Genomic DNA, 57671 nt, shown 5'->3' on the forward strand with positions numbered 1-57671 from the left:
CGCGTGGCAACCGCGGCGGCCGCGCGCGAAGCGTCGGCGGACGCCGATCTGTTCCGCCGCGAGATCGGCGCAGTCGCGCCATTAGCGGTCCCGCCGCGCGCGAGCTTGCCGCGCAATCCCCCGCCGCCGTTACCCGTGCAAACCCGGCTCGACGAAGAAGCCGTGCTGCACGAAGCCATCTCCGACGAATTCGATCCCGAAGTACTGCTCGATACCGACGAGACCTTGTCCTATTGCCGGCCGGGCGTCAGTCAGGACGTCGTGCGCAAACTGCGGCGCGGCGACTGGATCGTGCAGGCGCAAATCGATCTGCACGGCATGCGGCGCGACGAAGCGCGCGAAGCGTTGGCCGATTTCATCCGCGAATCGGTGAAGCGCGGTTTGCGTTGTCTGCGCGTGATTCACGGCAAGGGGCTCGGGTCGATCGGCAAGGAGCCGGTGCTGAAGGGCAAAGTGCGCGCGTGGCTCGTGCAGAAGTCCGAGGTCATCGCGTTCTGCCAGGCGCGTCCGCACGACGGCGGCGCGGGCGCGGTGGTCGTACTGTTGCAACCGGGCGCGCTACCCGCGCACGCCAGGCCGTGACGGATCGCCGGTGATGCATCCACGGCTCACGCTGGCGCTCAGCGTCATGGAGGCGCTGGCTATTTTCGCGTACGCGCTATCCGGTTTCATCGAAGCCCGCACCCGGCGGCTCGACGCGGTGGGGACGTTCCTCGTGGCGATCGCGACGGCCTTCGGCGGCGGCACTTTGCGCGACGTGCTGCTGGAGCGGCGGCCGTTCTACTGGGTCGAACATCAGGACTACGTGATCGCGATCTTCGCGATGGCGTTGTTCGCACCGATGCTGCTCAAGATGACCTCGCGCCTGATCTCCGAACGGGCGCTGCTCGTCGCCGATGCGGTGGGTTTGGGTCTGTTCAGCATTTCCGGCACCTCGATCGCGCACGACGCGCAGATGCCGTGGTTCACGTCGGTGCTGATGGGCGTCGCCACGGGCGTGTTCGGCGGCGTGATTCGCGACGTGCTGTGCAACGAGGTGCCGCTGATCCTGCGCGACTCGCGGCCCTATGCGACATGCGCGTTCGTCGGCTGCTGGCTGTACGTGCTGCTGGACTATGTGAACTTCGATACGGTGTACAGCGTGCTGGCGGCCACCGCATTCATCCTGCTCGCGCGACTCGCGACGTTCCGCTTCAACGTGCGCCTGCCGCATTAGCCATCCGGCACACCACGCGCAGCCCTGCTGCGGGCAGCACGCGGTTTCAAAGCAACACCCTCGTTACTTGTTGGTCGCCAACGCACCCGCGCTGTTCGTGCCGCCGAACAGCGCTGTCAGATATTGCGAGTTGTTGTTCATCGTCGCCATCAGCTTGTTGAGCGCGGTGAACTGGGCCTGATACTGGTTGGTCAACTGCGACGTGTACGTGGCAAGCCTCGTCTGCTGGGCGGCAATGCTCTTCAGGTCGGCGTTCAACGCCGAGTTGCGCGTGTCGATGATCCCGCCGACCCGCGTGAATTGCGTGATGCTCGTAGTCAGCTTCGCGCCGATCCCGTTGGTCGAGTTGAACACCGCGGCGACCCGCGCCGGATTGCTGGCCAGCGCCGCGCTCAGCGCCTTGTTGTCGACGACCAGTGTGCCGTCGGCCGGATCGCCCTTCAGCGAAATGCCGATCGAGCCCAGTCCTACCGCCGAACTCCCCGAGCCCACCACACTGCCGATGATCGTCGCGAGATCGTTCTTGATCGTGTTCAGCGTGGAATCGCCGAGCAGCACGCCCGCGGTCTTCGAGGTCTTGTCGTATGCGGACAGCGAGTTGATCGTCGTGACGACGGTGTTGTAGAGATTCGCGAAGTTCGTGATCGCGGTGTTCTGCGCGGTCGTGTCCGGCGCGATGGTCAGCGTTTGCGTCGTGCCCACCGCGGCGCTCGACAGATTCAGCGTGATTCCGGAAATCGCCGTCGTCACCGCGTTGCTCGGACTCGTCGCCGTGATCCCGCCGATGGTGAATTCGGCGTCCTGCGCGGGATCGCTCTGCTTCCATGCGTTGTTCGGGTCTGACGAAACGATCGTGGACTCCGCGCCGTTCGTGCCCGGCGTCGAATTCACGCCGAGACGCGACAGGCCTGCGTCGTTCTGCACGCCGCTCACGGCCACGTTGATCGTATTGGCCGCGCCGCTGACAGTCGAGCGCAGCACGAGGTGCGCGCCGCCGGTGCCGGTCACGATCGTGGCCGTGACGCCGGGATTGTTGGCGGCCTTGTTGATCGCGTTGGCGATGCCGGACAGCGTGTTGTTGCCCTCTTCGACCGACACGTCCATCGACTTGCCGCCCACCGAGATCGTCAGCTTGCCCGTGCCGAGTTTCGCATCGCTGCCGAACGCCGCCGACGACAGGCTTTGCGCCGACGCAATCTGCTTGACCTCGACCGAATAGCTGCCGGCAACAGCGCCCGCGCCTGCTTTCGCGTCGAGACCCTTGCCGCTCGCGGTGGCCGCGAAGGTCGACAACGTGGTGCCGTCCGCGAGACTTTTGACGGCCGCCTGCAACGCGTTCAGCGCCGATGTCAGCGCGCCGAATGCGGACAGCGTGGTGTTGTCGCGGGTCTGTTTGGCCGTCAACGCCGTGCTTTGGCCGGCCGTCTTCGCGTTCACCAGCGCGGACACCAGCGACGACACGTCCAGCGACGAATTGCCGGTCGACCCGCTGATGATCGACTGCGCGGCTTGCGAAACCTGGTCCTTTGCTTTGTTCGTCGCGGCGTTGACAGAAGACGTGGTGTTGATCGTCGACATTCGATGCCCCCGTGTGGCTGGTGATGTAGTTATGTGTTCGCGTGCCCAAACGTTTTCGGCAAGCTTGGCCTTGATTACAATTTTTTCAAATGTTACACCATCTTACTTCGCAGTTTTGTGACGTTTTGTCGTAACTGATTGAATTTGCATAGGTCGTCGCGGGATTGCGCGGGGATTGCACGGGGGTTGTGCCGGATCGCGAATCTAAACCCGGCCGGATGGCGGTCGATTTGCGTGACCGTCGTTCGTCGTCAGATAAACGGCCCGGCTGCCCACGCCGCTGCCGCTCAACGCCCTTCGCAACCGCCCGAGGTGACTACGATGACCCTGAAGCTCTACGCCCATCCCTTCTCGTCCTACTGCCAGAAGGTCCTGACCGCGCTGTACGAGAACGCCACGCCGTTCGAATGGCGGCTGCTGTCGCACGAAGACCCGCAAGTGATGGCGGAATTCGCCGCGCTCTGGCCGATCCGGCGCTTTCCCGTGCTGGTGGACGGCGAGCGGACCGTGATGGAGGCCAGCATCATCATCGAGTACCTGGGGTTGCACCATCCGGGGCCGGTGGCGCTGCTGCCGGCCGACCCGCGCGCCGCGCTGGAAGTGCGCAGCATGGATCGCTTCTTCGACAACTACCTGTCGACACCGCAGCAGAAGATCGTCTACGACAGCATGCGCGCCGAGGCGGAGCGCGACCCGCGGGCGGTCGCCGAAGCCCGCGCGATGCTCGACACCGCGTACGGCTGGCTCGACAACGTGATGGCCAGGCGCGAGTGGGCCGCGGGCGATCGCTTCAGTCTCGCCGACTGCGGTGCCGCGCCGTTCCTGTTCTACGCCGACTGGACGCATCGGATCGACCCGTCGTTCGCCAACGTGATCGCATACCGCAAACGCCTGCTGGCGCGCCCGTCGTTCGCCAACGTGATCGCATACCGCAAACGCCTGCTGGCGCGCCCGTCGTTCGCCCGCGCGGTCGACGAAGCAAGACCCTACCGGCCGCTGTTCCCGCTCGGCGCGCCCGAGCGCGATTGACGCTTCGCCATGTCACCAGCGTTGTCACTTGAGACAACAATTTGCCCAACCTTTAAACTTCACGTCGACAAAACATTCCGCCCATTTCAGATAAGGCAAAACATGGACCGTTTCGAAGCGATGGAGATCTTCACGCGGGTGGTCGAAGCGAACAGTTTCTCCAAAGTATCCGAATCGCTCGATCTACCGCGCGCCAAAGTCAGCCGCACGATTCAGGCGCTCGAGGAACATGTCGGCGTGCGCCTCCTGAACCGCTCGACGCGCCAGGTGAGCGTCACCGAAGACGGCGCGCTGTTTTACGAGCGCTGCGTGCGCATTCTCGCGGAGGTTTCCGACGCCGAGTCGTCGCTGTCGAACAAGCGCGAGAGCCCGTCGGGCACGATTCGCGTCGATACCTCCGGCACGCTCGCGCGCGCCCTGCTGCTGCCCGCGCTCGACGATTTCTACCGGCAGTACCCGGACATCGATGTGCGGCTCGGCCTCGCGGACCGCAACATCGATCTGATCCAGGACGGCGTGGACTGCGTGATCCGGATGGGCACGCCGGAGGAATCGAGCCTCGTCGCGCGGCGCATCGGCCAGGCGCGTATCGTCACGTGCGCATCGCCCGCGTATCTGGAGAAGCACGGCACGCCCACCACGCTCGAGGAGCTCAGCGAGCATCGCGCGGTCAATTACGTGTCGGCGCGCACCGGCAAGACCTTCCCGTTCGAATATCAGGTGGACGGCGAAGTCGCGAGGGTGACGTTGAAGAGCGTGCTGGCCGTCAACGACGGCAGTGTGTATATCGGCGCCGGCGCGCTCGGCCACGGCATCATCCAGCCGTCGCGGTACATGGTTGCCGATCTGATCGAGCAAGGCGCGCTCAAGGAGATTCTCACGAACTACACGAGCCCCAGCACGCCGATGTCGATTCTGTACGCGCATCGGCGCAATCTCAGTTCGCGGCTGCGCGCGTTCACCGAGTGGGTGACGGAACTGGTGCGCAACAATCCGGATCTGCGTATTCCGGACGCCTGAATGCACGTGATGGCGGCGCGCCACCGGGGCGCCCCCCCCGGCGGCCGACACCGCCGCCCGCTATACGCTACACGCGAAATGCCAGCATGTTGCCGCTCAGCAGCCGCTGCAGCGCCAGCGCGCCAACCGGCAGCTCCCGGCCCCGTCGGCTCACGAGCTGGGCCTTCACGTCCTGCATCAGCGCATGCCTGACCGGCAGCGCGATCAAAGCGCCGCGCTCGATGTCGTCATGGATCGCGAACGCCGGCAACAGCGTCAATCCCATCCCCGCGCGGACAAAAGCGGTCAGACCGAGCAAATGGTCCGTTTCCACGCTCACCGTAAATCGGCATTCTCGAGCCGCTTCGATCTGCTCGACGATCTTGCGCGTCCCGTAACCGGGTCTCGCAAGGGCGAACGGGTAAGCGATCAGATCGTCGATCGACACTGACTCGTGCCGCGCCAGCGGATGATCGCGCCCGACCACCGCGCACAAAGGCTGCGCGACTGAAGCGAGTTCCTTCAAACGGGCGTCGTGCAGATCGAGTCCCGGTCCGTAGGTCAGACCGAGGTGCACTTCGTCGTCTTCGAGCCAGCCGAGAATGTCGTTGATTCCACCAAGCTTCAGCGCAATCGTCATGTTCGGGTGACGTGCGTTGAATTCGCTCAAAGCATGGCGCATCAGATCGTCTGCGAAACCTTGCACGGCGCCGAGCGCGACGTGGCCGGACTCCAGCGCGTTCATACCGTCGAGTTGCGAGACGAGCGCCTCTTCGCGCGCCACCTGCTCCCGGTAGTAGGCGATCAGCAGCAAACCAACCTCGGTCGGCTTTGCGCCGCGCCGGTTCGTTTCAAGCAACGGCGTGCGCGCGATTTTTTCGAGCATCGCCACCTGCCGGCTCACCGCGGACGGGGCCACGTCAAGAAAATCCGCTGCCAGCCGCACGCCGCCGAGGCGCACCACTTCGAACAGGTAGCGCAGGCGCGCCATCGTCAGACCGCTCATTGCCGTCGCTCCATTCGATCGATAACGGGCGACCATGTTGCCATCAAGGCAACAAAATAGGCAATCCGTTGTTATTGTTGTTAATTAAGTCGGACACCAGAATGATCCCATCCCCAACCCAAGGAGCACCTCATGACACGGATCGTTCTGCACAACGCCAATCTGTTCGACAGCGAGAGCGCCACGCTCAAACCCGGCGCGACCATCGTCATTGAAAACGGGATCGTCGACGCAGTCTCGTTCGAGCCCATCGAAGTCGGCGATGCACAGGTCTACGACCTGGACGGGCGCGTCGTTCTTCCCGGTTTGATCGACGCGCATGTGCACGTCTCGTCGAGCGTGGCGGATTTCTTCAAGTTGTCGTTGATGCCGCAATCGCTAATCACCGCGAAGTCGAAAGACATTCTCGAGCAGATGCTGGCACGCGGCTTCACGACGGTACGGGACGCGGGCGGCGCCGACGCCGGTCTCGTCGCGGCGATCGAAGAAGGCCATTTCACCGGTCCGCGCCTCTTCATCGCGGGCCGCGCGATCACCCAGACCGGCGGCCACGGCGATACGCGTCCGGCATTCTTCAGCGGCCAGACCTGCGCGTGCTGCGGCGCGGTCGGCATGCTCGGCCATGTCGCGGACGGCGTGGCCGAAGTACGCCGCGCGGTGCGGGAAGAAATCCGCAATGGCGCGACGCATATCAAGGTCATGGCCGGCGGCGGCATCTCGACGCCGAACGACCCGATCGACGGCACCCAGTATTCGGAAGAAGAAATGAAGGCGATCGTCGACGAAGCGACGGCCGCCAGAACCTACGTGATGGCCCACGCCTATTCACCCGACGCGATTCAGCGCGCGGTGCGTTGCGGTGTGCGCTCGATCGAACACGGCAACCTGATCGACGCCGCGACCGCGCGCCTGATGGCCGCGCACGGCACCTATCTCGTGCCGACGCTCGCGACCTACGCTGCGATCGCGCGGGAAGGCAAGCGCATCGGCTGGTCGGAAGCGATGTTGGCAAAAACCGGTCGCGTCCAAAACATGGGCGTCTCGGCGATGAAAATGGCCTATGAGAGCGGCGTGAAGATCGGACTCGGCTCCGATCTGCTCGGCGAAATGCAAGTCCTCCAGCACGAAGAACTCACACTGCGCGAGACTGTGATGAAACCCGCCGAGATTCTGCGCAGCGCCACATGGGTGAACGCTGAAATGATGAATCAGAGCGGCCGCCTCGGCGTGATCGCACAGGGCGCACACGCCGATCTGATCGTGGTGAAAGGCAATCCGCTCGATGGCCTCGCGATTCTCGCGGAACCGCAGAACCTGCTCGCGATCATGAAAAGCGGTGCGTTTCATACCAACCGCCTGACGCGCTCAACCCCGAACGTTCGGGCCTGAGCCGGTCAGCCGGGAGGCACGTCAGGCAATCCGTTCTTCGTTCGACGGGTCGAACAACACCGCCTTCGACGCATCGAACAGCAGCGTGGTATTCGTCAACGGCTGCGGATTCGACGCCGGGTGCACGCGGCTCACGATCCGCTTGCCGTTCACCTGCGCGAACACCAGCGTGTCCGGACCGGTCGGCTCGATCACGTCGACCTTCACTTCGATCGGCTGCAGGTTCGCGTTGTCGCCGTGCGCGCCGCGCGCGTCCGTAATGCGTTCCGGGCGCAAGCCGAGGATCACTTCGCGGCCCACGTGCGACTTCACCTTTGCCGAGTCGAACGGCAGGTTCAGCACCGAACGCGCGACACCCGTGTCGAGTTCGATGCCCACGCCCGAGCCCTGCTCGACCAGCTTGCCCTGGATGAAGTTCATCGGCGGCGCGCCGATGAAACCGGCCACGAACAGATTCGACGGCGAATCGTAAATGTCCTGCGGCGCGCCGAACTGCTGCACGACGCCGTCTTTCATCACCGCGATGCGGTCGCCGAGCGTCATCGCTTCGATCTGATCGTGCGTCACGTAGACGATCGTCGTGCCGAGGCGTTGATGCAGCAGCTTGATTTCCGAACGCATTTCGATACGCAGCTTCGCGTCCAGGTTCGACAGCGGCTCGTCGAACAGGAACATCACCGGATCGCGCGCCAAAGCACGGCCCATGGCAACGCGCTGACGCTGGCCGCCCGACAGTTGACCCGGCTTGCGGTCCAGCAAATGCGTGATCTGCAGCGTGTTCGACACACGGTCGACGATCTGCGTCTGCTCGGCCTTCGGCACCTTGCGGATGTTCAGGCCGAACGAAATGTTCTCGCGCACCGTCATCGACGGATACAGCGCGTAAGACTGGAACACCATCGCGATGTCGCGGTCTTTCGGCGACAGGTTGTTCACCGTCTTGCCGTCGATCTGGATCTCGCCCTTGGTGACCGTTTCGAGGCCGGCGATCATGTTGAGCAGCGTCGACTTACCGCAGCCCGAGCCGCCGACCAGAATCAGGAACTGGCCGTCTTCGATGTCGATGTTGACACCCTTCAGAACCGGCACCCCGTTCGGGTAAGTCTTGTACACGTCACGGATGGAAAGGCTTGCCATGCTGTGAATCCTCTTGTCTCTGGTACTGCTGAAAACGTCTTGTCGGATGACGACGGCTTCGAAACAAACAGAAGCCGCCGCGCTCGGATGATTTAACCGGGATGAGCCCCGCTTTAACCCGCGTTAGCCCTTCACTGCGCCCGCCGTCAGGCCGCGCACGAAATAGCGGCCGGCGACGATGTAGACGAGCAGCGTGGGCAGCGCGGCGATGATCGCGCCGGCCATGTCCACGTTGTATTCCTTCACGCCGGTCGAGGTGTTCACGAGGTTGTTCAGCGCCACCGTGATCGGCATCGAATCGACGCCGGAGAACACGATCCCGAACAGGAAGTCGTTCCAGATCTGCGTGAATTGCCAGATCAGGCACACCATGAAAATCGGCAGCGAAACAGGCATCAGGATCTTCGTGAAGATCGTGAAGAAGCCGGCGCCGTCGATCCGCGCGGCCTTCACGAGTTCAGCCGGAATGCTCACGTAAAAGTTGCGGAAGAACATCGTCGTGAACGCGATACCGTAGATCACGTGCACCACCACGAGGCCGGTGGTCGTGTTCGACAGGCCGAGTGCGCCTTCGAAACGCGCCATCGGCAGCAGGATCGCCTGGAACGGGATGAAGCAGCCGACCAGGATCATCGTGAAGATCGGATCGGCGCCGCGGAAACGCCAGTGCGTGAGCACATAACCGTTGAACGCGCCGATGATCGACGAGATCAGCACGGCCGGAATCACCATCCGCACCGAGTTCATGAAGAACGGTTGCATGCCGTCGCAACGCACACCCGTACACGCGCCGCTCCATGCCTTGATCCACGGATCGATGGTCCAGCGCGTGGGTGGCGTGAGCAGGTTGCCGGTGCGCAGTTGATCGATGTCCTTGAACGACGTGGACAGCATCACGTACAGCGGAAACAGGAAGTACAGGGCGAACAGAATCAAGGCCGCATAAATGACGGCACGGCTGATCGTCATCTTAGGCTGCATTGCGCGTGCTCCTCGATTCCAGATACATCAGCGGCACGAGCACGGCGACGACGGTGGCGAGCATCATCATCGACGATGCCGCGCCGACGCCCAGCTGCCCGCGATTGAACGAAAACGTGTACATGAAAATAGCCGGCAGCGACGAGGACGTACCCGGACCGCCAGCAGTCAACGCGACCACCAGGTCGAAGGTCTTGATCGTGATGTGGCAGAGAATCAGCAGCACGGAGAAGAACACCGGGCGCATGCTCGGAATCACGATCTTGCGGTAGATGGTGGGCAGGTTCGCGCCGTCCATCTGCGCGGCCTTGAAGATTTCGCCGTCGACACCGCGCAAACCCGCGAGAAACAGCGCCATCACGAAGCCGGTGGATTGCCACACGGCCGCGATCACGACGCAGAAAATCGCCTTGTCCGGGTCGCCGAGCCAACTGAACGAGAAGCTCGTCCAGCCCCAGTCGTGGAACACTTTCTCGAGCCCGACGCTCGGCGTCATGATCCATTGCCACGCGGTACCCGTGACGATGAACGACAGCGCCATCGGATACAGGAACACGGCGCGCAACGCGCCTTCGTTGCGGATCTGCTGATCGAGCAGGATTGCGAGAAACAGGCCGAGGCCGATACAGATACCGATGAACGGGATGCCGAACCAGCCGAGGTTGGCCGCCGACGTCCAGAACACGTCGTTATCGAACAGTTCGCGATAACGGTCGAGACCGACAAATTCATAACGTGGCATCAGTCGCGAATTGGACAGCGACAGATAACCGGTAATGGCAATGAAGCCGTACACGAAGACGAGGCTGATCACGACGCTGGGTGCGAGCACCAGCTTCGGAATCCAGCGATCGGCAAGGGCCGCCATCGGCGACGCGCGGCGGGTCACGGTGGCCGTGGATTTCCCGTTCCCGCTGATAGAAGCAGTCACTACTCGACTCCTGCTGAAACTGTACCGCCGGGATGTTTGACGTGTGTTAAACGCAAAGACCGCAACGGGCTAGATTTGACTCCGTAACACCCGAAGCCGCCTGCTACCGACACCATCAATCCATCTGAAGGACGCGCCCGGCGCCCGTGAACCGGACTGCCGGGCGCGCCGCTTCGCTTGACGCTGTTACTTGGTCTTCGCTGCCTTCGCGAGCGCTGCAACCGCGCTCTTCGAATCCTGCTGCGAGTTCATGAACTTCGTGACCACGTCCGAGATCGCACCGGCTGCTGCATCCGGTTGCGCCATGCCGTGTGCCAGCGAAGGCACATAGCCGCCCGACTTGATCGCGACCTGTTCATCCGCGTACGACTTCTTCGCGCAGTCGTCGAACTTCGCCATCGACACGCCCAGACGCACCGGGATCGAGCCCTTGTTCAGGCTGAACTGCTCCTGGAAGTCCGGCGTCATGATGGTTTTCGCGAGCGCCAGTTGACCCGGCGTTGCCGTCTTCGCACCCTTCTGCTGGAAGAACACGAACGAGTCGACGTTGAACGTGTACGCCTTTTCCGTGCCCGGCACAGCCGCGCAGATGTAGTCCGTGCCCGACTTCTTGCCGGCGTTGGCGAATTCGCCCTTCGCCCAGTCGCCCATGAACTGCATGCCGGCCTTGCCGTTGATGACCATTGCCGTTGCCAGGTTCCAGTCACGGCCCGTGCGGCCCGTGTCGAAGTAACCCTGGATCTTGCGGACCGTGTCGAACACGCCGACCATCTGATCCGACGTCAGCGTCTTCTCGTCGAGATCGACCAGCGCTTTCTTGTAGAAGCCCGCGCCTTGCGACAGCACGACGTCTTCCCACAGCGTCAGGTCTTGCCACGGCTGGCCGCCCATTGCGATCGGCTGAATGCCCGCGGCCTTCATCTTGTCGGCCACCGCGAAGAACTCAGGCCACGTGGTCGGCGCCTTGCCGCCGGCCTTGTCGAGCGCTGCCTTGTTGATGTACAGCCAGTTCACGCGGTGCACCGAGAACGGCGCCGCCACGTAGTGGCCGTCCGCACGGATGATCTTGTCGATTTCCGGCGGCAGGTTCTTCTTCCAGTCGCCCGCGACCGAATCGATCGGCACCAGCACGCCTTGCGAAGCCCAGTCCTGGATCAGCGGACCCTTGATTTGCGCGGCGCTCGGCGCGTTGCCCGAGATCACCTGCGTCTTGAGTGCCGTCATGGCAGCCGCACCTGCGCCGCCCGCAACCGCGAAGTCCTTCCACGTGTAACCCTGTTTCGTCATGTCGTCCTTGAGGACGCCGACGGCTTTCGATTCGCCGCCCGAAGTCCACCAGTGCAACACTTCGACCGACTCGGCGGCCTGCACGGCCGAGACGCCACACATCAGACCTGCGGCGCACAAAGCGCCCATGATCGCGCGAAATTTCATTGCTTATCTCCTCCAGACACCTGAACAAAAAACAAATGGCCCCTGATGTCGCCAGGGTGCTGTGGTTGGTTCAAACAGGCAAAACACTGGGCGATCGAGCACGGTCGGGCGCATGCGTGAAGGCATGGGCCGGCGGACCGATTTTCGGCCGCTGGAAGCTCAAGAGATGAGTGGTTCGGGATGCAACTGACTGTCTCCTCTTTTGATTTTTGCCTGCCCGCGTCGCGCGCGGCAGACTCGAGGTGCCTTGCACGTTAACCCTGACGCCAGGTGGGCTTTCCGACCTTCCGTAAGGGCTGCCGGTGGCATGCTGGCACGTGTCCGCACGTAATGTCCGTTAACATGCAGGGAGCGCCGGCCGATTCAGGAAAACGCGCCTCGTACCGCACAGCGCACGCTTTTTTCATCGAATTAGCGCTACCTCTTGATTTGGATTGTAGTTAAACTACAATTCAGTGTCAAAAAATATTTTATCGGACTACGGTCGCTCATTTCGGGCTCGACGGCGACCCCAGGATATCGACGGAGACTCATGCAAACCGATTCAAGCTTCACCTTCGTTCTGTTCGGCGGAACCGGCGATCTGTCGATGCGCAAGATCCTGCCGGCACTGTTTGAAGCGCACCGTGCGGGCGGCATGCTGGCCGAGAGCGGCAAGATCTTCGCAGTCGCGCGGCATATCGAGGATCGCGCCGATTACCTCGAATGGGTGAACGGGCACGTGAAGCCGCATGTGTCGAAGAACGGTCTGGATGAAGCTGCGTGGGCGAGCTTTCTCGAGCGCATCGAGTTCGTGAAGATCGATCTCGGCAATGCCGAAGACTTCGTGCTGCTGCGCGACGCGATCCAGGATCTGCCCGGCATCCGCGTGTTTTATCTGGCAACCGGTCCTTCGCTGTTCGTGCCGATCTGCCGCGCGCTCGCTTCAGTCGGCCTGAACGAAAACTCCCGCATCGTGCTGGAAAAGCCGCTCGGCTACGACCTGAAGTCGTCCAACGCAATTAATGATGCAGTCGGCGAAATCTTCGCTGAAGAACAGATCTACCGGATCGACCACTACCTCGGCAAGGAGCCGGTGCAGAACCTGCTCGCGCTGCGTTTCGGCAATGCGTTGTTCGAACCGCTGTGGCGCCGCGAGTGGGTCGAGAGCATCCAGATCACGATCGCGGAAGAACTCGGCGTGGAAGCACGCGGCGACTTCTACGACAACACCGGCGCACTGCGCGACATGGTGCAGAACCATTTGCTGCAACTGCTCTCGATCGTCGCGATGGAACCGCCGCATTCGATGGACTCCGACTCGGTGCGCGACGAAAAATTGCGCGTGCTGCGTGCGCTAAAGCCGATCGATCCGCGCGATATCACGAAGGTTGCAGTGCGGGGCCAGTATCATTCGGGCGTGATCCGCGGCAACGCGGTGCCTGCGTATGCAACCGAGGCCGGTGTGAAACCGGACAGCACGACCGAAACCTTCGTGGCGGTCAAGGTCGAGATCGAGAACTGGCGTTGGGCCGGCGTGCCGTTTTTCCTGCGCACCGGCAAACGTCTCGCGGATCGCGTCGCCGAGATCGTGGTGAATTTCCGCGCGGTGCCGCATTCGGCGCTCGGCGCGTCGGCGTTGCGCGCCGGCGCCAATCGCCTCGTGATCCGCTTGCAGCCGAACGAAACCATTCGCCTCTACTGTCTCGCGAAGCAGCCCGGCGAAGGTATGAACCTCGCCAGCGTCCACCTCGATCTCGCGTTCGACCAGTTCTTCCGCGAAGGGCAGATGGAGGCGTATCAGCGCCTGCTGCTCGACGTGATCAATGGGCGGCTCGCACTGTTCGTGCGGCGCGACGAACAGGAAGCCGCGTGGCGCTGGGTCGAGCCGATCCTGAACGAATGGTCCACGTCCAACAGACCGCCCAAGCCGTATGCGTCGGGCACCTGGGGACCGGCCGCGGCGAGCGCGATGCTGGCGCAGCACGGCACCTGCTGGCTCGAAGAAGAAAACTGAAACAATCGAGGCGACGCGCCGGGTCCAGTGCGGACGCGGCGCATCGCCTGTAAGACCCACCGACGAACTGAACGGAATGGCGCCGGTATCGCGCGGGCGTCTGCAAGTCATCCCGCTTGCCGGCGTCCTCGTGAGTGTAGTCAGGCGTATTCCGCAGATCCAACAAGAAAGCAGCACGGAGGAGAAGTGATCGAGCTTCACACTTTCGACGATCAACGCGCCCAATCCGACGCGTTGGCGAAAGCGGTCGGCGACGCGTTACATGCGTCGCTCGCCGCTCAGGTGGCCGCGTCTCAGGCAGACGCGCGCCCGGCAGTGCTTGCAGTGTCCGGCGGCAGCAGTCCGCGTCCGTTCCTGCAGTATCTGTCCACTCAGTCCTTCGACTGGCCGCGCATCGCGCTGACGCTGGTCGACGACCGCTGGGTGCCGGAAACGGACAGCGCGAGCAACTCGCAATTCGTACACGAGACACTGTTGCAGAACGCCGCGCGCGACCTCGCATTCTGGCCGCTGGTCGACACGTCACAGGATCTGAACGCGCACGTTGCCGCGCTGAACGCCGACCCGCGCTTTGCCGCGGTGCCGGACGTCGCGATTCTCGGCATGGGCGAAGACGGCCACACCGCATCGATTTTTGCCGACGCGCCCGAGTGGGACCACGCGATCACCACGAGCGAACGCTTCGTCGCCGTGCATCCGGGCAACGCGCCGCACGCGCGGGTGAGCTGGTCGCTCTCCGTGTTGAAAGAAGTGAAGCATCTGTATCTGCTGATCGCCGGACCGCGCAAGCTGGACGTGCTGAATGCCGCCGCCGCTTCGCTACAAAAAAATGCCATCTCGCAGTTGGCAAACGACAAGGGAGTGAGACTCGATGTCTACTGGTGTGCAAACTAAGGCTGTTCCGGGCGCCGGCCAGCATGCCGATGGACCGAGACTGCTGGCCGACATCGGCGGCACCAATGCGCGCTTCGCGCTGGAAATCGCGCCGGGCGAAATCGGCTCGGTGCAGGTCTATCCGTGCGCCGACTATCCGGGCGTGGCCGACGTCATCAAGAAGTACCTGAAGGACACCAAAATCGGCCGCGTGAATCACGCGGCGATCGCGATTGCGAATCCGGTCGACGGCGACCAGGTGAGCATGACCAATCACGACTGGAGCTTTTCGATCGAAGCCACGCGCCGCGCGCTCGGCTTCGACACGCTGCTGGTGGTGAACGATTTCACCGCACTGGCGATGGCGCTGCCGGGCCTCACCGACACGCAACGCGTGCAGGTGGGCGGCGGCACGCGCAGGCCGAATAGCGTGATCGGGCTGCTCGGTCCGGGCACCGGCATGGGCGTGTCCGGCCTGATTCCCGCCGACGACCGCTGGATCGCGCTCGGCAGCGAAGGCGGCCACGCCACCTTCGCGCCGGCCGACGAACGCGAAGACATCGTGTTGCAGTACGCGCGCAAGAAGTGGTCGCACGTGTCGTTCGAGCGGGTGGCCGCGGGCCCCGGCATCGAAGTGATCTATCGCGCCTTGGCTGGACGCGACAAGAAGCGGGTGGCGGCGAACGTCGACACGATCGAGATCGTCACGCGCGCGCTCGACGGCGGCGAACCGCTGGCAGTTGAAGCGGTGGACGTGTTCTGTGGGATTCTCGGCACCTTCGCAGGCAATATCGCGGTGACGCTCGGCGCGCTGGGCGGCATTTATATCGGCGGCGGCGTGGTGCCGCGGCTGGGCGAATTCTTCGCGCGCTCGTCGTTCCGCAAGCGCTTCGAGGCGAAGGGCCGCTTCGAGGCGTATTTGCAGAGCGTGCCGACTTACGTGATTACCGCTGAATATCCGGCGTTTCTGGGTGTGTCGGCGATTCTCGCGGAGCAGTTGTCGAATCGCGCGGGCGGCAGCTCGTCGGCAGTGTTCGAGCGGATTCGCCAGATGCGCGATGCGCTGACGCCGGCCGAGCGCCGCGTTGCGGATCTGGCGTTGAACCATCCGCGTTCGATCATCAACGACCCGATCGTCGACATCGCGCGCAAGGCCGATGTGAGCCAGCCGACGGTGATCCGCTTCTGCCGTTCGCTCGGCTGCCAGGGCTTGTCCGATTTCAAGCTGAAGCTGGCGACCGGTTTGACCGGCACGATTCCGGTGAGTCACAGCCAGGTGCATCTGGGCGATACCGCGACGGACTTTGGCGCGAAGGTGCTGGACAACACCGTGTCGGCGATTTTGCAGTTGCGCGAGCACTTGAATTTCGAGCACGTGGAGCGGGCGATCGATTTGTTGAACGGCGCGCGGCGTATCGAGTTCTATGGACTCGGCAATTCGAATATCGTCGCGCAGGATGCGCATTACAAGTTCTTCCGCTTTGGCATTCCTACGATTGCTTACGGCGATCTTTACATGCAGGCGGCGTCTGCTGCGCTGCTTGGCAAGGGCGATGTGATCGTTGCCGTGTCGAAGTCAGGGCGCGCGCCGGAGTTGTTGCGCGTTCTCGATGTCGCGATGCAGGCGGGGGCCAAGGTGATTGCGATTACTTCGAGCAATACGCCTTTGGCCAAGCGGGCTACTGTTGCGCTGGAAACCGATCATATTGAAATTCGCGAGTCGCAGTTGTCGATGATCTCGCGGATTTTGCATCTGGTAATGATCGATATTCTGGCTGTCGGTGTGGCGATTCGGCGGGCTGTGCCGAGTGCCGATGTGGCTGAAACTGTCGCTAAGGCGCGGCAGGGCGCTGATGATGATGCTAGTGCTGTGCTCGACTGGTTGAGTCATGGGGCCGCTTCTTCGGCGCGGGAGTAAAGCTGGGTTGGAGGCTGTCGCTGGTGAGGTTGGGGTTTGCCAGCGACGGCTTTGGCTGCGCGTAAGCGGGGTGGGGGGTGTCAGAATTTCCCAGTCCGCGTCAGATCAGACTGTCGGTCCACCGCCGGTTACCACCAGTGTCGCGCCGCATGTCGTGCCGCTACCGTGACGTGCGACAGGCCGGCCACCGATCGTGCCCAGGCCACCATTCGTGATCACACCGGGTCCATGTACCGGGCAACTGACGGCGTCGCCGACGCGCGCAGCAGCGCGACCGTCGACGATAACGCCTGCGCTAGCGGAGGTGACGATGCCGCCGTGGGTTGTGGGGGTGCCGAGTGTTGCGATTGGGGTGGTCATGTTGAAGGGACGACGAATGTGATAGTTGCCCTCAGTGGCTCGCTTACCGTTGCGTTACATACTATCAAGGCAATTTCCTTATAGCGTCATCCTCATCTTCATAGTGAATTAGTCCGTATTTTCCGGTCTTTACGAGGATCCCTCGCGAAGGGATGCCGTCCACTGTAGCTCCGTTATGTGCGAACCAGTCTTCATATCCGGACACGCACAGCCTCGCATCGAAATCACAAACCACGGTTCCCTCTGTGCCGTCCTCGACTGAGACGGAATCGCCAATCTGAATCTCGTCTCCATTGCTGGTGTATTTCATAAGATAGCCCTCTCTCAATTGGCGAACTCTTCCACGGGGACCATAGCAATGGTCAGTTGATTGGGCTTAAGAACATATTTTTGCTTTGCCCAAAAGCACCAGCAATTGTTTGGATTCTGATTTGCCAAAAATATATTGTGATGCGAGCCATAGACTCCGTGTTGCATCTCGTCATCAGGAATGACGTCCAGCGCGCGATACCCAACTGTTCCTCGCGCGACAATCCTTCCCGTCACCGTCCTGCATGGAGGGCAGGTCTTCTTGTTTGAAGGGCACTCGGTTTTCGCGTCCGACTTTAATCCCGTTGCAACAGCCAGAAGCAGGAGCCCATCGACGATAGCACCTATACCAGCCCCAACAAGAGTGCCGCCTCCCGGCTCAATCATGGTCCCTAGTCCTGCGCCCCACTCTATCGCTTCAAGCCCACGCGGGTCCGTCCTCAAAGTAGGCAGATTGTCTGCATAGATGTAATTATTCCAACCACCCCTCAACCCAATCGGGTCCTGGCTCACATACCTCCCCGCCTGCGGATCGTAATACCTGAACCGGTTGTAATGCAGCCCTGATTCGACATCGTAGTACTGCCCCGGAAACCGTATCGGATTCTCCACCTCCTGCGCGAAACGATGCCGCGTCTTGCCATACGCACTAAAATCCGCCGCCCACACCACCTTGCAACGGTCGTCGTACAGTTCCTGCGGCGCGCCCAGGTGATCCGTCACGTAGTGACACGCCGCACCGCCTTCGAGTCTCGCAAGCGGCCCCGCATGATCGGGATGCGCCACATAGGTAACGGACCTGTCGTCGTGCGCGCTATCGCCCCCCCTCACCTCCTGCGCCATCCAGTCGCCGTCCCACACGAACAGCGTGGTCTGCGGCGTCCCACGCGCCGGCTCATGATGCTTCGCAATGCGCCGCCCCAACGCGTCATACTCATAGCGAGTCTGCGCGCCGTCATCGTGCCCGATCGCGATGAGCTGATGACTGCCGTCATACCGGTAACGCGTCACATGGGGTCGAGCTTCGGCCTGCGCCTTCTGCACACCCGTGAGCGTATCCATGACCCGAACGAAGTTGTCTCCAGCCGTCGGTTCGGCTTGGGGCGGCAACGGCAATGTGCGCGAAATCCGGTTGCCGTGACCGTCATGGTCATACAGCAGCGCCTGTGGCGCAGCGACTTCCGGCGTGACCAGCGATTGCAGCCGGTCACCTCGCGCGCGGCCTAGCCAGCCCGTATGACCGACAGCCAGCAAATTGCCCGCTGGATCGTAGGTGAACAACTCGTCCCAATAACGGCCGCCGCTCACACCCGCCAGTCGTGCTAGCGGATCGTAGCGATAGTGTTTCTCGCCGCGCCACGCGTCACGCAACGTCGTGATCTGGCCCGCACGGTCATGAGTCCAGTTTCGCCACAGGCGCGGCGGCTCCAGCGCGTCGCCGCGCACGTTCAGGTTCTGCCAATGATGTTGCGCGAGTTGCCCGACTGCGCTGTAGCCGAAATGATGCGCCACCGGTCCCTGCACGCGCAGCGTCTCCCGATGCAGCGCATCACGCTCGAAGCTCGCGAGCGTCAGGCCGTCCAATAACACGCCATGCACATGCCCCGATCCGTAGCGCTGCCAGGTAAGCGCACCCGCCCCCGGCACATGTGTCCCGCTACGATGACCCAGTGCATCCAGCTCATGCGCAAGCCGCCAGACACGCCCGTGGTGCGCCTGGATTTCCGCGGTCCGTCGTCCGGCCGCGTCATACTCGAACGTGATCTGGCTTAGCGCCTGAGCAGGCAATGAAGCCCGCGCCTGCGTCAGCAGCCCGCGTTCGTCATAGCGATAGCTCACGTGGCTACCATCGCTCGCACGGCGTTCAACGGGACGACCCAGCACGTCATACGTGATATCGGTGACGATCTGCCCGTCGTCGCCGTGATCGGTGCGCCCGATCACCTCGCCCGCCGCGTTGTAGCGCAGCGACTGCCGCCGTCCGTCGAAGCCCGTCTGTTCTACGAGTCGGTCGCGGCTGTCGTAGGTGAAGGTGGTCGTCTCGCCGTTCGCGTTGGTCAGCGTGGTCACTCGGCCAATCGCATCGTATTCGAGCGATTGCGTGCCACCCGCCGGATCGGTAATCCGCAGTTGCTGGTCATACGCATCCCATCCTGTCCGTGTGATCCGTCCCAGCGGATCGGCATGCGCGACCGCACGGCCCGCCTCGTCATAATCCACCCGCCACCAACCCATCCCCGCTGGCTGGTAACCGGAGAAGCGCCCCGCGCTGCTGCTCGCAGAGTGACTCGCGTTACCCAACGCGTCGGTGGTCTGTGTGAGGTGGCCGAACGCGTCATAGGTGTAGCGCGTCGTATTGCCCGAGCAGTCGGTACGCGCGACGACCTGCCCCGCGCTATCCCACTCCATGCGCGTGAGATTGCCGAGCGCATCGATGCGCGTAACGGGCAGCCCGTTTTCATAGACGTACGCGGTCGGGTTGCCGAGCGGGTCCGTTTCATTCACAAGATGTCCGGCCTCGTCGTAGACGCGCTGCCAGATCTGGCCTGCCGCATCGGTGATCTGCACCGGCTGGTTCAGCGCGTTGTAGCTGATCCCCGTGACGTTGCCCGCCGCATCGATGATCGAAATGGGATTGCCGCGCGCGTCGTTGATCGTGCGCGTCGTGCGACCGAGTTCGTCGGTGTGGCCGCTCACGCTGCCCGTCTCGTCGAAGTGCGTCTCGCGGATGCTGCCATCCGGATTCAGAATGCGGTCCACCGCCCACAGGCCGTTGTAGTGGTATTCGGTAATGCGTCCGAGGCCATCGGTCACGCGCGTCGTGCCGGCCGCCGGCAGATACGCAAAGCGTGTGTCGCGCGTGATCGCGGGTCGGCCCTCGCGCGCGGCCGCGTCGTCGGTGTACGCGTACGTGCGCGTTACCCGCGCCTGCGACGTGTCGCCGTCCCACTCCGACACGTGAACCGCACCGGCGGGCGTCCGGTAGCCCGTTAGCAAATGCTGCCGGTACGCATAGCGCCAGGTGAGACCCGCGCGGTCGGTTGCCTCGATGAGATCGCCGTGCACGTTGTACGTATAGCTCGCGACACACATCGACGGACCGCCGTGAGCGCCACTCAGCAACACCGCCGTGATACGACCCGCGTCGTCCAGCGTGCAGTGCAGCGCGTGAGCGTTGTTGCGTACGTTCTGAAGCCAGCCTTGCGACGTATACCCCAGCGTGAGCGCCTGGCCGTCGCGATTCGTGATTCGCTGAAGTTGCCAGCGCATGTCGTCGACCGGATGCGGCGCGTAGTGTTCGTCGACACCATTGCCGAAACGCAGCACATACGTCGCGCCCGCGACGGAGTCCGCGCCACGCGCGAGCGTATATTTTTCGATCGGGTGAAAGTGATCCTGTCCCGCCTCCAGCGATGGAAACTGCAACTGACGGCCATCCGCATCGACATAGATCAGGCCCGTCGTACCGCGCCGAACTTCGGTCGCATAAGGCAGCTTCCACGCGACCCCCATGCTGCCCGCGCGCTGGTCCGCGCTGCGATAGCTGCGGCTCCAGCGGATCGGGATGCGCCCGGGCAGAGAGAGGTCCTCGTGCACGAGGATTTTCTGGCCCGTCGCCACATCGACGGGATGCGCGGTCGTGTGTCGCTTCGCACATTCGGCACAGTCGGCCTCGGTGACGGGTGCGAGCCCACCCACGCTACCGCCCGTCATGCTGATGACCGGCGACTTAAGCCGAATGCTGACGCCTTCAAGCGTGATGCCCGCGGCGTCGATCGTCACCTTGCCGCCGGGTCCTGCCAGTTGCACCTGCGTCGCGCCCGATAGGCGTGCATGGCCGGCGTCGGTCAGCCGCAACTGGTTCGAGTCCACTCCGGACACCGGCGCAGGTAACTGCGGCGCGAATTCCGGCGACGCTTCGACCGGATGAGCAGCGTCCGCCTGAACCGCATCGCCGACTGCCTTGCCGCGCACGGTGAGCGTATAGATGCGGCCGACATCGGCCGTCCAGTCCTGCACCACGCGATCGGAGCGGCTCAGCCCCACGGTGCTCGCCATCTGCAGCGCGACGTTGCGCAGATAGAGGCCACCGACGTTCACGTTGTACGCGAGCCCTACGTTGAGCATCTGTCCGAGCCCGACGTTCCGCACCGCCGCCGCGCCGATCGTTTCGAACTTGTAGCCGCCTGTATGCAACGTCCAGTTGCGGCCGATGTGATTCGACTCGTCGTGGCCGACGGTCTTCGTGCGGTCGTGGCCTACCGTGTGCGTTTCATCGTGTTCGGCGAGGGTATCGAGGTCGCGCTCGGCCTGGATCCAGAGCTGCTCGGCGCCTCTTTTATCCTCGAAGCGGATCGCGTTCGCGTGACCATAGCCGCCGCCTTTCGATGAGCGCGTCAGGATGCCGCTTTGCGTCGCATGAGCCGGCAGATCCCACGGCGGCATCGTCATCGCGTTGTAGACGCGGCCGATCACGATAGGCCGGTCCGGATCGCCGTTCTCGAAGTCCACGATGACTTCCGTGCCCACGCGCGGAATATGAATACCACCGAAGTTGCTGCCCGCCCACGGATAAGACACGCGCACCCAGCATGACGCGTTCTGATCCTTCGTGCCCGAGCGGTCCCAGTGAAACGCGAGCTTCACGCGCCCATGCTGGTCGGTCCAGATCTCGTGCCCCGGCGCACCCGTGACGATTGCCGTCTGCGGACCGGTGGTGCGCGGCTTCGGGTAGTGCTCGCGCGACGGCCGGAACACGGTGGCGGCCGACTGCACGGCAAACTCGACCCTGATGCGATATTGCGCTCCGCTGCCGGTCGTCTCGCCCGTTTCTTCGGCGGTGAGTTTCGCGCCCAGCACCAGATACTCGCGATTGGCCGCCGCCTGCGGATGACCTGCAAGCGTGAAAGTCGTGCCGCACACCACATCGCGCAGATTGCCGCCACCCGACGCGCGGTCACCCTGCGCGTACAACTCCTCCATCCGCACCCGCGCGAACTGCTCACCGTGTTCCCGCTCGACATAATCACCCGGCCATTCGTAGCGCTCGAACTGGTTATGCGCAGTGGACTGCGGCAGTTCGTTCTGCGCCTGCAACTGCGCTTCCGGTTTGCGGAAGTCGAAATCGTTCGTGGTCCAGATGCCGCTCTGCAAGCGTCCGGTAATGTCGAACCGGTCGACATACTCGCGATCGATCTTGTGGCCAGGCGGGTAGTACCACAGCGTCTGATAGGCGGCGCTGTCGACCGGCTTGTGCGCGCCTACGTGATCGACCAGCACCATCCGGTGAAAGCTCTCCGAGTGCTCGAAGAACCAGTAAATGCCGTGCTCGGCCATCAGACGCTGGATGAAGCGGTAGTCCGTTTCGCCATACTGAACCTGGTAGTCCAGCACCGGATAAGCGTCGCTCAGGCGCAGGTCGTACGAGTACAGATAGTTGCCGAGCACCTGTTCGACAATCTCGACGACCGTCTTGCGCTGGTAGATGCGGTAGTCCGAGCGCAGGTCCGCGAGCGCGATCCAGGGTTGCAGCAGCACACGGTAGCGCGACTGCCGGTTCAGTTGCTCCACGAACCCGGCTTCCGTCACGATGCCGCTGATCTCGCGCGTGCCTGTGCCGAGATTCGCAGTACCTGTACGGCCGACGCTACCCGGCACGAAGGTTCCCATGCCGTCGAGCTGGATGGTCACCGTCAGTTCGGTGCCGATCAGCGCCGTCAGATCGATTGACGCCGCCTCCGTTTCGGGCATATCCGGCGAAGTGGTCAGGAGGAGTTCGTAGCGATAAATCGAAGAGAGCGTTTCTTCGCCCTCGATCGCACCGAGTTGCAAAACGCTTCCACCGTCAGACAGAACAGGCAGCGCCGGACCACTGACAGTCAGTGTGCGCGGGGTATCGAAGTTCAACATGCCGAACGTACTCCTTTCGTTCTTCTTCGTGAACGGTGCCTCGCGAAGGAAAAAGGAAAGGGGCTTATTCAGGCAACGCGCGGCTGGCCGTCACTGTCCGGCAACGCAGGATCAGCCGCCTATCGGAGCAGTCCGAAAAGTCGCGCGTTGGGCTGTTTTATTGAAGGGAGAACAACGTGTTCTGCCACCGCAGATCGGCGAACACCTTGGAGAGGACGACCGTCAGGCAGACCAGCGAAAAGGCGATAATACGAATCTCCTCGTCGAATGCAGACAGCACCTTTCAAATGATCATCCGCCCTCACCTCCACTGGTTCCGCATGCTGCTTGCCTGGCGAGGCTCAGTCCTCCCGCAACTGATCCCGCGGCTATCGCTGATTTTCTGCATCGCGGTCGTCGCCGTCGCGGCCCACGATCATCTGTTGCCCGTCACGCTCAATCTCAACAGCACCGCCCCGTTCTCGTTGATAGGCATAGCGCTCGCGGTCTTCCTCGGCTTTCGCAACAACGCCAGCTACGACCGCTGGTGGGAAGCCCGCAAGCTGTGGGGGCAGTTGCTGAACGAATCGCGCTCCCTCACCCGTCAGGCGCTCACGCTGCAAACCAGGCCATTGCCGAAAGAAGACATCCGGGAATTCGTCGCCGCTCTCGGCGCCCTTCCCCATGCGCTGCGGCATCAGCTCCGCAAGAGCGATCCACGTGCCGATCTCGCGGCGCGCCTGCCCGAAGCGCTGTTCGACCGCGTCATAGCGTCGCGCTACAAGCCCGCCACCCTGCTGCTGTTCCTCGGCGAATGGGTGCAGCGTCACGCGCAAACAGGCGCGATCGATCCCATGGCGGTGCTCGCCTTCGATCGGAATCTGAATGGTCTGTCGGATGTGATCGGCGGTTGCGAGCGCATCGTGTCGACGCCGCTGCCCTTCGCCTACTCGGTGATGATTCACCGCACGGTGTATTTCTTCTGCGCGTCGCTGCCGTTCGGCCTCGTCGACAGCATCGGCATCTTCACGCCGATTTTTGCGGTGTTCGTCGCGTACACGTTCATGGCGCATGAAGCGATCGCGTCGCAGATCGAAGAACCCTTCGGCACCGACGACAACGACCTCGCGCTCGAAACCATGTCGCTAGGTATCGAAGACGCGATGCGCGATCTGCTCGGCGAGCCGGCTATCGAATTGCCCCGGCCGCAGCGCGAGGCCTACGCGCTCACGTGAGTCGTGCGCAGCCGGTCGGCGGCTCAGTCGTTGCCGACCGTCTCCGATAAACGCTTCAGCGTGGCCACTCGCGCGCCGATGATATCGACGCGGCCGCGTTCGTCGACGAGCGGCGTGGTCGCGTTGAGATACGCGTTCCAGTCCCTCTGCGCCCGCACCAGCACCGCACGCGAGCGCGCCGGCATCTTCAGCTGCAAGCGGTGGTAGTAACGGTTCACATCGAACGTCGCGTGTTCGCATTGCGCGTCCGCGCTACAGGCGCGCGGCCGACGCGGCGCCGTGCCGCCGGCGCTGACTTTCGCCACCGCGCTGCGCAGCGCCAGCGCGCGGTCGCGCACCGGCTGCAATTGCATGTCGGCCTGGGCCAGCACGTACATCGAACCGTGAGTCGTCGCGAACACCGCGCTCAGCAACTGCGCCTCGGCATCGCGCGAAGTCTGCCAGCTCGCCTGGCTCTTTTCCCACGGCTTGCGCTGAGCGGCTGGAAGCTTCGTCAGAAGCTGCTGCCACGCGCTGTCGGCCGCAGCCTTCCAGCCGATCCGCGCGTTGTCCATGCACTGCACCTGCCCCGCCGTCGACGACGTGTCGCTGCGCGCGAGACACGTGCGCATCGCCGCGTCGATCGGATCGGCCGCGGCCACCTCGGCATGCGCCGCCAGCGGCATCACGCCGAACACCGCGCCCAATGCCACTCCGAGCGCCGACCACACGGCCAGCGCACGCGACGCGCGCCGCCAGCCGTCAGCGCCCGGCAGTAACTTCATCACGCGCATCGTCAGACGCGCACGCAATCGACGAAGTATTCGATGCGCCCGTTGATGGTTTCGCCGACGAGCCCGTGAATATCCGTATGGAAACCCGGGAAGCGCTCGTTGAATTCGCGCGCGAAACGCAGATAGTTGACGATCGTCTTGTTGAAGCGCTCGCCCGGAATCAGCAGCGGAATGCCCGGCGGATACGGCGTCAACAGAATCGACGTGACGCGGCCTTCGAGTTCGTCGATCGGTACCCGGTCGATCTCGCGGTGCGCGAGCTTCGCGAATGCGTCCGACGGCTTCATCGCCGGTTCCATGCTCGACAGATACATCTCAGTGGTCAGCCGCGCAATGTCGTTCGCACGATAGACGCTGTGGATCTGCTCGCACAGATCGCGCAGTCCGACGCGCTCGTACATCGGATGATGCGACACGAACTCGGGCAGCACGCGCCACAGCGGCTGGTTGTTGTCGTAGTCGTCCTTGAACTGCTGGAGTTCGGTGACCATCGAGTTCCAGCGGCCCTTGGTAATGCCGATCGTGAACATGATGAAGAACGAATACAGCCCGGTCTTCTCGACGATGATCCCGTGCTCGGCCAGATACTTCGTGACGATCGCGGCCGGAATGCCGGACTCGCCGAAACCGCCGTCCATATCCAGACCCGGCGTGACGATGGTCGCCTTGATCGGGTCGAGCATGTTGAAGCCTTCGGCGAGCGGGCCGAAACCGTGCCACGCGTCGTTCGGGCGCAGCATCCAGTCTTCGCGCGAACCGATGCCTTCTTCGGCGAACTGGTCCGGGCCCCACACCTTGAAGAACCAGTCGTCGCCGTATTCAGCGTCGACCTTGCTCATCGCGCGGCGGAAGTCCAACGCTTCGGCAATCGACTCTTCGACGAGCGCGGTGCCGCCGGGCGCTTCCATCATGGCCGCGGCCACGTCGCACGACGCGATGATCGCGTACTGCGGGCTCGTCGACGTATGCATCAGATACGCTTCGTTAAAGCGATGTTTGTCGAAGCGGCTGTTCTTCGAATCCTGCACGACGATCTGCGAAGCCTGCGAAATGCCGGCCAGCAGCTTGTGCGTGGAGTGCGTGGCGAACACCAGCGCGCCGATCCGCGGACGGCCCGCGCCGATCGCGTGCATGTCCTGATAGAACTCGTGGAATTCGGCGTGCGGCAGCCAGGCTTCGTCGAAGTGCAGCGTGTCGAGCCATTCGCCGAGCATTTCCTTGATCATCTCGACGTTGTAGATCACGCCGTCGTACGTGCTCTGCGTGATGGTCAGAATGCGCGGCTTCAGATCCGGATTCTTCGCAAGCGCCTCACGGGCGAACGGATTCGCCGCGATCTTCTTCTTGATGTTTTCCGGTTCGAACTCGCTGCGCGGAATCGGGCCGATGATGCCGAAGTTATTGCGCGTGGGCGTGAGGAACACCGGGATCGCGCCGGTCATCGTGATCGCGTGCAGGATCGACTTGTGGCAGTTGCGGTCCACCAGCACGATGTCGCCTGGCGCTACCGTGCCGTGCCAGACGATCTTGTTCGACGTCGACGTGCCGTTGGTCACGAAGAACACGTGATCGGCGCTGAAAATGCGCGCGGCATTGCGCTCCGACGCCGCCACCGGACCCGTGTGGTCGAGCAGCTGACCGAGTTCGTCGACAGCGTTGCACACGTCCGCGCGCAGCATGTTCTCGCCGAAGAACTGATGGAACATCTGACCAAGCGGGCTCTTCAGGAACGCGACGCCGCCCGAGTGCCCCGGGCAATGCCACGAATACGAGCCTTCGTCCGCGTACTGCACCAGCTCCTTGAAGAACGGCGGCGCGAGCGAGTCCAGATACACCTTGGTCTCGCGGATGATGTGGCGCGCGACGAACTCCGGCGTGTCCTCGAACATGTGGATGAAGCCGTGCAGCTCACGCAGGATGTCGTTCGGCAAGTGGCGCGACGTGCGCGTTTCGCCATACAGGAAGATCGGAATATCGGCGTTGCGGCGGCGCACTTCGGTCACGAACGCGCGCAACGCGACGATCGCGGCGGCCAGCTCCGGCGTCTCGCCGTCCACGACCACGTTTTCGACGTAAGGCAGCAGTTCGTCGTCGTCGATCGACAGAATGAAGCACGACGCGCGGCTCGACTGCTGCGCGAACGAGGTCAGATCGCCATAGCTCGTCAACCCGAGCACTTCCGCGCCTTCTTTCTCGATTGCTTCGGCCAAAGCCCGAATGCCGGAACCCGAGATGTTCTCGGAGCGGAAATCTTCGTCGATGATGACGACGGGGAAACGAAACTTCATGGGCGAATCTCCAAAAAGAACGACCGCTGCATTCTGTAAATTGCAGCGGTCACCCGGTCTAGCTGGTGGATCAGTGCGCTGCGGACGTCACGTTTTGGGCAACGTGACGCCGTGCTGACCTTGATATTTGCCGCCGCGATCCGCGTACGACGTTTCACAAATCTCATCGCTTTCAAAAAACAGCACCTGGGCGACGCCTTCGTTCGCGTAGATTTTCGCAGGCAAAGGTGTCGTATTTGAGAATTCGAGCGTGACGTGCCCTTCCCATTCCGGCTCGAACGGCGTCACGTTGACGATGATCCCGCAGCGCGCATACGTGGACTTGCCCAGACACACAGTCAGCACGCTGCGCGGAATGCGGAAATACTCGACCGTGCGGGCCAGCGCGAACGAATTCGGCGGGATGATGCACACGTCGCCCTTGAAGTCGACAAACGACTTCTCGTCGAAGTTCTTCGGATCGACGATGGTCGAGTTGATGTTCGTGAAGATCTTGAATTCGTCGGCGCAGCGGATGTCGTAGCCGTAGCTCGACGTGCCGTAGCTGACAATCTTCCGGCCGTCCTGGGAGACGCGAACCTGGTCGGGCGCGAACGGCTCGATCATGTTGTGCGACTCGGCCATGCGCCGGATCCATTTGTCGGATTTGATGGTCATAGGTGAACGCTGCTCGACGTGAGTGACAGATGTGTGACGAATGATGCCCGAACCTGGCGGGCGGGACGCCCGGGCGGCTACGCGTGCCGCGCTGAACGGGGTGCCCGCAACGAAAGGCGCTTATTTTACGCGATCATGAGATCGCTGCTGCAGTGGGCGACCTGAGCGACGGCTGACGGCGGCCCGGATCTCGCGCTCATTGGCGAATCAGGCCGCATGCGAGCGCGGGACCCGCGCCGTGCTGCGGATACGCATAGGGGTCGGCGGCGTCGTGATGCAGCAGAACCGCGCGCTGCAACACCGAACGGATGCCGTCGAGCGAAACGTCCGGCGCGACGATGAAACCGGTGGCCACACCGTTGGCGTCCGCGTGGATGGTGCCGAGATCGCCCTCGACCCGCGCGCCCGCCTTGAGCCGCTCGGCCGCCGGCGAAAACACCGGACCGGCGCTGGAGCCGTCGGCCGCGTTGCAGTCGCCGCGCTCGTGCACTTGCAACGCGTGGTCGGTATTGGGCGGCAAGCCCGCGAGGTTATAGGTGACCTGCACGCCGTCAGAGCGCTCGATGAACGTCACGAGACCGTGCGCCTGATTGCCCACGGTGGGCAGCAACTGCGCGTCCGCACGCTTTTCCTGTGGCCTCAGGAACGTGCTACAGCCGCATAACAGCACACTGCTGGCAGCCAGGACGATGAACGCATGCACCGCCTGCCCGTCGATTCGTTTTCCCATGCGATCCTCTTGCCGGCCTGGTAGCCGCCCCTGCGGCCGCCGAGCCGAACCTGTGAAGTCGACATGATACCGCGAGACCAGGCGCAAATTACCGCCTCGACCCCGCTTTAACGCCTTGTCCGAATGGGTGCTCAGGTGTTCTGCACGACGATGTTCGGAAACTTCGAAGTCATGTCGCGCGCACGCTCTGCAATGTGAATCGCCACCTTGCGCGCGATCGACCGGTAGATGTCCGCGATACGCCCATCCGGATCGGCCACGACCGTGGGTTTGCCCGAGTCGGCCTGCTCGCGGATCGCGATGTCGAGCGGCAGGCTGCCGAGCACGTCGACGCCGTATTCCTTGCCCATCCGCTCGCCGCCGCCGGCGCCGAAAATATGCTCTTCGTGTCCGCAATTCGAGCAGATATGCATACCCATGTTCTCGACGATACCGAGAATCGGAATGCCGACCTTCTCGAACATCTTGAGGCCCTTCTTCGCGTCGAGCAGCGCGATGTCCTGCGGCGTGGTGACGATCACGGCGCCCGTCACCGGCACGCGTTGCGACAAGGTCAGTTGAATATCGCCGGTGCCGGGCGGCATGTCGACGATCAGGTAGTCGAGATCCTGCCAGTTGGTCTGCCGCAGCAGTTGCTCCAGCGCCGAAGTCGCCATCGGGCCGCGCCACACCATCGGGTTGTCCTGCTCGATCAGAAAGCCGATCGAATTGGCTTGCAGCCCGTGGCCGGTCATCGGGTTCATCGACTTCTCGTCGGGCGACTCCGGACGGCCTTCGATGCCGAGCATCATCGGCAGCGACGGGCCGTAAATGTCCGCGTCCAGAATGCCGACCGATGCGCCCTCGCTCGCGAGCGCGAGCGCCAGGTTCACGGCGGTCGTGCTCTTGCCGACGCCGCCTTTGCCCGACGCGACGGCGACGATGTTTTTAACATTCGGCAAGAGTTTCACGCCGCGTTGCACGGTATGCGCGGCGATCTGCTGCGACACCTCGACGCGTGCGTCGACCACGCCGGGCACGGCGCGCAGCGCGTCGGAAAACTGCGTACGGATCGCTTCGAATTGACGCCGGGCCGGATAGCCGAGTACCACTTCGACGCTGATCGTGTCACTCTCCACGACCACGTTCCTGAGGTTCTTTGCGGCCGCGTAAGGTTTGCCGGTGTTGGGGTCAGTGACGGCCGCGAGGGCAGCGTCGACCATAGCCCGATCGATACTCATTGACACTCCGAGGGGAACACTTGCCGCGCGGTGGAATCGAACTCTCGGCCGCGCGCCGGAATTTGAAAGAAATTGTTAGACAGCATTGCGAAAACCAGGCTGGCCGGGCACCCTTCGGGCAAGCGGAACGCTATGGGGTCGCATCGCTGTGGACTTCAGCCATCATTGTAGTGGCTGCTGCCAGGCCCTGCCGGAAGACCCTGCTTCATTGTCGGACCGGTACGGAAAAAGGCGTAGGATTTTCCGTGCTGCGGATCGGGGCGCTGCTTCTGCGTCACGCTCGCTGCATAAGTTGATCGCTATGGCCGCTTTATACGCTTCACTCAAGAGGAATCGAAAATGAATGCAAAACTCATGACTCGCCTGGCTGTTTTCGCCGTTGCCGGCTCGTTGCTGGCAGGCTGCGCATCCCAACAGGGCACGAACACGGCTGTCGGCACCGGCGTGGGCGCCGGCACGGGCGCCGCGCTCGGCGCGATCTTCGGCGGCGGTAAGGGCGCGGCGATCGGTGCGGGCGTCGGCGCGGCGGTCGGCGGCATCACCGGCTATAACTGGCAGGCGATTCACAACAAGCTGTCGGGCGCCACCAAGGGCACCGGCACGCAGATCACCGAGCAGCCGGACGGTTCGCTCAAGCTGAACATCCCGAGCTCGGTCACGTTCGACACCAACAGCTATGCGATCAAGCCGTCGTTCGCACCGGTGCTGGACCAGTTGACGCAAACCTTGCAACAGAATCCGGAAGTGATCGCGCAGGTGATCGGCTATACGGACAGCACCGGCCAGCCGGCGTACAACCAGACGCTGTCGGTGAATCGTGCTGAAAGCGTGACGGGCTATCTGGGCCAACGCGGCGTGGCGCCGCAACGTCTGTCGGCACAAGGCATGGGCCAGAACCAGCCGGTCGCCGATAACAACACCGAAGCCGGCCGCGCCGCGAATCGTCGCGTGGAAATCTATCTGCGCGCAACGGCGCAGCATACGACGCAATAAACGCAAGGTCTGAAGAGAATGGACAGGCCGGGCGCTTCGCTCTTATGGGCCGGCGCCCGGCGCGCCGCAAAAATCTGACAAAGGAAAATCTCGCGCGGGGCCGAAAAAATTTCGAACTCTGCCGAAAATCCGCTGTCTGTCTTTACGGTACGTGGCTGGCGAAGCCACCGCGTCACCATTCTCCTCTTGTCGTTGTTGCTCCGGGGTTAATAGCCCCGGTTTTTTTTGGGCGCACGGTTTTCATCGTCAGGCGATGCCGCCTGGATCATCTCCGGTCCTCGCTGCTCCTCGACAGCAGCCCAGGCGGCCAGGCCCGTCCCCTGCGCCCGCCCTGCTAGAATCAACCTTTCGTCCCACCGCAGGCTCCCACCATTCTTATGTCAGCACCCGCAACCGATCTCGTCACCGGCGCGCCGTCAGGCCGTCGCCAGATTCTCGTCACGTCGGCCCTTCCGTATGCGAACGGGCAAATCCATATCGGCCATCTGGTCGAATATATCCAGACGGACATCTGGGTCCGGGCGCTGCGAATGCACGGGCACGAGGTTTACTACGTGGGCGCCGACGACACACACGGCACGCCGGTCATGCTGCGCGCGGAGAAAGAAGGCCTCACGCCGAAGCAACTGATCGACCGCGTCTGGCAGGAGCACAAGCGCGACTTCGACAGCTTCGGCATTTCGTTCGACAATTACTATTCGACCGATTCCGACGAAAACCGCGTCCTCAGCGAAAGCGTCTATCTGGCGCTGAAAGAAGCCGGCCTGATCGACGCGCGCGACATCGAACAGGCGTACGACCCGGTCAAGGAAATGTTCCTGCCGGACCGTTTCATCAAGGGCGAATGTCCGAAGTGCGGCGCGAAAGATCAGTACGGCGACAACTGCGAAGTCTGCGGCTCCACCTATCTGCCGACCGAACTGATCAACCCGTATTCGGTCGTCTCGGGCGCCACGCCGATTCGCAAAACCTCGACGCATTACTTCTTCCGCCTGTCCGATCCGCGTTGCGAGAATTTCCTGCGCGAATGGGTGAGCGGCCTCGCGCAGCCTGAAGCGACCAACAAGATGCGCGAGTGGCTCGGCGACGCCGGCGAAGCCAAGCTCGCCGATTGGGACATCTCGCGCGATGCGCCGTATTTCGGCTTCGAAATCCCGGGCGCGCCGGGCAAGTATTTCTATGTGTGGCTGGACGCGCCGGTCGGCTATTACGCGAGCTTCAAGAACCTCGCCGACAAGCGCGGCCTCGACTTCGACGCGTGGGTTCGCAAGGGTTCGACCGCCGAGCAATATCACTTCATCGGCAAAGACATTCTGTATTTCCACACGCTGTTCTGGCCGGCCATGCTCGAATTCTCGGGTCACCGCACGCCGACCAACGTGTTCGCACATGGCTTCCTGACCGTGGACGGTGCGAAGATGTCGAAGTCGCGCGGCACCTTCATCACCGCGCAAAGCGTGATCGAAACCGGCCTGAATCCGGAATGGCTGCGCTACTACTTCGCGGCCAAGCTGAACAGCACGATGGAAGACCTCGACCTGAACCTCGACGACTTCCAGGCGCGCGTGAACAGCGATCTGGTCGGCAAGTACGTGAACATCGCGAGCCGCGCCGCCGGCTTCCTGATCAAGCGTTTCGACGGCCGCGTGCAGGACAGCGCGATGCAGCATCCGCTGCTCGCCACGCTGCGCGCCGCCGTGCCGCAAATCGCCGCGAACTACGAAGCGCGCGAGTACAACCGCGCGCTGCGCCAGACCATGGATCTGGCCGACGCGGTCAACGCATACGTCGACACCGCCAAGCCGTGGGATCAGGCGAAAGACCCGGCGAACGCGGTCGCACTGCATGAAACCTGCAGCGTCAGCGTCGAGGCGTTCCGTTTGCTGTCGCTCGCGCTGAAGCCGGTGCTGCCGAAGCTGGCCGAAGCGGTCGAAGCGTTCCTCGGCATCGCGCCGCTGGTGTGGGCCGACGCCGACGTACCGCTCAGCGCCACGCGTCCGATCAACGCGTACAAGCATCTGATGACGCGCGTCGATTCGAAGCAGATCGAAGCGCTCCTCGCCGCCAATCGCGATTCGTTGCAAGCCACGCCGGAAGCTGCGGCGCCGGCGGACGCGAAGGCCAAGTCGAAAGCGGCAGCGAAAGCCGCAGCCGCGAAGGAAGACGAGGCGCCCGGCATCATCTCGATCGACGACTTCGCCAAAATCGATCTGCGCATCGCGAAGATCGTCGACTGCAAGGCGGTCGAGGGTTCGGACAAGCTGCTGCAACTCACGCTCGACGTCGGCGAAGAGAAAACCCGCAACGTGTTTTCGGGCATCAAGTCGGCCTATCAGCCGGAGCAACTGATCGGCAAGCTGACGGTGATGGTCGCGAATCTCGCGCCGCGCAAGATGAAGTTCGGGCTGTCGGAAGGCATGGTGCTGGCTGCCTCCGCCACCGACGAAAAAGCGGAACCCGGTCTATACGTGCTCGAACCGGATAGCGGTGCGAAGCCGGGCATGCGGGTGAAGTAAAACCCGCACGCGGAGTTCGCAGGAATCGAGCGCTCAACAAAAAACGGCACGCCCTCAAAAGCGTGCCGTTTTTTATCGTGTGGCAGAAACCGCGGCAGGAAGGAGACGGCGTTGAAATCGTCTACTTCAACCGCCGCCCAGATTCGCGGGACGCCGACGAAACGACCCCGCGCTACCACCTGATCCGGTCAAACCGCCGCGTATAAAGCAACTCAACGCCATCGAACGTACCGCCGTAAGCCGCCACCGACCAGTACCGCGTCAGGTTGACCGTTGCCTTGATCGCGTTGCTCGCCGATTGCAGACCCTGCTCGTAACCGATCACGAGCCATTCGTTGATCGCCTTCGACACCATCACCACCTGCGGATCGGTCAAGCCCACTTCGCTTCGCCCGATCGAAAACTCGTCGAGCCCGAAGGTCTGCGCGATGCGCTTGCCGCTGGCGCTGCCGAGCAAGGCCAGCGCCGTCGTCATCGTGCTCTGCTGACCGAGGTTGTTGCCCTGATCCGTGCCATGCCCGAACAGCAGCCATGACAGCTTTTCGTTGTCCGGCACGTTCGGCTCGGACACCAGCTTCGCGACCGGGAACTGGATCGTGCCCGTCACCTGTACGCCTGCCTCCACCTGCTGGTTGCGCCGCATCGCGAGGATGTTGATGCCGGGATTCGCCACCGGTCCGTTGAACGTGAAGAAGCCGTTCTCGATTCCGAGCTTGCGGCCGAACGCGGTGTAGGTCGAACCCGGCGTAACCCGCACGTTGCCGACCGCGCGCAACGGCAGATTCGGCGCGCTCATCGCGGTGATCGTGCCGGCAAGACCGAGGTCGGCGCCTTGGCCGCGGAAGCGGAAGTTGTTGCCGAGATCGATGTCGATATTCGCGCGCGGCGCGAACCGGCCGACCGGCTTGTTGGTGCCGGCCACCGACGGCGGCGGCCGCTCGCCGGCCACCGTGCCGTCCGGCCGCACGATCACGACGTCGTCGCCGAGTTTCGGCGCGGACTGCTCGGGCATATCGAACAACGCGTGATCCACGACGAATTTGCCGTTGATCGCCATCCCGCCCTCCGCGCCGGCGTTCGCCACGCTCGCGCTGCCCGACAGCGACAGATTGCGGTCCGGCGCCGCGAACAACTCCAGCTTGTCCGCGACGATGCTCGCGGTCAGATCCGGCTCCGCGCCGTCCAGCCGCACGCGGCCGGTCGCGCGCAACGTGCCGCTCGCACCGTGGAATTCGACCTGCTGGAAGTCCACCAGATTCTGCGACAACGCGATGCGCACCACGCCGTCCTTCAATTGCACGCCCTGGTCGACCATCGTCGCCGACAAGCCGTCGCCGAGCAGCGAGCCGGTCAGATTCGGCTTCGCGACGGTGCCGCCGAGCGCGAGCTTCAGCGCGAGGTGGCCGTCGAGCAGATAGCTCGGGCCGAACAGGCCGCCGGTGGTTTTCAGCGACGGCACGTTCGCGTTCACGTTGCCGGTGACGGCGCCCTCTTCGTCGACGGTCAGGAAACCGTCGCGCATGACCAGCATGGTGTGCGCGTCGGCGTCGATCACGCCGATGCGGCTCGCCTGCGCATGCACGGTCGCGTTGAGCCGGTTGCCGCCGCTGAACTCGGCGCGCGCGGTCATGTCGACGATCCCCAGCGAGGCCAGACCGCGACCGATTTCCACCGTGACGTCGCCGCCGCGCCGCTTCAACTGCACGTGGCCGCTCGCGGTGCTGCCGAGCGAAAAGTCCCAGTCGCCATCGAACACGAGGTCGGTTTTGACGGCCGGCGGCGCGCCGGTGATCTCGCGTCGCAGATCCTGCAAACGCGCGAGCGAGATGCCGGTCAGGTTGCCCGCCGACTGGATCCGGCCATGATCGAACGCGAACGATTTCAGGCTCAGCACCGCGCCTTCGAGCGTCAGTCGCGTCGCGCCGAGCGTCAGGCGGCTCGGCCCCGCGCTCACCGTGAGCGGCGACTCCAGATTCAGTTCCGGCGTGCCGCGATTCTGCAGACGGCTCACGGTGCCGTCCCAGTGCGTGCCGTCGCGTGCGTCGGTGAGCTTGCCGTTCGCGGCAAGCGTCAGATCGAGCGGACGGTCCTGCAGCTTGCCGGTGGCGGCCGCCTCGAGCGTGTGGTTCGCGCGCGTGCCGGACAGCCGCGCGGTGAGCGTGGTCAGATCGACGCCGCCCGCGCTCAGATTGCGCGCGTCGGTGGTGAACGCGAGCGCGCCGTTCGCGCCGTCGCGCAGTTCGGCGTGACCTTCCGCGTGGCCGACCCGGTTGTCGCCGAACACCACGCTGTCGGCCTTGTAGTTCAGCACGACATTCGGATGCGCGAACGAGCCGGTGATGTCGCCATCCGCGGCGATGAGACCCGCGAGACCGAAGCCCAGGCGCTCCAGTTGCGGCGCATCGACGCGGAACCGCAGCCGGTCGCCGCGCGCGCCGAAGCTGCCTTGCAGATCCACCTGATTGCCCGCGACCGAAAGACTTGCGCGGCTCGGCAGAATCCGCGAGCCGGCCAGCTGGACCGTACCGGCACCGGTCAGCGGCAGGCCGTCGTACACGCTCGGGCCGAGCTTGAATTCGGCCTTCGTCGTGAAAACGGGGCCGAGCGCGCCGGCCGCCGTCAGCGTGCCGGTGACGCGCGCTTCGATCTTGCGGGGCGGCGGGGCTTTGACGGTCTTCGACGGCGCGCCCTTGCGCGGCGTCTTGAGTTGCGCGACCTCGCTCTGCACGGCGGCTTTGGTCGTGTTCTTGACCACGGCCGCGGCCTGGTCGCCCGGCGCGGCGCTCTTCGCGCCTGCGGGGCTGCCTGCGGTGCTGCCTGCGATCGCTGCCGTGCGCGGTGCTTCAACCGCCTTGGACGTCTGCGGCGCTTTAGCTGCGTTCTTTGCCTGAGCGGTTTTGGACGCCTTCGCCGCGTTACCGTCCTCGTTCGTCGAACCCGCTACCGGCGTGCGCGACGGCATCTGTGAAGTCAGCGTCAGCGGATCGAAATCCGTCAGTTGTGCCTTCAGGTTGTAGTTGGCATTGTCGTCGTGCTTGAGCGCGCCGGACAGATCGATGCGCCCCTTGCCGGAGGTGATCCGCATGTCGTTGAAGCTGATGCGCGCCGGGTCGAACGTGATCTTGCCTTGCGCGCGCAACGCCGCCTTCGGATCGGCGAGATCGAGCGTGATGCTTTGCACGTCGTCGTTCAGACGGATGCCGATCGGACCGGACAACTGCGTGGGCCGCACGGTCGCTTCGAGCGCGTTCAGATCGAGGCCGGCCACCTGCAGATCGAACTGGCCGTGCTTGCCGGTCAACGCGCCGCCGCCGGTGAGCGTCGCGCTCTTCACGAGCCGCACCTTCAGGTTCGAGATGCGCTGCGTCTGCGCGTCGAGGCGCACGTCGGTTTGCGCGTCGATGAGCGGCAACAGGTTCTGGTCGATCGCGCCGGGTTTGGCGTTGACGATCGACACATGGCCCGCCACCGCGAAACCCGCGGCGCTGTTTTCGGTCGCGTTGGACTTCACACCCCTGGCACCGGGCACCACCGTACCCGCCGCGTTCCCCGCCACTGGCGCGAGCTCCGCCCGCACCGCCAGATCGGCCAGCGGCGCACCAGGCGCGAAGGCCTGCGGATTGACGTGATCGAAAGTCAGTGTCGCGCGTTGCAGCGGCACGTCGCCGAACGGCGCCGCTTCCACTCGCGCGTGGCCCGCGAGCTTCATCCCGCTTGCATCGAGTTCGGCGATCAGATGTTCGAGCGAGCCGCTCAGATGCCCGCCCACCTGCACCGCTTCGTTGTTGACCTTGCCCGAATAGCCGACGTCGCCCGTCAGCGGAAACGGCCGCACGCCGTCGAGCTTCGCCGCCGCCGTGACCGCGCCGAACGGCGTATCGAGCCGCTCGATCGCGGCCTCGTGATGAAGCCCGTCGCTCCGGCCGTGGAACATGAAGCGCGAGAACTCGGTGGTCGAGCCGCCCTGGCGCAACAACAGCTTGTCGACCTGCACGTCGCGAACCTCGAGTTGCAGCGGCAGCCGCAAATCTCGCGGCAGGCTCAGCGGCCCGCTGCTGCTCGACGACGACGAACCGATGCGCGCGTCGATCGTGCCGATGTGCAGATAGTCGATCGCGAAGCGCCACGGATTGCTCGTCAGCCCCCAGCGGCCGGCCACCCGATCGATCTGGATATCCGTGCCGCTACCGTCGAGACTGCGCCAGCGCACTTGCCGCAACTGCACGCCGTTGGCGAGCGCGCCGCGCTCCAGCGTACCCGTCAGCTTGCCGCCGAGCAGCTTGACCGCCGCCTGCCACGCGTACGCAGTGCCGCGCTCGGTGGTGAGCGCGCCGTACACGAGGCCGATCGCCAACGCCGCCAGCAACACCAGCACGGCGATCAGCCATGCGAGCGTTTTCAGCAGCAGCCGGCCGGCGCGGCGCCGGGGCGGCGGCGCATCGGCGGGCGGCTGACCGGGCGGCTGACCGGGCGGCTGAGCGGGCGGCTGAGCGCCCGGCGGCGCGGGAGGTTGAGCGGACACGTCCGTGGTCATGCGTCGATCATGTGAAAGCGGGTTTCCATCAGAAGGCGATGCCGAGCGTCAGATAAGGCCGCCAGCTGTGATTGCGGATGCCGTACGCGATATCGACGTTGACGGGCCCAACCGGGCTGCGCCAGCGCGCGCCGACACCGGCGCCCGGGAAAAACTCTTTCTCGCCCCAGGTGTCGGTGGCCGTGCCGACGTCGAAGAACGCGGCTGCGCCCCAATCGTGGTTGAACCAGTGCTGGTATTCGGCCGCCGCGGTGACCAGATACTTGGTCGGCAGCACCGAACCGCCGACGTCGTTACCGATGCTCTGATAGCCGTAGCCGCGCACCGAGTTCGAGCCGCCCGCGCGGAACAGCAGCGAAGCCGGAATCCCGCTCGAACTGCCGCTCGTGAACACGCCGCCAAGCTCGGCACGCAACAGCACGAGGTCTTCCTTGCCGATCGGCAGGTATTGCTGGCCGCGCGCATAACCGCGCGCGAAGGTCTGATCGGTCGCCACGCCTTTCACCGCGAAACCCGCCTCGACGTGAATCAGGTTGCCCTTGCGCGGGAACAACGGGTCGTCGGTATTGCGGCGGGTCCACGACCACGACGGCACCAGCGCGCGGCTCGTGGTCGGCGCGGCCGAGTTCTGGTCGAGCCGGTCCTGGTAGTAGAGGATCGAATAGTTGTAGTCGATGAATTGCGACGTGCGCGCTCGCTGCACGCCGGCGCGGATGCTGTAAATGCGCGTGTCGGACACGTCCGTCGTGGTGTAGGACGCCAGCACGCTATTGGTCCAGGCGCGAGGCCCCGGCGGCATCGCAAGCTGGATCTGGCCGTATTGCTGGATCTGGTCGACGCGGCCGTCGATCGTGAACGGCCATGCCTTGCCGAACGTATCGAGATACGAATACGAGCCCTGGACCAGCGGGCCGTTGTCGGTGGAGTAACCCACGCCGCCGCGGATGCTGTTGTACGGATACTCCGACACCTTCACGTGCACCGGCGTGTTGACCGGCTTGTCCGGATCGCTGTCGACGTCGATCGCGACGCTCGCGTAGTACGGCGTGTTCTGCAACTGCCGCTGCAATTCGGTCACGCGTTGGACGTCGTAGATATCGCCGGGCCCGATCGGATTCACGTTGTCGACGATCTGTTCGGGATAGCGCCGCGTGCCCGACACGTCGAGTTTGCCCATCGTGAAGGTCGGGCCGCTGTCGTAAGTCACCGTCAGCCTGGCCTCGTGCGTGCGCAGGTCGACGCGCGCCTCGGAATGGTAGATTTTTGCGCCGAGATAGCGGCGCGCCTGCAAGGCTTTCAGCGACGCGTTCTTCGCGTCGTCCCAATCGCCTTGCGAAAACGGATCGCCTTCGTGCAGCGAAAACGCAAAACGCGTGGCGTTTTCCTGCGCCGGATCCTCGGTCAGCACCGGGCCGCGGAACGACAGCGAAATCGAACTGATGGTGGTTTGCGGGCCCGGATCGACGTTCACCGTCACCTGCTTTTTATCGTCGACGGTTCGCACGTCCGTGCGCACGACCGCCGAGAAATAGCCCTGCGTGGCGGCCAGATCGCGCACCTGTTGCGGTGTGGCGGTGATCAGGAACTCGAACTGATCGTCGCTGATGTCGGGCCGCTTCGCGAAACGCGCGATGTCCAGATGCGCTTCGAGCAGCTTGCGCAGCGAGCGCGGCGTCGCTTCGATATCGACCTTGTAGCTGGCGGCGGCTTTTGCCGCGTGCGCGTCGGCCGCGACCAGCGTCAGCATCACGAGGCCGAACACGAACCACGCGCGCAGCCAGCGCCGCAGAGACTGGATGGGCTGCGGCGGGCGCACGAACGCGAGGCCGCCGCGCCCGGCACCGGCGTTGCCACGTCGCACACGCGGCTTGTCGATCACGCACCCCGCCAAACAGGACCTCCGGCCATGGTTGATGAATTCTGTCGCTCTGGCGCGCCGCGGCGGCCGAAGCTCGCTATTTGACCACATCGGCGTGACCGCGCGGCGCTCTTGAAACACCGCGCGTCGGCGCACCGAACCAGGATGCATGAGACTGTCCGTTGCGGGTTCGGGCCGCCTGCCTCGCGGCCGTCGGAGCGTGGGCTGCCGGCTGCCCGAGCCTCGCCGCGCCAGCACGCGCCCGCCTTTGACGCGCCATCGGCGCGCGGGTTCCAGCCGTTTTGCGATCGCACTCGCGCGGAATGGCGCCGTTTTTCGACCCGCACGCGACGCATGCGGTAAAATTATGAAATAGCAGCGGTGCCGCCCCCGTGAACGGGGTAAAAGCGGGATAAAAGCGGGATGCAAGCGGAATGCAAGCAGCACACACGCGGAGATCTCACCGCGATCCGCCGGCCGGCTGCGATTTCACCCACCACGGACCTCGAGCCATGTATCAATCGGACATCACCCAGTTCCTGAATCAGCTCAAGCAGCAGAAGCCCACGCTGGAAGCCGAGCAACGCCGCGGCCGCGCGCTGCTGTGGGACAAACAGCCGATCGATCTCGATGAACGCGCCGAGCAGAAAGCCTCGCGCGTAGAGCAGACGCCTTACTCGTACTATCAGAACTTCTAAGCGCGTGAGTCACGCCGACGAGGCAAAGGGCGGCAAGTCGGCGCCCGCCGACGCCGCGCTCGCCGCGCCCACCACGGATTCGACGCCCGACACCGTCGACGGCATCGCGTTCGCACGCCTGTACGGCGAGCCGCTCTTCAAACTGCCGACGGATCTGTACATTCCGCCGGACGCGCTCGAAGTCTTTCTCGAAACGTTCGAAGGTCCACTGGATCTGTTGCTGTACCTGATCCGCAAGCAGAACTTCAACGTGCTCGACATTCCGATGGCGGACGTCACGGTCCAGTATCTCGGTTACGTCGACCAACTGCGGCAGACCAATCTGGAGCTCGCGTCCGAGTATCTGCTGATGGCCGCGATGCTGATCGAGATCAAGTCGCGCATGCTGTTGCCGGTGAAGAAAGCCGACAGCGGCGAAGAAGCCGAAGACCCGCGCGCGGAACTGGTGCGCCGCCTGCTCGAATACGAGCAGATGAAGCTCGCCGCGCAACGGATCGACCAGTTGCCGCAGCTCGGCCGCGATTTCCTGCGCGCCGAGGTCTACATCGAGCAAAGCATCACGCCGCGTTTTCCCGATGTGAACAGCGAAGACCTGCGCGCCGCATGGGCCGACGTGATCAAACGCGCGAAGCTGGTCCAGCATCACAAGATTTCGCGCGAGGAACTGTCGGTGCGCGAGCACATGAGCACGATCCTGCGACAACTGCAAAACGCGCGTTTCATGGAGTTCTCCGACCTGTTCGACACGAGCAAGGGCGTGCCGGTGGTGGTGGTGAATTTCATCGCGATGCTGGAGTTGTGCCGCGAATCGCTCGTCGAAATTACCCAGGCCGAACCGTTCGCGCCGATCTACGTGCGTCTTGCGTATCTGCCTGCGTGAGCCCCGCTCGCTATCTGCGTGGGCAGCTCCTGAAGCAGCCCCACCAGCGGCATACCCACAGCCCGTCTGCTGCAAAATAGAGCTTACGTGCGCCAAAACCGCCACCGCCGCCTCGTTTCGGTGCGCAGACCACGCAAATCCACTACAATCCCGCGCTCCGAACCTGTCATTGCCAGTGAGGCCGCGGGCCGCGCAAACAAGCCTGAATCGTTGCGCCAACCGGGTCTCGCGCCGCGCGAGGAAATCCCAGTCCGATCATGAAAGTCATCAGCTCGATCCATGAATTGCGCGACCAGTTGCGCGGCCAGAATCGCACCGCCTTCGTGCCGACGATGGGCAACCTGCACGAAGGTCATCTTTCGCTGATGCGTCTCGCGCGCCAGCACGGCGACCCGGTAGTGGCGAGCATCTTCGTCAACCGGCTGCAGTTCGGCCCGAACGAAGACTTCGACAAATACCCGCGCACGATGGAAGCGGACATCGACAAGCTGCAGAAAGAAGGCGTCTACGTGCTGTTCGCGCCGACCGAAAAGGATCTGTATCCGGAGCCGCAGGAGTATCGCGTGCATCCGCCGCACGATCTCGGCGACATCCTCGAAGGCGAATTCCGGCCCGGTTTCTTCCAGGGCGTGTGCACGGTCGTGATGAAGCTGATGTCGTGCGTGCAGCCGCGCGTCGCCGTGTTCGGCAAGAAGGATTACCAGCAGTTGATGATCGTGCGCCGCATGTGCCATCAGTTCGCACTGCCCACCGACATCATCGCCGCCGAAACCGTGCGTGACGCCGACGGCCTCGCGCTCAGCTCACGCAACCGCTATCTGCAGGCCGCCGAGCGCGCCGAAGCGCCGGTGCTCGCCGCCGAACTGAATCGCGTGCGCGAGGCGGTGCTCGCCGGCGAGCGCGACTTCGCGAAACTCGAACAGGCGGCCATGGCCGCGCTGGCCGCACGCGGCTGGCAACCCGATTACATCGCGGTGCGCAAGCGTTCGAATCTGCTGCCGCCGAACGCGCAAAACGCACAGGACGCGAACGCGGAACTGGTCGTGCTGGCCGCCGCGAAGCTCGGCGCCACCCGCCTCATCGACAACCTCGAAATCTGACGCCGTCTTAATCCACGCCGTCACGCCAAAGAAGCAACAAGGGATTGGTCATGCAACGCAACATGCTGAAGTCGAAGATTCACCGTGCCGTGGTCACGCACTGCGAGCTGCACTACGAAGGCTCGTGCGCAATCGACGAGGATTTGCTGGAAGCCGCGAACATTATCGAAAACGAGCGGATCGACGTGTGGAACATCAACAACGGCGAGCGTTTTTCGACCTACGCGATCAAGGGCGAGCGCGGCAGCGGAATGATTTCGCTGAACGGCTCGGCTGCGCGGCGCGCGCAATTGGGCGATCTGGTGATCATCGCGACGTTCGCGGTGGTCGACGAGGCGGAACTGAAGGCGGGCTGGAAGCCGGATCTGGTGTTCGTCGACGAAAACAACAAGATCAAGAGCAGCCGCGATCACGTGCCGACCCAGAACTGGACCTGAGCGGCAGTCATGCTGCGGGCGCCTGAGCCGGGCCTCATGAGCCCGCCTCAGGCGCTCGTCAAGCCTTTTTCCCGTTCGCGACGCTCGTCCACTCGATGATCGGCTGCCACTGCTCCAGATCCTTCTCCACGCGGCTTTTCGCGACGTCCCACAGCGTCAGCCCGTGCGCGGCCAGTTGCACGTAGTTCTGCGTATCGCGCAGATAGCCCAGCACCGGCAGCTTCAAACTTTCCACGAATCGATGCAGTTGCTCGGCTGAGCGCGTGCGCGCATCGACCCGCATCCCCACCACGCCGATTTCGATCGCGCCCTTCCTCACCGCCTTTTCCTTCGCGAGGCGCTCGAGAAATTCCTGGGTCGCGAGGATATCGAACATCGACGGCTGGAGCGGCACGATCACCTTGTCCGCCAGATCCAGCGCGATATTCAGGCGATTGCCGTGCAACCCGGCCGGCGTGTCGATCACCGCGTGTTCCAGCCCCTTGGGCGGCTTGACGGGCGTCTCGGGGTCGACCTCCCACGTCTCGATCGCGGGCAGCGTGTCGGGCCGCAGCGCCAGCCACGCGTGTGCGGACTGCTGTTTGTCCAGGTCCGCCAGCGCGACCCATTCGCCGGATGCCGCGAAATAGCCGGCCAGATTGGTCGACAGCGTGCTTTTGCCCACGCCGCCCTTTGGATTCGCCACCACGATCACCGTCATGAATTCTCCCGGGAAGAAGGCTGGCGCCGCCAGCCGGTTTGCCGCTTTTCTAGGTCTGACTTGCGCCGGGGGCGCCTGACCCCTGCCGGGTTCAGGCCCCCGTCGATCCAGCCGTTGATAATATCCACAAATCCGGCAAGGCCGAAGCCCCTGAAAGACTATGGGTCATTGTCCAACGCCGATTTCTCCGTCAAAGGACCCGAAATTCATGAGCAAACTTCGTCCGGAATACACGATCGACCGTCTGCACGAACGCCAGAAAGGCAAGCTCCCCGGCTTGCTGGGCGTGCGTGTGCTGGAATTGGAGGAAGGCGTGCTGGTCGCCGAATTGACGGTACGCGAGGAATTGCTGGCGCCGAACGGCTTTTTGCACGCCGCCACGGTAATCGGTCTCGCCGACACCGCTTGCGGCTATGCGTGCCTTGCGCATTTACCGGAGACGGCGCGCAATTTCACGACCGTCGAGTTGAAGAGCAACTTCCTCGGCACGGCGACCGAGGGCACGATCCGCGCGGTCGCCAAAGGCGTCCATCTGGGCCGCAGCACGCAGGTGTGGGATGCCACCGTCACCGGTCCGGACGGCAAGACCACCGCCCTGTTTCGCTGTACGCAGATCGTGTTGTATTGATTCGATAACGACGCGGGCGGCGAGCGCCTGCGCGCCATCGCAAAGCCCGTGCCGTCAGCGCTCAACCGATCGCGGCAAACAGCTTGGGCAAGTCGAGATGCGCGGCCAGCGTATCCGCCAGCCGGTCCAACGAGGCTTCCCGCAGCGCCGGATAGTCGATTTTTTCGGCATCGCTGAGCCCGGCCCATGCGAGCAGCGCCGCGCACGCGGCCGGCGTGTCGAACAAGCCGTGCACATAGGTGGCGAGAATCTGGCCGTCGGCGGAGATTGCGCCGTCGGGGTGCGCGTGCTGCCCGCCGTCCAGTTGCAGCGCAGGCAAGCCCAGCGACGGACCTTCCGTCACGCCCATATGAATCTCGTAGCCCGCCACCTCGGGCGAGCCCGGCAGCGCAAGCCGCCCGGTGACGTTCTTCAGCGTCTTTTCGCGCGTCAGCACCGTCGAATAATCGAGCCAGCCGAGACCCGCGCTCGTGCCCGGCGCGCCTTCCACGCCGTGCGGATCGGCCACCTCGCTCCCGAGCATCTGCATCCCGCCGCAAATCCCGACCACCCGGCCGCCGTAGCGCAAATGCCGTTGCAGCACGTCGTCCCAGCCTTGCGCGCGCAGGAAAGCCAGATCGTCGCGCACGTTCTTCGAGCCCGGCAAGATGATCAGATCGGCCGGCGGCGGTGGCGTGCCGCTTCGCACGTAATGAAAATCGACTTGCGGATGCGCGCGCAGCGCATCGAAATCCGTGTGATTGCTGATATGCGGCAACACCGGCACGACCACGCGCAAAGTGCGGCCAGCCTCGCCGCTGTGCGCGGCGCGCAGTTCCGGCGGCAGCATGTCCTCGGCGTCGAGCGTGAGTCCGTGCAGATAGGGGACCACGCCGAGCACCGGCTTGCCGGTCTTCGCTTCGAGCCAGTCGAGCCCCGGTTTCAGCAAGCCGATGTCGCCGCGAAACCGGTTGATGATGAAGCCGCGCACGCGCGCCTGCTCGCTCGCCGACAGACACGCGAGCGTGCCGGTCAGATGCGCGAACACGCCGCCGCGATCGATGTCGGCCACCAGCACCACCGGGCAATCGACCGCTTCCGCGAAACCCATGTTGGCGATATCGCGGTCGCGCAGATTAATCTCCGCGGGGCTGCCCGCGCCTTCGACGAAAATCGTCTCGTACGCCGCTTGCAGACGCGCATACGACTCCAGCACCGCCTCGAACGCGACCGGCTTGTAGTCGTGATAGGCGCGCGCATCCAGGTTCATGCGCGCCTTGCCGTGGATGATCACCTGGGCACCGCGGTCGCTGGTCGGCTTGAGCAGCACCGGGTTCAGATCGGTATGCGCGGCGATCCCCGCGGCCACCGCCTGCAAAGCCTGCGCGCGGCCGATCTCGCCGCCGTCGACCGTCACCGCGCTGTTGAGCGCCATGTTCTGCGGCTTGAACGGCGCGACCCGCACGCCGGCGCGGCGCGCCAGACGGCACAGGCCGGCCACGAGCGTGCTCTTGCCCGCGTCGGACGTGGTGCCCTGAATCATCAGCGTGCCGCGCGGCACGGGTGGAGCGTCTTGCGGGATCGGAGTGGTGGTCACGGCAGGCGAGATGGGAGTCGAGTGGAGTTCGGATGGAAGCGAGATGGAAGCTGAATCGAAGTCGAGCGCCGCATTATCCCATCGTGTCGCCGCCTGCTGCGCGCCGGTACAATCGCACGATGATTTCCCGCGACCTCACCTTCGTGCTCGGCGGCGCCCGCTCGGGCAAGAGTCTGTACGCCGAACAACTGGCTAACGACAGCTCCCTCGCCGTCACCTACATCGCCACCGCGCGCGTCGTCGGCGACGCCGAATTCAGCGCGCGCATCGCGCATCATCGCGAACGGCGTCCGGCGCATTGGGGGCTGGCGGAGGCGTCCGTGGATCTGGCCGGCGCCGTCGCGCAATACGATGCACCGGGCCGCTGCATCCTGATCGACTGCCTGACCTTGTGGCTCGCGAATCTGCTGTGTCCGCCCGACGGCGACGCTCTGCCGTCCGATCGCTATCTCGCGCACTTCACCACATTCGAAGCGGCGCTCGTCGAAGCCAAAGGCAAGATTATCGTGGTAAGCAATGAAATCGGACTCGGCGTGGTGCCGCTCGGCGCGGCCACGCGTCTTTATGTCGACGAACTCGGGCGGCTCAATCAACGCATCGCCGCGCTGAGCACCCACGTCACGATGATGGTCGCGGGCCTGCCGCTCGCGCTGAAAACCCCAGGCGGCGCGTGATGCTGTCACTCCCCTTGCTCGTCACGCTGGCCACGGCCGGCGTCGCCGTCGACCGCTGGCTCGGCGAGCCGCGTACCGCGCATCCGCTGGTGGGCTTCGGCAACTGGGCGATGCGCCTCGAAAAACGCTACAACACCGGGCGGCGCTTGCGGCTCAAAGGCTTGCTCGCGTGGTCGCTGGCGGTGCTGCCGCCGGTGCTGATCGCGTGGTTGCTGGTGTCGATCCTGCCGTTTTTCTGGGCCTGCGCGGTCCACGTGATCCTGCTGTGGTTCGCGCTCGGCGCACGCAGCCTGCACGACCACATTGCGCCGATCGCGCACGCGTTGACCCAGCGCGATCTCGCGCAGGCGCGCTTGCTGACGGCGCGCATCGTGTCGCGCGAAACCGCGAATGCCGACGAAGCCGCGCTGTCGCGCGCCGCCGTCGAATCGGCGCTCGAAAACGGCAACGACGCGATCTTCGGCGCGCTGTTCTGGTTCGCGATCGCAGGCGGCCCAGGCGCGCTCGGCTTTCGCCTCGCCAACACGCTCGATGCGATGTGGGGTTACCGCACGCAGCGCTATCTGCGCTTCGGCTGGGCTGCCGCGCGTCTGGACGACGTGCTCAACTGGATCCCCGCGCGTCTCACCGCCACGAGCTACGCGTTGCTCGGCGACACGCGCACCGCGTTGCGCTGCTGGCGCGAACAGGCGCCGCGCTGGGACAGCCCGAACGCCGGGCCGGTAATGGCGTCGGGCGCGGGCAGCCTGAACGTGGTGATCGGCGGCCCCGCCGTGTATCACGGCGCGCTCGAACACCGGCCGACGCTCGGCTTCGGCCATTCAGCCCAGGCCTCGCACGTGACGGCGGCGCTGATACTGGTCGAGCGCACAGTCATTCTCTGGCTGGCGGTGCTGATCGTGCTGGCGTTGCTGAGCGTGCCTTTCATTATCTGAACGCATGAACCCGTCTATCGATCGCCCGGCCGCGGCTGTCACTCATGGTGGCAATCTTCACGAAGCCGCAACACGCTACGGCATTCCCTATGGCGAGTGGCTCGATCTTTCCACCGGCATCAATCCGCACGGCTATCCGGTGCCGCCGGTCCCCGCCGATGCGTGGCGCCGTCTGCCTGACGACGGCGACGGCTTCGCCGCGTGCGCCGCGCGTTACTACGGCGCGCCCGATGCCGCGCACGTGCTGCCGGTCGCGGGCAGCCAGGCCGCGATTCGCGCGCTGCCCGCGCTGCTGCCGCGCGCCGTCGTCGGCATTGCGCCGCTGACGTACAGCGAATATGCGCCGGCCTTCGAACGTGCCGGCCATCGAGTCGTGCCGCTCGACGTGCAGTGCGACACGTTGCCGGATGCGTTGACGCATGCGGTCGTCGTGAATCCGAACAATCCGACGGCCGAACATCTGGGCGCGGCAAAGCTGCTGGAATGGCACGCGCAGTTGCGTACGCGTGGCGGCACGCTGCTCGTCGACGAGGCATTCGCCGATACGCTGCCTGGCGGCTCGCTCGCGGGATCCACGAATTGGGACGGTCTGATCGTGCTGCGCTCGCCGGGAAAATTCTTCGGGCTCGCCGGCGTGCGCGCGGGCTTCGTGCTCGGTGCGCCGTCTTTGCTCGCCGACTTGCGTCGCACGTTGGGCGCATGGACGGTCAGCGGACCGGCGCGCCACGCGGTTAAAGCAGCATTCGAAGACTCCGCATGGCAGCGTGCCATGCGCACTCGTCTCGAAGCCGACGGCATCCGTCTCGTGAAGCTGTTGCGCGCGCATGATTTCGCCACGCGCGGCACGCCGCTCTTCGCGTGGAGCGACGACCCACGCGCCGCGGCCCTGCACGATGCGTTGGCGCGACGCGGCATCTGGACACGGCTGTTCCAGGCTTCGGGTAGCGTACGCTTCGGCTTGCCTGCGAGCGACGCGGAATGGATACGTCTCGAAGAAAATCTGAACGACAGCATGAGAAACACGCTGTGAGTCCGACAACTCGACTGCCGCGCTTCGTGACCGGTGTCGCGCTCATGGCCTGCGCCACGTTGCACGTCTGTGCGCACGCAGCGATCACCGTCACCGACGATACCGGCGCCACCGTCACGCTGTCCGCTCCCGCACAACGCGTGATCAGCCTCGCGCCGCACGTGACCGAGCTGCTGTACGCAGCGGGCGGCGCCGCGAAAATGGTCGGCGCGGTCTCCTACAGCGACTACCCGCCCGAAGCGAAACAGTTGCCGCGCGTCGGCGACAACAAGGCGCTCGACCTCGAACGCATCGTCGCGTTGAAGCCGGATCTGATCGTGGTGTGGCGGCATGGCAATGCTCAGCGCCAACTCGATCGTCTGCGCGAGATGCACGTGCCGCTATTCTTCAGCGAGCCGCATCGTCTCGACGACGTCGCCGTGTCGCTGACGAAGCTCGGTCAACTGCTCGGCACGTCGCCGACTGCCGATGCCGCAGCGGCAACCTACCGTCAAAACATCGAGCATTTGCGTGCGCAGTATGCGAGCCGGCCGCCGGTCAGCGTTTTCTATCAGGTCTGGGATCAGCCGTTGATGACGCTCAACGGCGACCATATGATCAGCGACGTGATCGCGCTCTGCGGCGGCCGCAATGTGTTTGCGAAACTCGAACCGCTGGTGCCGACGGTTTCGACCGAGGCCGTGCTCGCGGCCAATCCCGAAGCGATCGTCACGGCCGCACAAGGCGCGACGAAGCCCGACACGAGCTTGCCGCAACTCGGCACATGGCGTGCGTGGCCGGGTCTGAAGGCGGTGGCGAACAACAATCTGTTCGCGATCGACGGCGATCTGATCAATCGCCCGGCGCCGCGTATCGCGCAAGGCGCGAAGCTGTTGTGCGAGGATCTGGAGACGGCGCGACGGCGGAGAAAGACGGACGAGTGAAGCGGGCAGCGTCAGCGCGCAACGATATCTGAACGCTTGAACGGCCAGCGCTCGAATTCGGAAAGCCGCAACCGGTAGCGTGCGACATTGCCCAGATACAGGTGGTCGAGATCCGCTTGAATCGCGTCGACGAACGACGATACGTCCGCCGCGGCCACCCGCTTCTGCGCGAGCGTTTCGATCTCTGCCCGCGTGCCTTCGATCCCGCTGCGGATCACATCCTGCACCACGTCGATCAACGCGTTGCGATATTTGAGCCGGAACGCGTCCGGCTCGCCGATCGATTGACGAATCGCGAGATAGCGCTGGCACGAGCGTTCGTAGGCCCAGATGAAAACATCGCGCAGCAACTCGACGCGGTTGGTTTCATACACGCCGAGTGTCCCTTCGATATAGGCTTTTTCGGGCACGTCGACGAACGACAGCGGGCACAGATTCTGGCGGATCAGCGGGATATTCGCGGTCAATCGCGACACGCGTTTGTTCACGTCTTCGAAAGGCTGCAGATACGGCAAGTGCACCATGCTGAAGAACGCCTGTTCGAACGGATCGTCGATTTGCGCGGCTTTGTTCAGCAGCATTTCGAAGCACTCCGAGATCTGTTGCGGACCGGCTAGCGGATAGAACACCGTGCCGCTGATCTCCACTTCCCGCACTCGCAAACGGCCGCTGGCAAAGGGATCGGACATCAGATTGTCCGACAGGATCGCGTGCAGGTTCAGCACGGTAAAACGGTTGAAGCCCACCTCGTCGGCACTCTCGACGATCATCTCGATCGCGGCCTTGTGGTTGAGGATCATCTGCGTTTCCTGCGCACCCTTGCCGTGCGCGGCCTGCCCCTGCTCGATCAGGCGCAGCGTGTCGAGGCGCGAATAGGTATTGCCCTCCAGCCGCGACGACGCCCAGGACAAATCGATCAGCAGCCGGCTCATGATGTCGCGCGCGTAGGTGCCGGCCGGGCGCACATCGGCTGACGTGCGTCCCCACTGATGCAGACGGTCGCGTTGTTCCTGGCTCAGATAAGCGTCGTGATTCGGACGATAGCGTTCGAGAAAAGCACGGTCGTAGCCGACCGGTTGACGTTCTTGCAGCGGTCTGTTGACCAGCGCGCGCACCTCGAGACCCGCGGCCGACACCGGCACGTAGCCTTCACCGACATTGCTTGCCGCGAAAGCCTCCCGACCGGACGAGGCCATCTCGACACCCGCCGCCGACCGCCGATACGCGAGCGCCCGGCCACCGCCTTCCGTGGTGATCCGGCCCGCCGCGACCAGCACGTCCAGCCGGCGTTGCAGCGTGCGGCGCTGCATCGGATTATTGCGGGCGGCCAGCGCGGCGGCGAGCGCTCGAAAACCTTGGGCTTCGGCGCTTGCCGCAATCAGTTCCTCGATCAGGTCGAGTTCCCGCTTGATTTCGTTGTGGTTCATTCGCGCCACTCCCTCAACTAAAGTGGCGCGATTAGTCCTATTCGCGCCACTTTTGGAAGTTAATTGTGACACAAATGGTCTATTCGCGCCACTTTACCTGTAAAAGTGGCGCGATTACGGGTTTTCGCGACAAAAATCCAGCGAAAGTGGCGCGATTACGAGGTTCACGCATTCCACCTGACAAGTGCCCACTCCCGCGTCTCCTCAGCGCGGCGCAACCAGACAACGCCCGTCATCTCGATCGACCACCGCAGGCAGCGCTCCAGCGGCACGTCCAGCACCAGCGACGCGATCACCCGTATCACCCCCGCATGCGTGACCACATACGCCGGGGACAATTCACGGGTCTGCGCGAACGCATCGAACCAGGTCCCAACCCGCTCGACGAACTGCGCGACGCTCTCGCCGCCGTGCGCTCGCGCGTGTTCGAAATCGGCGGCCCACTCGTCCAGCAGGCCACGGTCGATCGCGTCCCAGCGCTGCTGTTCCCAGTCGCCGAAATTCATTTCCTTGAGGCTGTCGTCGTGACTGAGCGTGCAACCGAAATTGTTCGCAATGGCCGCGGCGAGACTCGCGCAACGCGTGAGCGGACTCGAGATCAGTACGCGCGGCGGCGGCACCTGCAATGTCGCGAGTTTCAACGCCAGGGTGCTGGCGGTCGCTTCCACGTCTTCGGCAAGCGCGACATCGCTGTGTCCATAACACACGCCGGCGTCCAGCGCGACGGCAGGATGACGAATCAGGACGATATCCATGCGAGCCCCACCAGGTAGATGCTCAACTCGACAATCTGTTGCGCGAAGCCGAGGCAATCGCCGGTATAACCGCCGATGCGTCTGACGAAATAACGGCCGAGCGCAAAACGCAGCACAGCCAGCACGATCAATACGACGCCCGCGAAACGCCAGTCGGGCGCGCCAAGTCCGGCCGGCCACAGCAGCCACGGCAAACCGAACACCATCGCGCAGATCAGCGACGGACCGCTCAGCCGTTGCGCGACCGGTTTGGCTTTACCCTCGGCGCGCACGTAATCGAGCGTCGCCAGATAGCTGATCGCAAACGTGCGGCTCGCTGCATGTGCAGCAACCATCAGACCCGCGGCGCGCATCGGCGGCAACGCGGCGAGCGTTTGCCACTTCAGGCCCAACGCGATCACGAGCGCAATCGTGCCGAACGCGCCGATGCGCGAGTCATGCATGATGCGAAGCACGTCCTCGCGTGTATAGGCGCCACCGAACGCATCGACGCAATCGGCGAGACCGTCTTCGTGAAACGCCCCGGTGACGAGCAACGACGCTGCCATCGACAGCAGCACCGCCACGCCCGCCGGAAATACCCGCAACGCCGCGAGATAAACCAGCGCGCTCAATCCACCGATCAATACGCCGACGAGCGGAAAATAGCGTGCCGCCGCGTTCAGATAGTGCGGCTCATAACCGACCCAGCGCGGTACCGGCACGCGCGTGAAATAGCCGAGTGCCGTGAAGAAATAGCGCAGTTCCGCCAGCGGATTCATCAGCAAGTCCTGCGCGGGTTTCGGTATGAACGATCACGCATCGCGATTCGCGACACCGGCGGATTCGAAGCTCGCCATCTCGTTGACGAACGCCGTCGCCGCGCGCAACAGCGGCACGGCGAGCGCCGCGCCGGTGCCTTCGCCGAGCCGCATGTCGAGCGACAGCAACGGCAACGCGCCGAAGTAATCGAGCATGCGCCGATGCCCCGCTTCGTTCGACGCATGCGCGAACACGCAATACTCGCGCACGTTCGGCGCGAGCGCATCGGCAACCAGCAATGCCGAAGTAGCGATGAAGCCGTCGACGAGGATCGTCATCCGAGCCTGCGCGGCAGCGAGATACGCGCCTGCCATCATCGCGATTTCGAAACCCCCGAATGTGGCGAGCACGTCGAGCGGATCTTTCGACTCCGGATGAAACGCGAGCGCCGAGGCCAGCACATTGCGCTTTTTCGCGAGGCCGGCGTTGTCGAGCCCGGTGCCACGGCCCACGCATTCGTCGATCGGCACGCCGCACAAACGGCTCATCAGGCACGCCGCCGACGACGTATTCGCAATCCCCATTTCGCCGAAGCCGATCACATTGCTGCCGAGCGCCGCGTGATGGCGCACGCGAGCGGCGCCCGCCTGCATCGCGGTGAGTGCTTCGTCACGCGTCATCGCGGCTTCGTGCGCGAAGTTGCGCGTGCCGGCGGCGACCGGGATATCGACGAGGCCGTCGTTCGACGGCAGCGGCGTTGCGATGCCCGCGTTGACCACTTCGAGTTCGATCCCGGCTACGCGACTCAACGCATTGATCGCCGCGCCGCCCGCGACAAAGTTGGCGACCATTTGCGCGGTCACCGCTTGCGGATAAGGACTCACGCCTTCGTTCGCAATGCCGTGGTCGCCGGCAAATACGATCATCGCCGGACGTTCGACCGTGGGATGCGTGGTGCGTTGAATCAGACCCATCTGGCGCGCGAGCGTTTCGAGCCGGCCGAGACTGCCCGGCGGTTTGGTCTTCGTGTCGATCAGGTGTTGCAGGTCGGCGCGCAGCGATTGATCGAGCGGTTCGACTTCGGGCAATCCCGGCAAGCGTGGCAAAGAAGTCATAGAGGTTCTGCGTAGAGAGAGTGTTTCGATCAAACGGTCAGCGTGTTTGCGTGGGTCATGCGCCATGGCCCGTGTCATGGGTTGCACGCGATTCATGATGCGCGCGTGGCGCGGGAATCAGCGCCTCGTGCTCGCCGTCGCGAATCAGGATCAACGGATAGCCGAACGCGCGGCTCGTCAGCGTGGGCGTCAATACATCGTGCACCGGTCCGGCATACGCGCCGCCATCGCCGTCGAGCAGCAGCGCATGCGTCGCGAAGCGGCGCGCGAGGTTCAGGTCGTGACAGGAAAACATCACGGTACGACGCGGCTCGCGGGCCCACGCGGTCAACGCATCGAGGCAGTCGATCTGATGATGCAGGTCCAGATGCGACAGCGGTTCGTCGAGCAACAGCAACGGCGCCTGCTGGCACAACACCGCGGCCAGCGCAACGCGTTGACGTTCGCCGCCCGACAGCGACAGCACGTCACGCGACGCAAAATCGCCGAGACCCAATACGTGCAGCGCGTCTTGCGCGGCCGCGCGATCCGCTTCGCTCTCCCAGCCCCAGCCGTTCAGATGCGGGAAGCGGTTCAGCATCACGACATCGAGCACGCTTGCGCTGAATGCGTCGTGCGCGCTCTGCGGCATCAGCGCGCGCCGTTGCGCGAGCGGCAACGGCGGCCAGTCGGCCACACGCACGCCGTCGAGTTCGACGTGTCCCGCCGAAGGTTGCGACAGCCCGGCAAGCGTCGAGATCAGCGTCGTCTTGCCCGCGCCGTTCGGGCCGGCGATGCACCAGATTTCGCCCGCGTAGAACGTATGCGTGAACGCATCGAGCAGCGTGCGCGCGCCGGCGCGCAACGTCAAACGCTGGACACTCAGCGACGCGGACGCGGCGTTATATCCGTTCATGATCGACGCCTGCGCAACAGCATCCACAAAAACACCGGCACCCCGACGATCGACGTGATCACGCCGACAGGCAATTGCGCGGGCGCAACCACGGTCCGCGCGATCAGGTCGGCGCCCATTACCATCACGCCGCCGCCCAGTGCCGCGGCCGGCAGCAACATGCGCTGGTCGTTGCCGAACGCGAGCCGCAGCATGTGCGGCACCACGAGTCCGACGAAGCCGATGGTGCCCGCCGTGGTCACCGCGGCCGCAGCCGCCAGCGACGCCACCAGATACACGCGCAAGCGCAGCGGCATCACCGCGACGCCGAGCGCCTGCGCGGCCGCATCGCCGCGCAGCAACACATTCAGACGCGGCGCCGCCGGCACGATCGCAATCAGCACGACGACGAGCGCGGCCAGCGCGACCCAGGGCATCGCGCCGCCGTTCAGATCGCCGGTCAACCAGAACAGCATGCCGCGCAGACGATTGTCCGGTGCGAGGTTGAGCAGCAGCGTAATCAGCGCGCCCCAGCCGGCTGCGATCACCGCGCCGGTCAGCAGCAAACGCGGCGACGTGTCCTGCGGTTCGCCGCGCCACAACTCGCGGCGCGCGAGACCGAGCACCAGCAGGATCGATACGAATGCGCCAGCGAACGCGCTGGCGTCGACGACCCACCACGCGCAACCGGCGATCATCGCGACCAGCGCGAACGTCGCCGCGCCGCCCGACACACCGAGTATGTAGGGCTCGGCCAACGGATTGCGCAGCAGCACTTGCAGCAGCGCGCCCGCCAATGCGAGCAACGCACCGCACGCAAAGCCGGCTACCGCGCGCGGCAGACGCAGCGTGCGCACGATCTCGCCGGTCAGATCGGCGGTATCCGCATGCGACGGCCACAACGCCGCCAGCACACGCGCCGGCGCGAGCGGCACGCTGCCGAGAGCGAGCGACGCGATCAGCACGGCGAGCGCAAAGACCGCGAGCACGACCCAGATCGTGGCCGCGCGCTTCGCGCTCATCGTGCGCGGCGTCGCTTTGGGCGAAGCCGAAGCTGATGCCGATGCCGGGTTCACCCGCGCCGCCTCATCGGACGTGAACGTGAACGGGAACGGCAAGCGCTACTGCTGCTGCCAACCGACCGTGACATACGCACCGCGCCGCGGCGAGTTATACGAGTAGGCCGTTTCATAGTCCTTGTTCAACAGGTTCTGGATTTGCGCGGCCACGTACCACGCTTTCGTGATGTTGTAGCGCGCCGACAGATTCACCACGCCGTAGCCGCCGAGCTTGCCGCTGCTGTCGTTGCTCGCGCCGCTGACGATCCATTCGCCGCCCACGCGCCACCCGGCCATGCTGCGGTTCACCGCGAGCGATCCGAAGCGGCGCGCGCGGCGCACGAGGTCGACATCGTTGTCGAGGTCGACGGGATTTTGCAGCGTGAGCGACGCGCGTACGTCCGTCTTGCCGACGTGACCGCTCCACGATCCTTCGAGTCCCTGCACCTTCGCATGCCCGACGTTCTCCGCCACGTAGATGCCGGGCGTGATCTGCTGATAGTCGATCAGATTCGAATAGCGCGTCTGGAAAACGTTCACACGCATCACGCCGAGCGCATTCGACGCGTACTGCAATCCCGCTTCGATCGAATGACTGCGCTCCGGTTGAACCGACGGATTGCCGCTGTACGGATAGTACAGATCGTCGAAACTCGGCGCGCGAAACGCGTCCGAGTAGCTTGCGGTTGCCTTCCAGTGATTCGTGATGTCGAAGCCGTAGCCGAGATAGTAACTGTTCGCTCCGCCGAAATCGGAATACTGGTCGCGCCGTACGTTCGCCTGAATCTGGCTGCGACCGAAGCGCCCGGTATAACCGGCGAAACCCGAATCGACATGACGGTCGGGCGCCGCGAACGTATCCGAATCGAGGCTCTGGTCGAGATGCTCGTAGCCGAGCTGCACCTTCTGTTGCGCGGCAATCGCGAAATCGTTCTGCCACGTGTACTGGCGATTGTCGGTATCGAAGCGGCCGTTATACAGGCCGTTGGTGTTCGACACGCTGCGGTCGTCGCCTTCGGAGACGATGAAATGCGTGGTCCACCAGTCGGTCAGTTTGCCGTTCGCGAACGCCGACATCTGACGCACTTTGCTATACAGGTTGTTCAGATCGGTCGGCACGCCGTACGCGTTGTCGTAACTGTTGTTGCCATTCGACTGGAAATACGTGACGCCCGCGTCCCAGCGGTCGTTGAACTTGTGGCGCAGCGAAGCCGAAAGGCTCTCGTTCAGATAGCCGTTCGCGTTCGGATTCGCGCTGGGCGCCTCGCGTGGATCGAGCGACGAAAAACCGTCGTCCTTCGAACGCGCGAGCGAAATGCTGAAGGTGGTTTTACCGTCTTTATCGAGCGCGCCGTTCACGCCCGCTTGTTGCGTCTGCGTGTGATAGCTGCCGTAGCCCAGCGAAAAATTGAAACGCGGCGGATGATCGCCGCCGTCTTTCGTGAACACCTGCACCACGCCGCCGATCGCGCCCGAACCGTAAAGCGCCGACACGTTGCCGTTCACCACTTCGACGTGATCCACCTGCGAAAGCGGAATCTGCGCGAGTTGCGACGAGCCGAGGCTCACCGAGTCGACGCGCACGCCGTCGATCAACACCAGCGATTGCGTCGACGATGCGCCGCGCAAATACAGACTCGTCGTCGAACCGGGGCCGCCGGTGCGCGAAATCTGCGCGCCGGGCGCGAGTTGCAACAGACCAGGCAGATCGGTCGCGGTGGTGTCGGCGATGTCCTGCTGGTCGAACAACGTGGTCTGCGCAATCGCGTCGGCGAGCGGCTGCGGCGCACGCCCGGCCGTCACCACAACCGGCGACAACACAGCCGTGGACGCAGAGCCAGAACCGTCGTCCGCAACAGAAGAAGATGACGCCGTTGAACTGGCCGCTTGTGCATGCACGACGAGCGGCAGGCTCGCAAACGCGAGCGTCGCCGCACGAGCGATGGGGGACAACATGGAATGACGTTCCTGTGGATAGCGTGCGCGGCCTGCTTCCCCGCAGGCCGGTGCGTAACGAGGTCTAACCCGGAGCAAGCGCATTGCGTGCGTTTCGCGTGGGGACGTCCCTCTCACTCTGGCCGGTATCCGGGCTGACGACACATCGACTCCGCCTTCCCACGCGTGACGCGCAGTGGCACACTCGCGAGTTCCGCTTCGAACACGCGATGGAATCGACCTGCATGACGAATGCGGTCGCTTACCGTTGCGGGGGCAGCGCAGGTTCGCGCGTTCATTCAGATGAACAGCGCGCCCTGCTTCCCGTTTAACTGC

At 63.9% G+C, this 57671-nt stretch carries 44 protein-coding genes and 1 riboswitch (2 of these 45 cut by a window edge); of the genes, 20 read left to right on the plus strand and 24 right to left on the minus strand.

The genetic code is table 11. The features are described from left to right. Positions 1 to 582: the 3' portion of a Smr/MutS family protein gene (locus tag PQQ51_RS22155; protein WP_408498961.1), read on the plus strand. 174 nt of this gene lie to the left of the window's left edge; only the last 582 of its 756 coding nucleotides appear in the window; the start codon falls outside the window, past its left edge; the stop codon is at positions 580 to 582. Between the two features lie 13 nt (positions 583 to 595). After that, on the plus strand, positions 596 to 1216 hold the full coding sequence (locus PQQ51_RS22160; RefSeq protein ID WP_408498962.1) for a trimeric intracellular cation channel family protein: 621 nt from the start codon (positions 596 to 598) through the stop codon (positions 1214 to 1216). 63 nt (positions 1217 to 1279) lie between these two features. Here PQQ51_RS22160 and fliD read toward each other — a convergent pair whose 3' ends face one another. Next, entirely contained in the window at positions 1280 to 2794 is a 1515-nt protein-coding gene (gene fliD, locus PQQ51_RS22165; protein WP_408498963.1) for a flagellar filament capping protein FliD, read from the minus strand. Between the two features lie 321 nt (positions 2795 to 3115). On the opposite strand from fliD, the gene PQQ51_RS22170 reads away from it, so the two are divergent. Both PQQ51_RS22170 and PQQ51_RS22175 read left to right on the plus strand, forming a co-directional pair. Next, on the plus strand, positions 3116 to 3823 hold the full coding sequence (locus PQQ51_RS22170; protein ID WP_408498964.1) for a glutathione S-transferase family protein: 708 nt from the start codon (positions 3116 to 3118) through the stop codon (positions 3821 to 3823). A gap of 102 nt (positions 3824 to 3925) precedes the next feature. Then, positions 3926 to 4843 carry a LysR family transcriptional regulator gene (locus tag PQQ51_RS22175; protein WP_408498965.1) on the plus strand — a complete coding sequence of 306 codons (918 nt, stop codon included), beginning with the start codon at positions 3926 to 3928 and terminating at the stop codon, positions 4841 to 4843. A 67-nt stretch (positions 4844 to 4910) separates the two neighbouring features. On the opposite strand, the gene PQQ51_RS22180 is transcribed toward PQQ51_RS22175, so the two are convergent. Then, a complete protein-coding gene (locus tag PQQ51_RS22180; RefSeq protein ID WP_408498966.1) occupies positions 4911 to 5828 on the minus strand; it encodes a LysR family transcriptional regulator in 918 nt (305 codons plus the stop codon). A gap of 132 nt (positions 5829 to 5960) precedes the next feature. Between PQQ51_RS22180 and PQQ51_RS22185 the strand changes: the two genes are divergently transcribed. Next, complete coding sequence (locus PQQ51_RS22185; protein WP_408498967.1) at positions 5961 to 7217, plus strand: metal-dependent hydrolase family protein; 1257 nt, start codon at positions 5961 to 5963, stop codon at positions 7215 to 7217. A 21-nt stretch (positions 7218 to 7238) separates the two neighbouring features. Here PQQ51_RS22185 and PQQ51_RS22190 read toward each other — a convergent pair whose 3' ends face one another. The 4 genes from PQQ51_RS22190 to PQQ51_RS22205 form a co-directional block, all read right to left on the minus strand. Next, positions 7239 to 8354, minus strand: a complete 1116-nt coding sequence (locus tag PQQ51_RS22190; protein WP_408498968.1) for an ABC transporter ATP-binding protein — start codon at positions 8352 to 8354, stop codon at positions 7239 to 7241. Positions 8355 to 8477: 123 nt separating this feature from the next. Beyond that, entirely contained in the window at positions 8478 to 9335 is an 858-nt protein-coding gene (locus tag PQQ51_RS22195) for a carbohydrate ABC transporter permease (protein ID WP_408498969.1), read from the minus strand. After that, entirely contained in the window at positions 9325 to 10266 is a 942-nt protein-coding gene (locus PQQ51_RS22200) for a carbohydrate ABC transporter permease (protein ID WP_408498970.1), read from the minus strand. Before PQQ51_RS22200 ends, PQQ51_RS22195 begins: the two co-directional genes overlap by 11 nt. A 186-nt stretch (positions 10267 to 10452) precedes the next feature. Then, entirely contained in the window at positions 10453 to 11700 is a 1248-nt protein-coding gene (locus PQQ51_RS22205) for an ABC transporter substrate-binding protein (protein WP_408498971.1), read from the minus strand. 532 nt (positions 11701 to 12232) lie between these two features. Between PQQ51_RS22205 and zwf the strand changes: the two genes are divergently transcribed. The 3 genes from zwf to PQQ51_RS22220 all read left to right on the plus strand — a co-directional run bounded on the left by zwf (position 12233) and on the right by PQQ51_RS22220 (position 16487). Further along, on the plus strand, positions 12233 to 13696 hold the full coding sequence (gene zwf, locus PQQ51_RS22210; protein ID WP_408498972.1) for a glucose-6-phosphate dehydrogenase: 1464 nt from the start codon (positions 12233 to 12235) through the stop codon (positions 13694 to 13696). 186 nt (positions 13697 to 13882) lie between these two features. Beyond that, on the plus strand, positions 13883 to 14590 hold the full coding sequence (gene pgl, locus PQQ51_RS22215; RefSeq protein ID WP_408498973.1) for a 6-phosphogluconolactonase: 708 nt from the start codon (positions 13883 to 13885) through the stop codon (positions 14588 to 14590). Further along, entirely contained in the window at positions 14568 to 16487 is a 1920-nt protein-coding gene (locus PQQ51_RS22220; protein ID WP_408498974.1) for a bifunctional transcriptional regulator/glucokinase, read from the plus strand. The genes pgl and PQQ51_RS22220 overlap by 23 nt, the downstream gene beginning before the upstream one ends. Before the next feature lie 105 nt (positions 16488 to 16592). Here the strand turns inward: PQQ51_RS22220 and PQQ51_RS22225 are convergent, their stop codons facing one another. Both PQQ51_RS22225 and tssI read right to left on the minus strand, forming a co-directional pair. Beyond that, a complete protein-coding gene (locus PQQ51_RS22225; protein ID WP_408498975.1) occupies positions 16593 to 16847 on the minus strand; it encodes a PAAR domain-containing protein in 255 nt (84 codons plus the stop codon). 324 nt (positions 16848 to 17171) lie between these two features. After that, on the minus strand, positions 17172 to 23066 hold the full coding sequence (gene tssI, locus PQQ51_RS22230) for a type VI secretion system tip protein TssI/VgrG (RefSeq protein WP_408498976.1): 5895 nt from the start codon (positions 23064 to 23066) through the stop codon (positions 17172 to 17174). A 287-nt stretch (positions 23067 to 23353) separates the two neighbouring features. Here tssI and PQQ51_RS22235 point away from each other — a divergent pair, with 287 nt between their 5' ends. Continuing rightward, a complete protein-coding gene (locus PQQ51_RS22235; RefSeq protein WP_408498977.1) occupies positions 23354 to 24280 on the plus strand; it encodes a bestrophin family protein in 927 nt (308 codons plus the stop codon). Between the two features lie 23 nt (positions 24281 to 24303). Here the strand turns inward: PQQ51_RS22235 and PQQ51_RS22240 are convergent, their stop codons facing one another. From PQQ51_RS22240 to apbC, 5 genes are all read right to left on the minus strand, one after another. After that, positions 24304 to 25053 (minus strand): lysozyme inhibitor LprI family protein, encoded by a 750-nt coding sequence (locus tag PQQ51_RS22240; RefSeq protein ID WP_408499021.1) that lies wholly within the window; start codon positions 25051 to 25053, stop codon positions 24304 to 24306. 2 nt (positions 25054 to 25055) lie between these two features. Further along, positions 25056 to 27341 carry an Orn/Lys/Arg family decarboxylase gene (locus PQQ51_RS22245; RefSeq protein WP_408498979.1) on the minus strand — a complete coding sequence of 762 codons (2286 nt, stop codon included), beginning with the start codon at positions 27339 to 27341 and terminating at the stop codon, positions 25056 to 25058. A gap of 87 nt (positions 27342 to 27428) precedes the next feature. Continuing rightward, positions 27429 to 27998, minus strand: a complete 570-nt coding sequence (gene dcd / locus PQQ51_RS22250) for a dCTP deaminase (RefSeq protein ID WP_408498980.1) — start codon at positions 27996 to 27998, stop codon at positions 27429 to 27431. 196 nt (positions 27999 to 28194) lie between these two features. Then, the gene (locus tag PQQ51_RS22255; RefSeq protein WP_408498981.1) at positions 28195 to 28728 is read right to left on the minus strand and encodes a superoxide dismutase family protein; all 534 of its coding nucleotides are present in this window, start codon (positions 28726 to 28728) and stop codon (positions 28195 to 28197) included. A gap of 131 nt (positions 28729 to 28859) precedes the next feature. Then, the gene (gene apbC / locus PQQ51_RS22260) at positions 28860 to 29948 is read right to left on the minus strand and encodes an iron-sulfur cluster carrier protein ApbC (RefSeq protein ID WP_408498982.1); all 1089 of its coding nucleotides are present in this window, start codon (positions 29946 to 29948) and stop codon (positions 28860 to 28862) included. Positions 29949 to 30287: 339 nt separating this feature from the next. On the opposite strand from apbC, the gene PQQ51_RS22265 reads away from it, so the two are divergent. Both PQQ51_RS22265 and metG read left to right on the plus strand, forming a co-directional pair. Then, on the plus strand, positions 30288 to 30941 hold the full coding sequence (locus PQQ51_RS22265; RefSeq protein WP_408498983.1) for a YiaD family glycine zipper/OmpA-like lipoprotein: 654 nt from the start codon (positions 30288 to 30290) through the stop codon (positions 30939 to 30941). A gap of 377 nt (positions 30942 to 31318) precedes the next feature. Then, positions 31319 to 33457 carry a methionine--tRNA ligase gene (gene metG / locus PQQ51_RS22270; protein ID WP_408498984.1) on the plus strand — a complete coding sequence of 713 codons (2139 nt, stop codon included), beginning with the start codon at positions 31319 to 31321 and terminating at the stop codon, positions 33455 to 33457. 172 nt (positions 33458 to 33629) lie between these two features. On the opposite strand, the gene PQQ51_RS22275 is transcribed toward metG, so the two are convergent. After that, positions 33630 to 37991 carry a translocation/assembly module TamB domain-containing protein gene (locus tag PQQ51_RS22275; protein WP_408498985.1) on the minus strand — a complete coding sequence of 1454 codons (4362 nt, stop codon included), beginning with the start codon at positions 37989 to 37991 and terminating at the stop codon, positions 33630 to 33632. 28 nt (positions 37992 to 38019) lie between these two features. Then, positions 38020 to 39882, minus strand: coding sequence for an autotransporter assembly complex protein TamA (locus tag PQQ51_RS22280; protein WP_408498986.1), 1863 nt, complete (start codon positions 39880 to 39882; stop codon positions 38020 to 38022). 479 nt (positions 39883 to 40361) lie between these two features. Between PQQ51_RS22280 and PQQ51_RS22285 the strand changes: the two genes are divergently transcribed. The 4 genes from PQQ51_RS22285 (at position 40362) to panD (ending at position 42964) form a co-directional block, all read left to right on the plus strand. Further along, the gene (locus PQQ51_RS22285; protein WP_408498987.1) at positions 40362 to 40547 is read left to right on the plus strand and encodes a DUF3460 family protein; all 186 of its coding nucleotides are present in this window, start codon (positions 40362 to 40364) and stop codon (positions 40545 to 40547) included. Positions 40548 to 40551: 4 nt separating this feature from the next. Next, a complete protein-coding gene (locus tag PQQ51_RS22290) occupies positions 40552 to 41427 on the plus strand; it encodes a segregation and condensation protein A (RefSeq protein WP_408498988.1) in 876 nt (291 codons plus the stop codon). 257 nt (positions 41428 to 41684) lie between these two features. Beyond that, positions 41685 to 42527 carry a pantoate--beta-alanine ligase gene (gene panC / locus PQQ51_RS22295; RefSeq protein ID WP_408498989.1) on the plus strand — a complete coding sequence of 281 codons (843 nt, stop codon included), beginning with the start codon at positions 41685 to 41687 and terminating at the stop codon, positions 42525 to 42527. 50 nt (positions 42528 to 42577) lie between these two features. Beyond that, entirely contained in the window at positions 42578 to 42964 is a 387-nt protein-coding gene (gene panD, locus PQQ51_RS22300; RefSeq protein ID WP_408498990.1) for an aspartate 1-decarboxylase, read from the plus strand. 58 nt (positions 42965 to 43022) lie between these two features. Here the strand turns inward: panD and PQQ51_RS22305 are convergent, their stop codons facing one another. After that, complete coding sequence (locus PQQ51_RS22305) at positions 43023 to 43664, minus strand: ParA family protein (protein ID WP_408498992.1); 642 nt, start codon at positions 43662 to 43664, stop codon at positions 43023 to 43025. Positions 43665 to 43872: 208 nt separating this feature from the next. On the opposite strand from PQQ51_RS22305, the gene PQQ51_RS22310 reads away from it, so the two are divergent. Continuing rightward, positions 43873 to 44292, plus strand: coding sequence for a PaaI family thioesterase (locus tag PQQ51_RS22310; protein WP_408498993.1), 420 nt, complete (start codon positions 43873 to 43875; stop codon positions 44290 to 44292). Positions 44293 to 44353: 61 nt separating this feature from the next. On the opposite strand, the gene PQQ51_RS22315 is transcribed toward PQQ51_RS22310, so the two are convergent. Beyond that, entirely contained in the window at positions 44354 to 45814 is a 1461-nt protein-coding gene (locus PQQ51_RS22315; RefSeq protein WP_408499022.1) for a cobyric acid synthase, read from the minus strand. 173 nt (positions 45815 to 45987) lie between these two features. Between PQQ51_RS22315 and cobU the strand changes: the two genes are divergently transcribed. Genes cobU through PQQ51_RS22335 form a run of 4 tightly spaced genes read left to right on the plus strand, consistent with a single transcriptional unit; the run spans position 45988 to position 49430 of the window. After that, a complete protein-coding gene (gene cobU / locus PQQ51_RS22320; protein ID WP_408498994.1) occupies positions 45988 to 46542 on the plus strand; it encodes a bifunctional adenosylcobinamide kinase/adenosylcobinamide-phosphate guanylyltransferase in 555 nt (184 codons plus the stop codon). Next, a complete protein-coding gene (gene cbiB / locus PQQ51_RS22325; RefSeq protein ID WP_408498995.1) occupies positions 46542 to 47477 on the plus strand; it encodes an adenosylcobinamide-phosphate synthase CbiB in 936 nt (311 codons plus the stop codon). The genes cobU and cbiB overlap by 1 nt, the downstream gene beginning before the upstream one ends. Positions 47478 to 47481: 4 nt before the next feature. Then, positions 47482 to 48507, plus strand: coding sequence for a threonine-phosphate decarboxylase CobD (cobD, locus tag PQQ51_RS22330; RefSeq protein ID WP_408498996.1), 1026 nt, complete (start codon positions 47482 to 47484; stop codon positions 48505 to 48507). Between the two features lie 44 nt (positions 48508 to 48551). Continuing rightward, entirely contained in the window at positions 48552 to 49430 is an 879-nt protein-coding gene (locus tag PQQ51_RS22335; RefSeq protein ID WP_408499023.1) for a cobalamin-binding protein, read from the plus strand. An 11-nt stretch (positions 49431 to 49441) separates the two neighbouring features. Here the strand turns inward: PQQ51_RS22335 and PQQ51_RS22340 are convergent, their stop codons facing one another. The 7 genes from PQQ51_RS22340 to PQQ51_RS22370 all read right to left on the minus strand — a co-directional run bounded on the left by PQQ51_RS22340 (position 49442) and on the right by PQQ51_RS22370 (position 57356). Beyond that, the gene (locus PQQ51_RS22340; RefSeq protein WP_408498997.1) at positions 49442 to 50857 is read right to left on the minus strand and encodes a Fic family protein; all 1416 of its coding nucleotides are present in this window, start codon (positions 50855 to 50857) and stop codon (positions 49442 to 49444) included. Between the two features lie 164 nt (positions 50858 to 51021). Then, on the minus strand, positions 51022 to 51612 hold the full coding sequence (cobC, locus tag PQQ51_RS22345; RefSeq protein ID WP_408498998.1) for an alpha-ribazole phosphatase: 591 nt from the start codon (positions 51610 to 51612) through the stop codon (positions 51022 to 51024). After that, positions 51597 to 52373, minus strand: a complete 777-nt coding sequence (locus PQQ51_RS22350) for an adenosylcobinamide-GDP ribazoletransferase (protein ID WP_408499000.1) — start codon at positions 52371 to 52373, stop codon at positions 51597 to 51599. The genes cobC and PQQ51_RS22350 overlap by 16 nt, the downstream gene beginning before the upstream one ends. A 33-nt stretch (positions 52374 to 52406) precedes the next feature. After that, positions 52407 to 53468 (minus strand): nicotinate-nucleotide--dimethylbenzimidazole phosphoribosyltransferase, encoded by a 1062-nt coding sequence (gene cobT, locus PQQ51_RS22355; RefSeq protein WP_408499001.1) that lies wholly within the window; start codon positions 53466 to 53468, stop codon positions 52407 to 52409. Between the two features lie 55 nt (positions 53469 to 53523). Then, positions 53524 to 54363, minus strand: coding sequence for an ABC transporter ATP-binding protein (locus tag PQQ51_RS22360; protein ID WP_408499002.1), 840 nt, complete (start codon positions 54361 to 54363; stop codon positions 53524 to 53526). Then, positions 54360 to 55364 carry a FecCD family ABC transporter permease gene (locus PQQ51_RS22365; protein ID WP_408499024.1) on the minus strand — a complete coding sequence of 335 codons (1005 nt, stop codon included), beginning with the start codon at positions 55362 to 55364 and terminating at the stop codon, positions 54360 to 54362. The genes PQQ51_RS22360 and PQQ51_RS22365 overlap by 4 nt, the downstream gene beginning before the upstream one ends. Positions 55365 to 55463: 99 nt before the next feature. Continuing rightward, positions 55464 to 57356: a TonB-dependent receptor domain-containing protein gene (locus PQQ51_RS22370; protein ID WP_408499003.1), complete on the minus strand. Its 1893-nt coding sequence runs from the start codon at positions 57354 to 57356 to the stop codon at positions 55464 to 55466. Positions 57357 to 57459: 103 nt separating this feature from the next. After that, a riboswitch (cobalamin riboswitch) is annotated at positions 57460 to 57671 on the minus strand; it runs 48 nt beyond the window's last position.

The sequence above is a fragment of the Paraburkholderia xenovorans genome (assembly GCF_046030735.1).
Classification (GTDB): domain Bacteria; phylum Pseudomonadota; class Gammaproteobacteria; order Burkholderiales; family Burkholderiaceae; genus Paraburkholderia; species Paraburkholderia xenovorans_A.

Coding starts and splice junctions, on each gene's coding strand:
- PQQ51_RS22285 (WP_408498987.1), top strand. CDS start 40,362: ATGTATCAATCGGACATCACCCAGTTCCTGAATCAGCTCAAGCAGCAG.
- PQQ51_RS22160 (WP_408498962.1), top strand. CDS start 596: ATGCATCCACGGCTCACGCTGGCGCTCAGCGTCATGGAGGCGCTGGCT.
- PQQ51_RS22170 (WP_408498964.1), top strand. CDS start 3,116: ATGACCCTGAAGCTCTACGCCCATCCCTTCTCGTCCTACTGCCAGAAG.
- zwf (WP_408498972.1), top strand. CDS start 12,233: ATGCAAACCGATTCAAGCTTCACCTTCGTTCTGTTCGGCGGAACCGGC.
- PQQ51_RS22240 (WP_408499021.1), bottom strand. CDS start 25,053: ATGCGCGTGATGAAGTTACTGCCGGGCGCTGACGGCTGGCGGCGCGCG.
- PQQ51_RS22220 (WP_408498974.1), top strand. CDS start 14,568: ATGTCTACTGGTGTGCAAACTAAGGCTGTTCCGGGCGCCGGCCAGCAT.
- cbiB (WP_408498995.1), top strand. CDS start 46,542: ATGCTGTCACTCCCCTTGCTCGTCACGCTGGCCACGGCCGGCGTCGCC.
- cobD (WP_408498996.1), top strand. CDS start 47,482: ATGAACCCGTCTATCGATCGCCCGGCCGCGGCTGTCACTCATGGTGGC.
- PQQ51_RS22205 (WP_408498971.1), bottom strand. CDS start 11,700: ATGAAATTTCGCGCGATCATGGGCGCTTTGTGCGCCGCAGGTCTGATG.
- apbC (WP_408498982.1), bottom strand. CDS start 29,948: ATGAGTATCGATCGGGCTATGGTCGACGCTGCCCTCGCGGCCGTCACT.
- metG (WP_408498984.1), top strand. CDS start 31,319: ATGTCAGCACCCGCAACCGATCTCGTCACCGGCGCGCCGTCAGGCCGT.
- PQQ51_RS22245 (WP_408498979.1), bottom strand. CDS start 27,341: ATGAAGTTTCGTTTCCCCGTCGTCATCATCGACGAAGATTTCCGCTCC.
- tssI (WP_408498976.1), bottom strand. CDS start 23,066: ATGTTGAACTTCGATACCCCGCGCACACTGACTGTCAGTGGTCCGGCG.
- cobU (WP_408498994.1), top strand. CDS start 45,988: ATGATTTCCCGCGACCTCACCTTCGTGCTCGGCGGCGCCCGCTCGGGC.
- PQQ51_RS22235 (WP_408498977.1), top strand. CDS start 23,354: ATGATCATCCGCCCTCACCTCCACTGGTTCCGCATGCTGCTTGCCTGG.
- PQQ51_RS22195 (WP_408498969.1), bottom strand. CDS start 9,335: ATGCAGCCTAAGATGACGATCAGCCGTGCCGTCATTTATGCGGCCTTG.
- PQQ51_RS22190 (WP_408498968.1), bottom strand. CDS start 8,354: ATGGCAAGCCTTTCCATCCGTGACGTGTACAAGACTTACCCGAACGGG.
- cobC (WP_408498998.1), bottom strand. CDS start 51,612: ATGGATATCGTCCTGATTCGTCATCCTGCCGTCGCGCTGGACGCCGGC.
- PQQ51_RS22365 (WP_408499024.1), bottom strand. CDS start 55,364: ATGAGCGCGAAGCGCGCGGCCACGATCTGGGTCGTGCTCGCGGTCTTT.
- PQQ51_RS22175 (WP_408498965.1), top strand. CDS start 3,926: ATGGACCGTTTCGAAGCGATGGAGATCTTCACGCGGGTGGTCGAAGCG.
- PQQ51_RS22310 (WP_408498993.1), top strand. CDS start 43,873: ATGAGCAAACTTCGTCCGGAATACACGATCGACCGTCTGCACGAACGC.
- PQQ51_RS22315 (WP_408499022.1), bottom strand. CDS start 45,814: ATGATTCAGGGCACCACGTCCGACGCGGGCAAGAGCACGCTCGTGGCC.
- PQQ51_RS22340 (WP_408498997.1), bottom strand. CDS start 50,857: ATGAACCACAACGAAATCAAGCGGGAACTCGACCTGATCGAGGAACTG.
- PQQ51_RS22305 (WP_408498992.1), bottom strand. CDS start 43,664: ATGACGGTGATCGTGGTGGCGAATCCAAAGGGCGGCGTGGGCAAAAGC.
- dcd (WP_408498980.1), bottom strand. CDS start 27,998: ATGACCATCAAATCCGACAAATGGATCCGGCGCATGGCCGAGTCGCAC.
- PQQ51_RS22255 (WP_408498981.1), bottom strand. CDS start 28,728: ATGGGAAAACGAATCGACGGGCAGGCGGTGCATGCGTTCATCGTCCTG.
- fliD (WP_408498963.1), bottom strand. CDS start 2,794: ATGTCGACGATCAACACCACGTCTTCTGTCAACGCCGCGACGAACAAA.
- PQQ51_RS22275 (WP_408498985.1), bottom strand. CDS start 37,991: ATGACCACGGACGTGTCCGCTCAACCTCCCGCGCCGCCGGGCGCTCAG.
- PQQ51_RS22370 (WP_408499003.1), bottom strand. CDS start 57,356: ATGTTGTCCCCCATCGCTCGTGCGGCGACGCTCGCGTTTGCGAGCCTG.
- PQQ51_RS22360 (WP_408499002.1), bottom strand. CDS start 54,363: ATGAACGGATATAACGCCGCGTCCGCGTCGCTGAGTGTCCAGCGTTTG.
- PQQ51_RS22185 (WP_408498967.1), top strand. CDS start 5,961: ATGACACGGATCGTTCTGCACAACGCCAATCTGTTCGACAGCGAGAGC.
- panD (WP_408498990.1), top strand. CDS start 42,578: ATGCAACGCAACATGCTGAAGTCGAAGATTCACCGTGCCGTGGTCACG.
- PQQ51_RS22350 (WP_408499000.1), bottom strand. CDS start 52,373: ATGAATCCGCTGGCGGAACTGCGCTATTTCTTCACGGCACTCGGCTAT.
- panC (WP_408498989.1), top strand. CDS start 41,685: ATGAAAGTCATCAGCTCGATCCATGAATTGCGCGACCAGTTGCGCGGC.
- PQQ51_RS22225 (WP_408498975.1), bottom strand. CDS start 16,847: ATGACCACCCCAATCGCAACACTCGGCACCCCCACAACCCACGGCGGC.
- cobT (WP_408499001.1), bottom strand. CDS start 53,468: ATGACTTCTTTGCCACGCTTGCCGGGATTGCCCGAAGTCGAACCGCTC.
- PQQ51_RS22265 (WP_408498983.1), top strand. CDS start 30,288: ATGAATGCAAAACTCATGACTCGCCTGGCTGTTTTCGCCGTTGCCGGC.
- PQQ51_RS22180 (WP_408498966.1), bottom strand. CDS start 5,828: ATGAGCGGTCTGACGATGGCGCGCCTGCGCTACCTGTTCGAAGTGGTG.
- PQQ51_RS22335 (WP_408499023.1), top strand. CDS start 48,552: ATGGCCTGCGCCACGTTGCACGTCTGTGCGCACGCAGCGATCACCGTC.